Origin of the sequence: uncultured Lactobacillus sp. (assembly GCF_902491705.1) — a bacterium.
Lineage (GTDB): Bacteria > Bacillota > Bacilli > Lactobacillales > Lactobacillaceae > Lactobacillus.
In genome coordinates, this window is record NZ_CABUIW010000009.1 from 1 (window position 1) to 53,726 (window position 53,726).

General features: G+C 37.1%; 47 protein-coding genes, 1 other RNA gene and 1 other annotated feature. Of the genes, 40 read left to right on the top strand and 8 right to left on the bottom strand.

What is annotated here, in order from left to right:
* The first annotated feature begins 343 nt into the window (after positions 1-343).
* Both RDN22_RS03035 and RDN22_RS03040 read left to right on the top strand, forming a co-directional pair.
* Complete coding sequence (locus RDN22_RS03035) at positions 344-3,346, top strand: hypothetical protein (protein ID WP_308555785.1); 3,003 nt, start codon at positions 344-346, stop codon at positions 3,344-3,346.
* Complete coding sequence (locus RDN22_RS03040; RefSeq protein ID WP_308555787.1) at positions 3,262-11,157, top strand: LPXTG cell wall anchor domain-containing protein; 7,896 nt, start codon at positions 3,262-3,264, stop codon at positions 11,155-11,157. The genes RDN22_RS03035 and RDN22_RS03040 overlap by 85 nt, the downstream gene beginning before the upstream one ends.
* A 124-nt stretch (positions 11,158-11,281) precedes the next feature.
* On the opposite strand, the gene RDN22_RS03045 is transcribed toward RDN22_RS03040, so the two are convergent.
* Complete coding sequence (locus RDN22_RS03045) at positions 11,282-12,295, bottom strand: sugar transferase (protein WP_308555789.1); 1,014 nt, start codon at positions 12,293-12,295, stop codon at positions 11,282-11,284.
* A gap of 174 nt (positions 12,296-12,469) precedes the next feature.
* On the opposite strand from RDN22_RS03045, the gene RDN22_RS03050 reads away from it, so the two are divergent.
* Positions 12,470-13,363 carry a glycosyltransferase family 2 protein gene (locus RDN22_RS03050; RefSeq protein WP_308555791.1) on the top strand — a complete coding sequence of 298 codons (894 nt, stop codon included), beginning with the start codon at positions 12,470-12,472 and terminating at the stop codon, positions 13,361-13,363.
* A 2-nt stretch (positions 13,364-13,365) separates the two neighbouring features.
* Here RDN22_RS03050 and RDN22_RS03055 read toward each other — a convergent pair whose 3' ends face one another.
* Positions 13,366-13,746: a hypothetical protein gene (locus RDN22_RS03055; RefSeq protein WP_308555793.1), complete on the bottom strand. Its 381-nt coding sequence runs from the start codon at positions 13,744-13,746 to the stop codon at positions 13,366-13,368.
* A 90-nt stretch (positions 13,747-13,836) separates the two neighbouring features.
* Positions 13,837-13,958 (top strand) — a sequence feature (ribosomal protein L10 leader region).
* A gap of 42 nt (positions 13,959-14,000) precedes the next feature.
* Here RDN22_RS03055 and rplJ point away from each other — a divergent pair.
* From rplJ to tsaD, 21 genes are all read left to right on the top strand, one after another.
* Entirely contained in the window at positions 14,001-14,513 is a 513-nt protein-coding gene (rplJ, locus tag RDN22_RS03060) for a 50S ribosomal protein L10 (RefSeq protein WP_308555795.1), read from the top strand.
* A 49-nt stretch (positions 14,514-14,562) separates the two neighbouring features.
* The gene (gene rplL, locus RDN22_RS03065; RefSeq protein WP_308555797.1) at positions 14,563-14,925 is read left to right on the top strand and encodes a 50S ribosomal protein L7/L12; all 363 of its coding nucleotides are present in this window, start codon (positions 14,563-14,565) and stop codon (positions 14,923-14,925) included.
* 72 nt (positions 14,926-14,997) lie between these two features.
* Positions 14,998-15,843, top strand: a complete 846-nt coding sequence (locus RDN22_RS03070) for an ion transporter (RefSeq protein WP_308555799.1) — start codon at positions 14,998-15,000, stop codon at positions 15,841-15,843.
* Positions 15,844-16,464, top strand: coding sequence for a methyltransferase (locus RDN22_RS03075; RefSeq protein WP_308555801.1), 621 nt, complete (start codon positions 15,844-15,846; stop codon positions 16,462-16,464).
* A 128-nt stretch (positions 16,465-16,592) separates the two neighbouring features.
* Positions 16,593-16,775 (top strand): hypothetical protein, encoded by a 183-nt coding sequence (locus RDN22_RS03080; protein ID WP_308555803.1) that lies wholly within the window; start codon positions 16,593-16,595, stop codon positions 16,773-16,775.
* Positions 16,776-16,871: 96 nt separating this feature from the next.
* The gene (gene tadA, locus RDN22_RS03085; protein ID WP_308555805.1) at positions 16,872-17,378 is read left to right on the top strand and encodes a tRNA adenosine(34) deaminase TadA; all 507 of its coding nucleotides are present in this window, start codon (positions 16,872-16,874) and stop codon (positions 17,376-17,378) included.
* A 45-nt stretch (positions 17,379-17,423) separates the two neighbouring features.
* Positions 17,424-17,518, top strand: an RNA gene (ffs, locus tag RDN22_RS03090) — signal recognition particle sRNA small type.
* Between the two features lie 54 nt (positions 17,519-17,572).
* A complete protein-coding gene (dnaX, locus tag RDN22_RS03095) occupies positions 17,573-19,378 on the top strand; it encodes a DNA polymerase III subunit gamma/tau (protein WP_308555807.1) in 1,806 nt (601 codons plus the stop codon).
* A 14-nt stretch (positions 19,379-19,392) separates the two neighbouring features.
* Entirely contained in the window at positions 19,393-19,728 is a 336-nt protein-coding gene (locus tag RDN22_RS03100) for a YbaB/EbfC family nucleoid-associated protein (protein ID WP_308555809.1), read from the top strand.
* Positions 19,729-20,328: a recombination mediator RecR gene (gene recR / locus RDN22_RS03105; protein WP_025015397.1), complete on the top strand. Its 600-nt coding sequence runs from the start codon at positions 19,729-19,731 to the stop codon at positions 20,326-20,328.
* Complete coding sequence (locus RDN22_RS03110; protein WP_308555811.1) at positions 20,328-20,570, top strand: YaaL family protein; 243 nt, start codon at positions 20,328-20,330, stop codon at positions 20,568-20,570. Before recR ends, RDN22_RS03110 begins: the two co-directional genes overlap by 1 nt.
* A gap of 101 nt (positions 20,571-20,671) precedes the next feature.
* Positions 20,672-21,310: a dTMP kinase gene (gene tmk / locus RDN22_RS03115; RefSeq protein ID WP_308555813.1), complete on the top strand. Its 639-nt coding sequence runs from the start codon at positions 20,672-20,674 to the stop codon at positions 21,308-21,310.
* 15 nt (positions 21,311-21,325) lie between these two features.
* Entirely contained in the window at positions 21,326-21,646 is a 321-nt protein-coding gene (locus RDN22_RS03120) for a cyclic-di-AMP receptor (RefSeq protein ID WP_308555815.1), read from the top strand.
* Positions 21,646-22,503, top strand: a complete 858-nt coding sequence (locus RDN22_RS03125) for a DNA polymerase III subunit delta (protein WP_308555817.1) — start codon at positions 21,646-21,648, stop codon at positions 22,501-22,503. The genes RDN22_RS03120 and RDN22_RS03125 overlap by 1 nt, the downstream gene beginning before the upstream one ends.
* 10 nt (positions 22,504-22,513) lie before the next feature.
* Complete coding sequence (yabA, locus tag RDN22_RS03130; protein WP_308555819.1) at positions 22,514-22,864, top strand: DNA replication initiation control protein YabA; 351 nt, start codon at positions 22,514-22,516, stop codon at positions 22,862-22,864.
* A complete protein-coding gene (gene rsmI / locus RDN22_RS03135; RefSeq protein WP_308555821.1) occupies positions 22,865-23,719 on the top strand; it encodes a 16S rRNA (cytidine(1402)-2'-O)-methyltransferase in 855 nt (284 codons plus the stop codon).
* Positions 23,720-23,725: 6 nt separating this feature from the next.
* Complete coding sequence (locus RDN22_RS03140; protein ID WP_308555823.1) at positions 23,726-24,463, top strand: acyl-ACP thioesterase domain-containing protein; 738 nt, start codon at positions 23,726-23,728, stop codon at positions 24,461-24,463.
* A gap of 47 nt (positions 24,464-24,510) precedes the next feature.
* Complete coding sequence (locus RDN22_RS03145; RefSeq protein ID WP_308555825.1) at positions 24,511-25,029, top strand: folate family ECF transporter S component; 519 nt, start codon at positions 24,511-24,513, stop codon at positions 25,027-25,029.
* 26 nt (positions 25,030-25,055) lie between these two features.
* Positions 25,056-25,790 (top strand): tRNA (adenosine(37)-N6)-threonylcarbamoyltransferase complex dimerization subunit type 1 TsaB, encoded by a 735-nt coding sequence (gene tsaB, locus RDN22_RS03150; protein WP_308555827.1) that lies wholly within the window; start codon positions 25,056-25,058, stop codon positions 25,788-25,790.
* A complete protein-coding gene (rimI, locus tag RDN22_RS03155; RefSeq protein WP_308555828.1) occupies positions 25,774-26,346 on the top strand; it encodes a ribosomal protein S18-alanine N-acetyltransferase in 573 nt (190 codons plus the stop codon). Before tsaB ends, rimI begins: the two co-directional genes overlap by 17 nt.
* Complete coding sequence (gene tsaD / locus RDN22_RS03160; protein WP_308555830.1) at positions 26,343-27,392, top strand: tRNA (adenosine(37)-N6)-threonylcarbamoyltransferase complex transferase subunit TsaD; 1,050 nt, start codon at positions 26,343-26,345, stop codon at positions 27,390-27,392. Before rimI ends, tsaD begins: the two co-directional genes overlap by 4 nt.
* A 50-nt stretch (positions 27,393-27,442) precedes the next feature.
* On the opposite strand, the gene RDN22_RS03165 is transcribed toward tsaD, so the two are convergent.
* Positions 27,443-28,630, bottom strand: a complete 1,188-nt coding sequence (locus tag RDN22_RS03165; protein ID WP_308555832.1) for a CoA transferase — start codon at positions 28,628-28,630, stop codon at positions 27,443-27,445.
* A 51-nt stretch (positions 28,631-28,681) separates the two neighbouring features.
* Positions 28,682-30,598 carry an ABC-F family ATP-binding cassette domain-containing protein gene (locus RDN22_RS03170; RefSeq protein ID WP_308555833.1) on the bottom strand — a complete coding sequence of 639 codons (1,917 nt, stop codon included), beginning with the start codon at positions 30,596-30,598 and terminating at the stop codon, positions 28,682-28,684.
* Between the two features lie 185 nt (positions 30,599-30,783).
* Here RDN22_RS03170 and RDN22_RS03175 point away from each other — a divergent pair, with 185 nt between their 5' ends.
* Positions 30,784-31,419: a redox-sensing transcriptional repressor Rex gene (locus tag RDN22_RS03175; RefSeq protein WP_308555835.1), complete on the top strand. Its 636-nt coding sequence runs from the start codon at positions 30,784-30,786 to the stop codon at positions 31,417-31,419.
* A 38-nt stretch (positions 31,420-31,457) separates the two neighbouring features.
* On the opposite strand, the gene RDN22_RS03180 is transcribed toward RDN22_RS03175, so the two are convergent.
* Together RDN22_RS03180 and RDN22_RS03185 are read right to left on the bottom strand one after the other, a co-directional pair.
* Positions 31,458-32,444, bottom strand: coding sequence for a LacI family DNA-binding transcriptional regulator (locus RDN22_RS03180; protein WP_308555836.1), 987 nt, complete (start codon positions 32,442-32,444; stop codon positions 31,458-31,460).
* A 14-nt stretch (positions 32,445-32,458) separates the two neighbouring features.
* The gene (locus tag RDN22_RS03185; RefSeq protein WP_308555838.1) at positions 32,459-33,907 is read right to left on the bottom strand and encodes a sucrose-6-phosphate hydrolase; all 1,449 of its coding nucleotides are present in this window, start codon (positions 33,905-33,907) and stop codon (positions 32,459-32,461) included.
* A 222-nt stretch (positions 33,908-34,129) separates the two neighbouring features.
* Between RDN22_RS03185 and RDN22_RS03190 the strand changes: the two genes are divergently transcribed.
* Complete coding sequence (locus RDN22_RS03190) at positions 34,130-36,079, top strand: sucrose-specific PTS transporter subunit IIBC (protein ID WP_308555840.1); 1,950 nt, start codon at positions 34,130-34,132, stop codon at positions 36,077-36,079.
* Between the two features lie 90 nt (positions 36,080-36,169).
* Here RDN22_RS03190 and RDN22_RS03195 read toward each other — a convergent pair whose 3' ends face one another.
* On the bottom strand, positions 36,170-37,129 hold the full coding sequence (locus RDN22_RS03195) for an SLAP domain-containing protein (RefSeq protein ID WP_308555842.1): 960 nt from the start codon (positions 37,127-37,129) through the stop codon (positions 36,170-36,172).
* Between the two features lie 220 nt (positions 37,130-37,349).
* Between RDN22_RS03195 and RDN22_RS03200 the strand changes: the two genes are divergently transcribed.
* The 14 genes from RDN22_RS03200 (at position 37,350) to dinB (ending at position 53,604) form a co-directional block, all read left to right on the top strand.
* Positions 37,350-37,772, top strand: coding sequence for a hypothetical protein (locus RDN22_RS03200; protein ID WP_308555844.1), 423 nt, complete (start codon positions 37,350-37,352; stop codon positions 37,770-37,772).
* A 138-nt stretch (positions 37,773-37,910) separates the two neighbouring features.
* Positions 37,911-38,735, top strand: coding sequence for a helix-turn-helix domain-containing protein (locus tag RDN22_RS03205; protein ID WP_308555846.1), 825 nt, complete (start codon positions 37,911-37,913; stop codon positions 38,733-38,735).
* Between the two features lie 235 nt (positions 38,736-38,970).
* The gene (locus RDN22_RS03210) at positions 38,971-39,426 is read left to right on the top strand and encodes a LytTR family DNA-binding domain-containing protein (protein ID WP_308555867.1); all 456 of its coding nucleotides are present in this window, start codon (positions 38,971-38,973) and stop codon (positions 39,424-39,426) included.
* The gene (locus RDN22_RS03215) at positions 39,426-40,196 is read left to right on the top strand and encodes a LiaF domain-containing protein (RefSeq protein ID WP_308555848.1); all 771 of its coding nucleotides are present in this window, start codon (positions 39,426-39,428) and stop codon (positions 40,194-40,196) included. Before RDN22_RS03210 ends, RDN22_RS03215 begins: the two co-directional genes overlap by 1 nt.
* Positions 40,197-40,355: 159 nt before the next feature.
* Positions 40,356-40,640, top strand: a complete 285-nt coding sequence (gene groES / locus RDN22_RS03220) for a co-chaperone GroES (protein WP_308555849.1) — start codon at positions 40,356-40,358, stop codon at positions 40,638-40,640.
* Between the two features lie 55 nt (positions 40,641-40,695).
* Complete coding sequence (gene groL / locus RDN22_RS03225; RefSeq protein ID WP_308555851.1) at positions 40,696-42,324, top strand: chaperonin GroEL; 1,629 nt, start codon at positions 40,696-40,698, stop codon at positions 42,322-42,324.
* 196 nt (positions 42,325-42,520) lie between these two features.
* Positions 42,521-44,005, top strand: coding sequence for an ATP-binding protein (locus RDN22_RS03230; RefSeq protein WP_308555853.1), 1,485 nt, complete (start codon positions 42,521-42,523; stop codon positions 44,003-44,005).
* 281 nt (positions 44,006-44,286) lie between these two features.
* Positions 44,287-46,863: a DNA mismatch repair protein MutS gene (gene mutS / locus RDN22_RS03235; protein ID WP_308555869.1), complete on the top strand. Its 2,577-nt coding sequence runs from the start codon at positions 44,287-44,289 to the stop codon at positions 46,861-46,863.
* 2 nt (positions 46,864-46,865) lie between these two features.
* Positions 46,866-48,752, top strand: coding sequence for a DNA mismatch repair endonuclease MutL (mutL, locus tag RDN22_RS03240; protein ID WP_308555855.1), 1,887 nt, complete (start codon positions 46,866-46,868; stop codon positions 48,750-48,752).
* Between the two features lie 3 nt (positions 48,753-48,755).
* Positions 48,756-49,343 (top strand): Holliday junction branch migration protein RuvA, encoded by a 588-nt coding sequence (gene ruvA / locus RDN22_RS03245; RefSeq protein ID WP_308555857.1) that lies wholly within the window; start codon positions 48,756-48,758, stop codon positions 49,341-49,343.
* A 61-nt stretch (positions 49,344-49,404) separates the two neighbouring features.
* Positions 49,405-50,421: a Holliday junction branch migration DNA helicase RuvB gene (ruvB, locus tag RDN22_RS03250; protein ID WP_308555859.1), complete on the top strand. Its 1,017-nt coding sequence runs from the start codon at positions 49,405-49,407 to the stop codon at positions 50,419-50,421.
* A gap of 66 nt (positions 50,422-50,487) precedes the next feature.
* The gene (gene yajC / locus RDN22_RS03255; protein WP_308555861.1) at positions 50,488-50,922 is read left to right on the top strand and encodes a preprotein translocase subunit YajC; all 435 of its coding nucleotides are present in this window, start codon (positions 50,488-50,490) and stop codon (positions 50,920-50,922) included.
* 104 nt (positions 50,923-51,026) lie between these two features.
* Entirely contained in the window at positions 51,027-52,478 is a 1,452-nt protein-coding gene (gene zwf / locus RDN22_RS03260; protein WP_308555863.1) for a glucose-6-phosphate dehydrogenase, read from the top strand.
* Positions 52,471-53,604, top strand: coding sequence for a DNA polymerase IV (gene dinB, locus RDN22_RS03265; RefSeq protein ID WP_308555865.1), 1,134 nt, complete (start codon positions 52,471-52,473; stop codon positions 53,602-53,604). Before zwf ends, dinB begins: the two co-directional genes overlap by 8 nt.
* A 5-nt stretch (positions 53,605-53,609) precedes the next feature.
* Here dinB and RDN22_RS03270 read toward each other — a convergent pair.
* Positions 53,610-53,726 (bottom strand): IS3 family transposase (locus RDN22_RS03270; RefSeq protein ID WP_308554877.1); only part of this gene is annotated, 117 nt, incomplete at its 5' end.

The window sequence follows — 53,726 nt, forward strand, 5'->3', positions numbered from 1 at the left end:
TTGTTCTTTATTAAATTTAGTCATAATAAAAGACCCAAAAGTGTCTAACTTTTGGGTCTCACTTCATCTAGCTTTTTTGATAATTATTTTTTTATTTAAAAATAACGTAAGTTTTTAAAATTTGGCTTGAAGAATAAGACAAACTATTACAGATGTCTGTGTATAGGCATGGTGTAGATAAATTAAAAATAACATATTTTACCTATAAAAATAACGATTGAATTTTTATGAAATACTGGTAATAAAGGAACTATTGAATATTTAATAACACGGTTTTATAATAAATGTTGAAACATGTGTTAATAAATAGGATTAGTAATGATACTTTAGGAAAGCGACAAATATGAGAAAACAAAGTAGAGATCAAAAGAAAAAACAATTTAAGTATGAGACTGATAAAAGTAAGGGGAAAAAGTTTGTTGACCCTGATGCCTTAAAGGACAATGGGGATAACAAGACTCTTCGTGAATTAGCTGGACTTGGTGCCGTCTTAGGTGCAGCTGGAATGGCATTTATGCCAAATAATACCGTTCACGCTGCTGAGCAAACTGCAGATCAAAAGTCAGCAGTTGTTGGTTCTACAGTAAAGTCAGAAACTAATACTGCAACCAGTGAAGTTAAAGAAGAAGATCAAAATAGTGAAAATACATCTGCTACAACTAGTAAATCAGATCAACCAACACAATCTGAAACTAAGTCAGATGCCACTTCTAATTCTGAAAACGCAACTAGTGAAAGTACTAATTCTGAAACCAAGAGTCAAACTTCTGCCGCTAATAGTGACTCAACTACACCATCAGAAACTAATTCAACATCAAATTCAAACTCTGAAGCTGAATCTACTGCTTCTAAGACAAGTGTTACTCAAGCTAATAGTCTTGAAAAATCAACTACTACTTCAGCAACTGAGTCAAATGTAAATTCTGTCAGTGGTTCAAACGGATCAGCTTCTGCACGAGCAAGTTTGACTCAAATTAGTAATCTTGGCAACTCAACTGTTGTTAGTGCTTCAAATGGAAGTGTTTCTTTAAGTACAGGTAGTACTGGTTCACAAGCAAGTGCATCAGAGAGTACTAGTGCTAATAGTTTACTTAATAGTTTAAGTCTTGCAAGAACTGCTTTAGACACTAAGAATTTGTCTGATGCTGCTATAGCAAAGCTTCTTGGTGCTTCATTCATTGCTAAGAGTACTAATGATACAATTCCTGCTGATGCGGTACACGTATCTAATTATAGTGATTTGCAAAAAGCAATCACCAAAGGTGATACTTACATTATTCTTGATGGAGATATTACTTTAACTAGTTACCAAACTATTAGCAAATCAATTACTATTGATGGTAATGGGCATAATATTTATACGAATGATCAATATTTCTGGGTTAAGCCATCTTTCAGTAAAATTAAGGGAACTGAACCAACTAGCTTAACGTTAAAGAATGCAACAACTTATAGTTCTTCTGTTAATGGTGCTGTATGGCAAGATGATAATGGTGGCTATAATGATTCTAACGTTACTTTAGATGACGTAACAATGAATGGTGGTACAGCGATCTTTTCAAAAACTGATGGTACTGGTACTTCATCTGTTAACATTAAGGGGAATGTTACTGTCAATGCAGTTAGTTCATATGTTGATGATAAAGGTAATAAACATACGACTAGTTTCTGGTCAGCCGATGGTACAGGAACAACTCAACTTTATTTAGACGACAACATTACTGTTGAAAACGGTGCTCACTTTACTGTAAATGGTAATGGTTTGGTCCAAAAGAACATTACTTTAAAGGGTAATGGTAGAGATCATTACACGGATTCACACAACTTCACTATTGGTGACAATGCAGTTGTAAATATCAATGGAGCAACTAAGACTAATGTTGTCATTGGTCAACCTGCATCTGCATATCAGGATCTTCAAAAGACCAATAATTTTACAGTTGGTGATAATTCAACGGTTACTATGACTGCTCCTGATTCCAACCTTATTTTGGAATGTGGTAATTCATCTGATGGTAGCAATGTAAACAATGTAACTATTGGTAAATCAACTGTAAACTTTACTACAGATGGTAGTGTTACAAATAATAGCGTTACAAAAAAGAAGAATGATCAAGCAAATATTGGTTCATTTGGTGGAGCTTCATACTATTTTGCAAACAATAATGCCGATCACGGTACTGTTGCAACATCAAATGCAAAGACATATATCAATTTTAATAAAGGTGCTAATGTTACTTTAACTGCTAATGGTGCTGCAGGAAACATTTACACTGATACTCAAATGACTGTAAATGTTAACGATCCACAAATTGTAACAATGAAGAACCCTGGTGGTTCAACTTATAAGACCGTTAACACCAATCAAGGTATTATCGTTAATACAAATAACACCAATATTCAAATTACCCATAATGGTGAAAAGAGTACTACTAATTATCTTTCAACTGGTTCAAGTACCATTAATACAGATGGTACTGTAACTAAAGTCTCAGGTACACCTATCGAAGGGATGAAACAAGATTCTCAAGACGTTAAAGATACTTCTTTAGTTGCAGGAGCTGTGAATGACCGTGGAACAACGGAAGTTGTTTATAACGGCAAATCAATTCCAAGTCAAAGTGCAAGTACTAGTGCACGGCAAAGTGAGAGTCAAGCAAGTCAACAACAGAGCGCAAGCCATGATTCTCAAGTAGTTTCTCAAAATTCAGCAAATAGTCAAAGTGCAAGTTGGGTAAGTCACTTATCCCAGGATTCAAAAAATAGTAAAAGTGCTGCTTCTCAAAGTCAAGAGATTAGTCAACAACAGAGCGCAAGCATTAGTCATTCAATTCATGATTCTCAAGTTGAATCTCAAAATTCAAAGAATAGTCAGAGTCAGGCAAGAAGCCAAGCTTCAGCCAGTGAAAGTTATGCAAGTCACTTAGCAAGTGAAGCTTCAGCAAGTTTGAGTCATGCATCACAAGATTCAGCTAATAGTGAGAGCAACAAGCAAAGTGAAGCATCCGCAAGTGAAAGTCAAGCAAGAAGCCAAGCTTCAGCAGATCAATCATTATCTCAAGCTAGTCAAAATCATGCATCCCAAGATAGTGAGAGTTGGCGTAGTCACTTATCCCAAGATTCCGCGAATAGCGAAAGCAATAAGATTAGTCAAGAATCTCAAGCTTCAGAAAATAGCGCAAGTTATGCAAGCCATGAATCCCAAGTAGCTTCTCAAACTTCAACTGACAGCGCAAGTCAAAGCTTAAGCTATGCAGCCACTTGTCTCAAGATTCCGCAAATAGCGAAAGCAATAAGGTTAGTCAAGAGTCTCAAGCTTCAGCTAATAGTAAGAGTCAGGCTATAGCAAGCGAAAGTTACGCAAGTCATGAATCACAGGTTGCATCCCAAACTTCAGCTGACAGCGCAAGTCAAAGCTTAAGCTATGCAAGCCATTTGTCCCAAGATTCAGCTAACAGTGAAAGTAATAAGGTTAGTCAAGAATCCCAAGCTTCCGCAAATAGTAAGAGTCAAGCCTCAGCCAGTGAAAGCTTTGCAAAAAGTCAAGCTTCACAAAGTGCATCTCAATCAGCTAAAGACAGTGAAACTTCTCAAAGTTATGGAAGCCACTTGTCCCAAGATTCAGCTAATAGTGAGAGTAACAAGCAAAGTCAAGCATCAGCAAGCAAAAGTTATGCTTCAGCAAGTGCTAGTCATGAATCCCAAATTAATTCACAACAAAGCGCATCAGATCAATCCTTGTCACAAGCAAGTCAATCATTGAGTGAAAGCTACAGAAGTCACTTGTCCCAAGACTCCGCAAATAGTAAGAGTCAAGGTTCAGCACAAAGTGCATCAGATGCTTCACTTTCACAAGCAAGTCGTTCTAACAGCATGAGTAATGCAAGAAGTCAAGCATCAGCAAGCGAAAGCTACGCAAGTAACGAATCACAGGTTGCATCTCAAGCTTCAGCCAATAGTGCAAGTTTGAGTGAAAGCTATGCAAGTCATGTATCTCAAGACTCAGCTAACAGTGCAAGCAGAGCTTCACTTGACAGTCAAAGTAACGACAGTTATGCAAGCCACTTAGCTAGTGATGCTTCACAAAGTGCAAGCTTGAGTGAAAGCAATGAAAAGAGTCAAGCTTCAGCAAGCGAAAGCTACGCAAGTAACGAATCACAAGTTGCATCTCAAGCTTCAGCCAACGGTGCAAGTTTGAGTGAAAGCTACAGAAGTCATGTATCTCAAGACTCAGCTAATAGTGAAAGTGCTGCATCACAACAAAGCGCATCCGACAACTCATTATCACAAGCCAGTGAGAAGCATGCTTCAGAAGACTCAGCAAACAGCAAGAGTCAAGCCTCAGCCAGTGAAAGTTATGCAAGTCATGAATCACAGATCGCTTCAGCAGAAAGTGAATCTGCAAGATCCTTGTCACAAGATAGTGCTAGCCAAAGTAACAGTTGGCAAAGCCACCTTTCACAAGACTCAGCACACAGCATGAGTGATGCACGTAGTCAAGCTTCAGGCAGTGAAAGCTACGCAAGCGACAGCTATCAAAGTCATGAATCACAAATTGAATCAGCTGCAAGCGAAAGTTACGCTAGCCACTTATCACAAGATAGTGCTAATAGCGCAAGTTTGAGTGAAAGCTACAGAAGTCATGTATCTCAAGACTCAGCTAATAGTGCAAGTGCAGCTTCACAACAAAGTGCCTCAGACCACTCACTTTCACAAGCCAGTGAAAATCATGCTTCAGAAGATTCAGCTAACAGTGCAAGTCAAGCTTCCGCAAGCGACAGCTATCAAAGTCATGAATCACAAATTGAATCAGCTGCAAGCGAAAGTTACGCTAGCCACTTATCACAAGATAGTGCTAATAGCGCAAGTTTGAGTGAAAGCTACAGAAGTCATGTATCCCAAGACTCAGCTAATAGTGCAAGTGCAGTCTCACAACGCTCAGCTGATAGTAGAAATATAGCTTCACAACAGAGTGAGTCAGCTAAATCATTGTCACAAGATAGTCAAAGCAATGACATCAGTCAGGCTTCAGTAAGTGAGAGCTATGCAAGCCATGAATCACAAGTTGCATCTCAAGCTTCAAGAGACAGCATGAGCCATGCATCACAAGATTCTGCACATAGCATGAGTGATGAAAGAAGCCAAGCTTCACAAAGTGAAAGCTACGCAAGCCATGAATCACAAGCATCAGCAAACAGTGCAAGCAGAGCTTCACTTGACAGTGAAAGCAATGGCAGCTACGCAAGTCACTTGTCACAAGACAGTATGAGTAACTACTCAATGTCACAAGCTAGTCAAAGTAATGACAAGAGCCAAGCTTCAGCTAGCGAAAGCTACGCAAGTAATGAATCACAAGTTGCATCTCAAGCTTCAAGAGATAGCATGAGCCACGCATCACAAGATTCTGCACATAGCATGAGTGATGAAAGAAGCCAAGCTTCATTGTCAGATGCTAGTCAATCTGCTAGTGCAAGTTACTTGAGTCATTTGTCTCAAGATTCAGCTCATAGCATGAGTGATGAGAGAAGTCAGGCTTCCTTATCAGATGCAAGTCAAAGCAATGTAAGAAGTGAAGCTTCAGCCAGTGAGAGTTATGCCTCACAACAAAGTGCAGCTGATAAGTCAATGTCACAAGCCAGCGAAGAACATGCCTCACAAGATAGTGCCTCAGCTCATTCATTGTCAGAAGCAAGTGAAAGCCAAGCAAGAAGCCAAGCTTCAGCCAGTGAAAGTTATGCCTCAGCTCAAAGTAAAGCTAATGAGTCATTATCCGAAGCAAGTCAATCACTTAGTGACAGTTACAGAAGTCACTTGTCTCAAGATTCAGCACACAGCATGAGTGATGAAAGAAGTCAAGCTTCCTTATCAGATGCAAGTCAAAGTCAAGCAAGAAGCGAAGCATCCGCCAGTGCAAGCATCGCTTCAGCTCAAAGTACAGCTGACAAGTCAATGTCACAAGCCAGTGAAGAACACGCCTCACAAGATAGTGCTTCAGCACAATCATTATCAGATGCAAGCAAGAGTGCAGCTTCAGAACAAAGCGCATCAGATACTTCACTTTCACAAGCTAGTCAACACCATGCATCAGAAGATAGTGAGAGTTGGGCAAGTCACTTATCCCAAGATTCTGCTCATAGCTTGAGCGACTTGAGAAGTGAAGTTTCAACTAGTGAAAGTTATGCTTCACGTGACAGCGAATCAGCACATTCATTATCACAAGCTAGTGAAGAACATGCTTCACAAGACAGTGCAAGTGCTCATTCATTATCCGAAGCAAGTCAAAGCAATGAGAGAAGCCAAGCATCAGCCAGTGAAAGCTATGCCTCACAACAAAGTGCTGCTGATAAATCAATGTCACAAGCCAGTGAAGAACATGCTTCACAAGATAGTGCTTCAGCACACTCATTATCTGAAGCAAGTCAAAGTAATGTAAGAAGTCAAGCATCAGCCAGTGAAAGTTATGCCTCACAACAAAGTGCTGCTGATAAGTCAATGTCTGCAGCCAGCGAAGAACATGCCTCACAAGATAGTGCCTCAGCACAATCATTGTCGGATGCAAGCCAATCACTCAGTGAAAGCTACTTCAGCCACTTATCCCAAGATTCTGCTAATAGTGAAAGCTACTTGAGCCACTTATCAGAAGATAGTCAAAACAGCTTAAGTCACTTCTCAGAAGACAGTATGAGCGGTTACTCATTGTCAGATGCAAGCAATAGTGCAGCTTCAGAGCAAAAAGCCTCAGATGCTTCATTATCACAAGCCAGTGAAAACCACGCATCACAAGATTCAGCTGCTAGTCAAAGTTACGCAAGTCACTTATCTGAAGATAGCCAAACAAGCTTGAGTCACTTCTCAGAAGACAGTATGAGCGGTTACTCATTGTCAGATGCAAGCAATAGTGCAGCATCAGAACAAAGCGCATCAGATCAATCACTTTCACAAGCCAGTGAAAAGCATGCATCAGCTGAAAGCGAAAGCTGGGCAAGTCAATTGTCACAAGACTCAGCTAATAGTAACAGTTATGCTAGTCACTTATCAGAAGACAGCATGAGCGGTTACTCATTGTCAGATGCAAGCAATAGCGCTACATCAGAACAAAATGCTTCAAACGCATCATTATCACAAGCCAGTGAGAACCATGCATCAGCTGAAAGCGAAAGCTGGGCAAGTCAGTTATCACAAGAATCAGACGCAAGCCAAAGTGCAGCAAGTCAACACTCAGCAGATAGTAATAGCTACGCAAGTCATTTATCAGAAGACAGCGTAAGTGCTCATTCATTATCAGAAGCTAGCGAAAACCACGCATCACAAGATTCAGCTGCAAGTCAAAGCTACGCAAGTGCTAACTCCGTAGCTAGTGAAAGTGCAGCAAGCCAACGCTCAACTGATAGTAATAGTTACGCAAGTCACTTATCAGAAGACAGCGTAAGTGCTCATTCATTGTCACAAGAAAGCGACAAGATTGCTTCACAAAACAGTGTATCAGCAGAATCCTTATCACAAGCCAGTGAAAAGCATGCATCACAAGATTCAGCAGCAAGCCAAAGCTATGCAAGTCAGCACTCAGCAGATAGTGAAAGCTACGCAAGTCATTTGTCAGAAGATAGCGTAAGTGTAGCAAGTCAAGCTTCAGCAAACAGTGAAAGTGCTCGTTCATTATCACAAGATAGTCAAGCTAACAGTGAAAGTTGGTTAAGTCACTTATCACAAGATTCCGCAAACAGCGAAAGCAATTTGAAGAGTGAAGCTTCAACTAATGAAAGCTATGCTTCACAAATCAAGGAATCAAATGCTTCTTTATCACAAGCTAGTGAAAAGCATGCATCACAAGACTCAGCTGCAAGTCAAAGCTACGCAAGCCAACACTCAGCAGATAGCGCAAGCTATGCAAGTCACTTGTCTGAAGATAGTGAAAGTGTTGTAAGTCAAAATTCAGTAAATAGCTACAGCAACGCCTCATTATCTGATGCAAGCTTAAGCCACGCATCAGAAGATAGCATGAGCGGCTACTCATTATCAGACGCAAGTACCAGCGCAGCATCACAACGCTCAGCTGAAAGCGAAAGTGCTGCAAGCCAACACTCAGCAGATAGTGAGAGCTACGCAAGTCACTTATCAGAAGATAGTTTGAGTGCAGCAAGCAGAGCTTCACTTGATAGTACAAGTGCAGGCAGTCAACTTTCAGCAGCAAGCGAAAGTTATGCAAGTCACTTATCACAAGACAGTTTGAACAGTGGATCTGTTTCAGTCAGCGTTTCAGTTTCAGTATCAGTTTCTGTATCTGAAAATAGTGATAGCTTAGTTTCAATGAACTCAGCAAACAGCGAAAGTGCTGCATCATTATCAACTGTAAGTGAGAACATTACTTCACAACGTTCAGCTGATAGTAGAAATGCTGCAAGTACAGCAAGTGCTTACTCTGGAGCTAGTGAAAGCTGGGCAAGTCACTTATCAGAAGATAGCTTGAGTGCAGGAAGCCAAGCTTCAACTGACAGCGAAAGTGCAGCTTCATTATCAACAGTAAGTGATAGCATTGCTTCACAACGTTCAGAAGAAAGCAGAAGCGCTGCAAGTCAACACTCAGCAGATAGCGAAAGCTACGCAAGTCACTTGTCACAAGACAGTATCAATGACAGCAGAAGTGCTGCATCATTGGCAAGTGTAAGTGCAAGCCTTGCATCACAACGCTCAGAAGAAAGCAGAAGCGCCGCAAGCCAATACTCAATGAATAGTGAAAGCTACGCAAGTCACTTATCACAAGACAGTATTGATGACAGCAGAAGTGCTGCATCATTGGCAAGTGTAAGTGCAAGCCTTGCATCACAACGTTCAGAAGACAGTAGAAGCGCCGCAAGTCAATACTCAGAAAACAGTGATAGTTACGCAAGTCATTTGTCACAAGACAGTATTGACGACAGCAGAAGCGCCGCATCATTGGCAAGCGTAAGCGAAAGCTTAGCATCACAACGTTCAGTAGAGAGCAGAAGTGCTGCAAGTCAACACTCAGCAGATAGCGAAAGCTACGCAAGTCACTTGTCACAAGACAGCATTGATGACAGCAGAAGCGCAGCATCATTAGCAAGCGTAAGTGAAAGCTTAGCATCACAACGTTCAGTAGAGAGCAGAAGTGCTGCAAGTCAACACTCAATGGACAGCGAAAGTTACGCAAGCCATTTGTCACAAGACAGTATCAATGACAGCAGAAGCGCCGCATCATTGGCAAGCGTAAGCGAAAGCTTAGCATCACAACGCTCAGCAGAGAGCAGAAGTGCTGAAAGTGCAAACTCAGCAGCTAGTGAAAGCTATGCAAGTCATTTGTCAGAAGACAGTATAAATGCAAGAAGCCAAGCTTCAATCAATTCAAACTTGAGCGAAAGCATTGCAAGTCTTGAATCAAGAGCAAACAGTGTATCTGTTTCAGTCAGCGTTTCAGTATCAACTAGCGTATCTGTTTCAGTATCTGAAAATACTACTAGCTTAGCTTCAATGAATTCAGCAAATAGCGAAAGTGCTGCATCATTATCAACAGTAAGTGACAGTATTGCATCCCAACGCTCAACTGATAGTAGAAGTGCCGAGAGTGCAAACTCATTAGTAAGCGAGAGTTACGCAAGTCGTCTATCACAAGATAGTGTAAGTGCTGCTTCATTGTCACAAGACAGCTTGAGCCATGCATCAATTGATTCTGCTAACAGCGAAAGCTATGCAAGTCACTTGTCACAAGATAGTATTGAAAACAGTAGAAGCGCTGCATCATTATCAACTGTAAGTGAAGAAATCGTCTCACAACATTCAGCAGAGAGTGAAAGAGTTGCTTCCCAACGTTCAGAAGATAGCAGAAGTGCTGCAAGTCAATACTCAGAAAACAGTGAAAGCTACGCAAGCCACTTATCAGAAGATAGCTTGAACAGTAGAAGTGAAGGCTCACTTAACTCACAAATGAGCGAAAGTGTTGCATCCCAACGTTCAACTGACAGTAGAAGTGCCGAAAGTGCAAACTCATTAGCAAGCGAAAGCTACGCAAGTCGTCTATCACAAGAAAGCATGAGCGCTGATTCATTGTCACATGCAAGCTTGAGTCATGCATCAATTGATTCTGCTAATAGTGAAAGCTACGCAAGCCACTTGTCAGAAGACAGCTTGAACAGTAGAAGTGAAGGTTCACTTAACTCACAAGTAAGCGAAAGCAATGCATCCCAACGTTCAACTGATAGTAGAAGTGCCGAGAGTGCAAACTCATTAGTAAGCGCAAGTTATGCAAGTCGCTTATCAGAAGAAAGTGCAAGCATTGCAAGCCTTGAATCAAATAGCGGTTCAGTTTCAGTGAGTGTATCTACAAGCGTATCAGTTTCAACGAGTGTATCTGTTTCAGTATCTGAAGTTTCTACTTCAATGAATTCAAACAGCATGAGAAGTGTAGATTCAGTATCAATCAGTATGGTATCTGAAAACTCTGGTAGTGCTACTTCAATGAATTCAGACAGCATGAGAAGCACCGATTCAGTATCAACTAGTGCAATATCTGAAAACTCTGAGAGCACAACTTCAATGAATTCAGATAGCATGAGAAGTGCAGATTCAGTATCACAAGTAAGTGAAAGCGTTGCTTCACAAAACAGTAATACTTCAACTTCTACAAGCGATAGTACTTCAACTGATAACAATAATAGTCAAACTCCAACTGACAACTCACAAGGTTCATTGAACATCAGACCATTGCCAACTGATAACAACAATAACAATGGCAATGTAAATCCTGGTCAACGTACTCCATCAGATTCAGTTGATAATAATGGTCAAACAACTACAAGACCATTAGCAGAGAATTTGGCTGAAACTAACGGTCAAACAACTACAAGACCGTTGGCAGAGAATTTACCTGAGACTAAGGGTCAATTAACTAATAAGCCATTAGCAGAGAATTTACCTGAAACTAAGGGTCAATCAACTAATAATCCATCACCAGAAGAATTAGCTAATAATAAAGCTACTAAGTCTGAAAAGACTTCTGCTGGTAAAGAAAAGGGTAAGTTACCACAAACCGGTGAAAATGCTAAGAAGTCATTTGGTACTACTATTATCGGTGGCCTTGCAGCTATGCTTGGATTACTTGGATTCAAGAAGCGTAACCGTAAAGATGATGATAATAAAGACTAAACAAAATTTGCTTAGTTAATAAGAAAGCTCCGAAATTCGTAAGAACTTCGGAGTTTTTCTTTTGGAAATATTTTTGGTAAAGAAAAAGTCGACCTGCATTGCAGATCGACTTTTTAATTAGAACTTATTCATAATGTGCCTTGAACACAGCTTCAGTTAAAGCACGTTTAGTGAAGTAACCACCGCGAATAAGATGAGCAAATTGTTCAATACTATCCTTCATTTGGTTGTATTGCATGTCAGACATCTTATCGACTTTTTCGACTGCCTCATCAATTGAATCAGCGATAATACCAAGGTGTTTGTTTACAATAGTATCTTTTTCAGGAGTATCACTATTAACGATTAATGGAATGCCAGCAGCTAAGTATGTACTTAACTTATAAGATGCATTCATCTTCATGTATTTTGACCAATATGGATCTTCAGACCATACTAAGCCGAATCCGCCAGCTTTACGTAATGAATTAATTAATACTGGATCGTCTTGCCATCCTGTAAAGGTGATGTTTGGATTGTTTACATCTTCAAGTGGTTCAGAGTAGACGTTTAATTTAACTGTATCTGATTTCCAGTCTTTAACAAAATCAAACTTCTTTGGATCACCGGCAAAGTTAATCACTTTTTTGTTTTCTGGAATAATGTATGGGTTAACTTGGCTGATATGGTCCCACATGTGCTGAATAACGTATTTCTTTGGCTTTAGACCGTGAACTCGTAAATAATCATAAAGCTTGCGTGAAGCTAAAATTAAGACATCAGCCTTGTTATAGTAGTCGATGTATTGTGGAAGCATATATTCATTAGATTCAAACATTAATGGAGGAATATCTTCTACAAAAATTATCTTTTTAACGTTTCTATAAATGGAAATACGATCAAAGAATTTTTGGTCCCATTCAATTGTATTCCAGCTAGGAGATTGAACGATTACCGTATCGCCATCTTGCAAAGCGGCGATAATTCCGTCAAAACGGGCACTAATCACGTCAGCTGGTTCATCTTTCCAAGAATAAAAGTAAATAGTAAATGGATTGAAATTTAAGTCGTTAGTTGCAATTTTAGTGACCATATTTTGTGCGATTTGAGCCACACTAAAATAAGCCATTCCTTGCAAATCTGTGATGTGAACTGTCATGTTTTTCTCCTTATTATTAAAAGTTTCCTACCTTAATAATACGCCATATTTGTAGTGTTTGCAGGAATATATTTCTTAAAAAACATTGATATATATAAGCAAATAGGTTTAGAATTAAATAAAATAATAGATGTAATTTAATTAATAATAAGGTAAAAGTAGAGGTTATTTATTTTGGTTAAAAAAATGAATGAAAAAGTTTCAGTGATTATTCCTGTCTATAATGGTGAGAAGTATTTAGACAATTGTATTAAAAGCGTAGCTAACCAAACCTATAAAAATCTAGAAATCATAGTAATTGATGATGGTTCAACTGATCGCACAGTTGATATTTGTGAAGAGTGGAAAGAAAAAGATCACAGGGTCAGAGTTTTACATAAGCCAAATGGCGGCCGTGGCTCAGCTCGTAATGCCGGTCTTGCAATGGCTACAGGAGAATATATCCATTTTGTCGATGCAGATGATTGGATTGAAGAAGATGCAATTGAAAGCTTATATAAGGCTTTAATAAAGAATAATTCTGATATTGTTGTGGGAAATATGACCTCGTATATTGAAGATACAAGAATGTATGATTTCTTCATTGATAACCATGATTATTATGAAAAGGATTATACTCCTCAAGAGTGGTTTAAAGAGGAATACGAACCAGATAAGATGTTTAGACAACTATTTGTAGTAGCCTGGGCAAAACTTTATAGACGTAAGTTATTTAAAGATATTTGGTATACAGAAAAGGATCATCTAACAGAAGATGATCCTACAACTTGGAAAATATATTTACTTGCTAATAAGATTACTTATATCAATCATCGAATTACGATTCATCGTTTGAGTGACAATCACGCAACTACTAATGATCCATCTACCAAGTTATTTGCGACTGAACCAGTTGCGGAACGAATTGCTTTTTTGAAAATTCTTGGATTTGATACTTCTAATGAAGAAGAAGCATACTTGAAGCGTTTGCGTATTAGTATGGATAATGCTTTGCAAGAGCATGATTTACAAAAGTATTATGATGCTAAGCAATACTGGAAGATTCTTAAGAAGTACCATAAGGCATAAAATTATTTTTCAAAATCTTCCTTGATTGGAATACTTGAAGTAACCAAAATTATAATTGCAATTATTAGCCAACTGTTTTTGCCCATTAAGTAGGCGATGTTGCCGAAGATAATTCCAAATAAAATAAAAATCCAATCGACAGCTTGTGTGATTTTGCCTTTCGAACTTAAAACTTCAAAGCTCTTGGTTACGCTAACTACACCTTCACCAATAATAAATAGTCCTAGGAGGATCCACATAATATTGCTTAGTATGGCAGAAGTGCTCCAATGGGCAGCAATGATACTACTTATGCCTAAAAAGAGTACGGTAATTCCTAAAGCAAAATAGACTATATTTTTTAGTTTATTTAAAATTCTGAGTTTTCGTTCTTGATCTGTCATAGTGTTCTCCAATCCTTTTGGAACTATTTTACAGATTATTAGGTAATTTGTAAATTTATCCTTGCTATCTTGGATAATGACTGCTATACTAAATAACTGTAAATTCTACCTAAGACTCGGGTGGCATGACGCCTCAAAATCCCGCCGAGGCCAGAAGATAATGAAGATTTTTATGCTCCATGTCTTTCGGCATGGAGTTTTTGCTTTAAAAGGCCTTATAGAATTTATTAATGCGATCATGGAGGTGAAATTAATTGAGTAAAGCTGCTATTGCTGAAAAGGAAAAGCTTGTTGATGCTTTTGCTGAAGAACTTAAGAGCGCTAAGGCTATCTTGGTAATTAACTATCTTGGTTTAACTGTTGAAGAAGTTACTAACATGCGTAAGGATCTTCGTGATAACGACGTTAAGATGAAGGTTATCAAGAACACTTACTTGAAGCGCGCTGCTGCTAAGGCTGGTATTGAAGGTCTTGACGATACTTTTGTTGGCCCAACTGCTGTTATCTACACTGATAACGCTGACGACATTACCGAACCTGCACGTATTGTTTCTAAATACGAAGATGATTTCGACGTTATCGAAATCAAGGGTGGTATGCTTGAAGGCAAGTTGACTTCAAAGGACGAAATCAAGGAACTTGCTTCAATCCCAGGCCGCGAAGGTTTGCTTTCAATGCTTGTTTCTGTATTACAAGCTCCAATCCGCGACTTCGCTTATGCTGTTAAGGCTGTTGCTGAATCTAAGGATGAAGACTCAGCTGAATAATAAAAAATATATTTAATATCTAAATTCTAATTTTTCGGAGGATACTTAAATGGCTTTAGATACTGATAAGATTATTGAAGAATTAAAGGGTGCTTCAATTCTTGAATTGAACGACCTTGTAAAGGCTATTGAAGACGAATTTGACGTTACTGCTGCTGCTCCAGTTGCTGCTGCAGGTGCTGGTGACGCTGCTGCTGCTAAGTCAGAATTCGACGTTGAATTGACTGACGCAGGTCAAGAAAAGGTTAAGGTTATCAAGGAAATCCGTGACATCACTGGCAAGGGCTTACTTGACGCTAAGAAATTGGTTGACGGTGCTCCAGTTGTTGTTAAGGAAGGCGCTTCAGAAGACGACGCAAACAAGATCAAGGAACAACTTGAAGGCGTTGGCGCAACTGTAACCCTTAAATAATTTCTGCCTTAAGGCAATAAATAAGTTCTTCGCTATGTGCGGAGAGCTTATTTTTTTATATAATTTATTTTTATGATGAAAGATATAACTAAAAAATTAACGTCATATCAATGGATAATGGCGATTTTGGCCGTTATTTCGATCTTCTTAATCATACTGGATTTTGCGGCAGTAATTAATATCAATCAGCCTACTAGTAAATGGTTTTGGATTAATGCTGCGATTGTAATTTATTTTGCGATTGATTATTTTTATCATTTAAAAAAGGCTGAGGATAAAAAGCATTTCTTTTACACGCATATTTATGACTTGTTAACTATCTTGCCAATAGGACTTCTGTTTGTTGGATTAAATATATTTAATCTATCTAGATTAGTTTCAGACTTGCGATTGTTGCGTTTACTTCGGCTTGCTGGTTTAATGGGAAAATTAAGACAAATCTTCCATACTAATGGTTTACTTTATGTGATTTTCTTTACTATTACTTTTCTTTTGGTCGGAGCTGAAGCTTTTGCGATTGCAGAACACGTCACGCTAGATACAGCCTTTTGGTGGGTGATTTCAACTGCTTCAACGGTAGGGTATGATGCGATTTTTGGCAAAACAATCCCACCTCACAGCATTGTCGGGAAGTTTGTAACGTTAATAATGATGCTGCTCGGTATTGGTATTGTCGGAATGCTAACATCATCTATTACGTCATATTTAATGCGTAGAACTAATGGTGCTCATGCACTTGAGACGCATGATAATATTGAATTGATTCTGAAAAAGCTTGATAATATCGAAAAGCAAAATAAGGCTTTAACAGATCAAAATAAAAAGATGCAAGCTGAAATTGAACATTTAAAAGCAAAGCAAGATTCTAGTGAACTAGACAAAATCAAAAACTGGTTTGAAGAGAGAAAGGATGATTAGATGAGCGAAGAAAAAAATCAGATGTACTTTGCATCTGATCCAACGGCTAAACACGATGAGCATATTGTCGATTACCATGTTGATGGTATTGATTTAAAATTCACCACTGATGCCGGCGTTTTTTCAAAAATGAGAATTGATTATGGTAGTGGCGTTTTAATTAAGACCATGAAGGACGTAACTTTTCCTAAAGACGGTATTTTAGATGTAGGTACTGGCTATGGCCCAATTGGTTTATTTGCCGCCAAGTTTTGGCCTGATCAAACAGTTGATATGGTCGATGTTAATGAGCGCGGATTAAATTTAGCTAGACAAAACGCCAAGGTAAATCGAATTACTAATGTGGATATCTACACTTCTGATTGTTATGCACAAGTGAATAATGATAAAAAGTTTGGCTTAATATTAACAAATCCGCCGATTAGAGCCGGCAAAAAAGTCGTAAATGAGATTTTAATGGGTGCAAATGAGCATTTAGTGAGTGGCGGCGTGCTTTTAGTAGTAATTCAGAAAAAGCAAGGCGAGCCTAGTGCCCGTAAGAATATGATGAACACTTATGGCAATTGTGAAATTTTAACAAGAGATAAAGGCTATTATATCTTAAAATCTACTAAGAATTAAATAAATAAGAATTGCTTAAAAGCCTTATTAGATCAACATTAGAGTTTATAAAAATGCTTTCTTTCAGTGGTTACCCTCTTTATAATAAAAGTATAAAGATAGAGATTATGTGAAGAGGTTAATTAATCATGAAAAAAGCTTGGAAATATATTATTGCTGTATTAATCGTATTAGTTGGCGTATTTATGCTTGGTTGGATCTCAGGTGATAACGAAACTGCAACTCCAGCAAGCATCACTGCATTGTATCTTATTTTGTCAGGTATCTTCTTCTACCACAACTTCAGAAATCGCAATATTGGTACCTTATAATCAACATTCACTAAAACATTAAAGGACTAGTCAAACTGGCTAGTCCTTTTTTGGTAGAATAAATAGGGTAAATTAAATTGAATGTGAGTGAAAATAATGCTTTCTAGCGATGATAAAAAGAAATATATGGAATTAGCCATACATGAAGCAAAAGAGGCTGAGAAGCAAGGAGAAGTCCCTATAGGGGCAGTGGTGGTTGATCCTGACGGAAAAGTAATTGGTACTGGTTATAATCGACGTGAACTGGATGAAGATTCTACTCAGCATGCTGAAATGATCGCAATTAAAGAAGCCTGCAAAAATTTAGGCATGTGGCGATTAATTGACTGCAGTTTATTTGTAACACTGGAACCATGTCCAATGTGTGCTGGCGCTATTATTAATTCACGAATTAAGGATGTTTATTTTGGCGCGCTAGATCCTAAAGCCGGTGCTTGTGGATCAGTTGTGGATTTATTTGCTGTGGAAAAGTTTAACCACCATCCCCACGTAATTCGCGGCCTTTATAAAGATCAATGTGCTCAAATGTTAAAAGACTTTTTTAGAGCAATTCGTCAAAAACAAAAAGAAGCAAAATTGGCGCAGAAGAAAGAAAATAATTGATTTTTTAAGGCAATAAACTAGCAAAAAGATAGAAAATACGTTATCATACTTGTTGGGCAATGTTTGACCTCTGAAGCGTGTCAGGACCGGAAGGTAGCAGCACTAAGGTTGTTCAGGCATGTGCCCTTTATTAGACATTAACAAGCTCTTAGCTCTTTTAGAGTTAGGAGCTTTTTTACTAGGGAAGAGAATTTATGGCTTATCAAGCACTATATCGAAAATGGCGGCCACGGACTTTTGATAGTGTGATTGGTCAAGAAGCAATTACCGATACGCTTAAAAATGCGATTATCAGAGGCAAAGTTTCGCATGCATTTTTGTTTGCAGGACCTCGTGGTACTGGTAAAACTTCTTGTGCCAAGATATTTGCGAAAGCATTAAACTGTACTAATCTTCAAGATGGCGAACCATGCAATAAATGCGCTAATTGTATTGCGGCTGATCAAGGATCAATGCCTGATATCATGGAAATCGATGCGGCTTCTAACAACGGTGTTGATGAAATCCGTGAGATTCGCGATAAGGTAAAATATGCTCCAACAGAAGGTAAATATAAAGTTTACATTATCGACGAAGTTCATATGCTATCAATGGGTGCCTTTAACGCATTACTTAAGACGCTAGAAGAGCCGCCAGAGCATGTCGTTTTCATTCTGGCAACGACTGAATTGCAAAAAGTACCAGCTACGATCATTTCTAGAACGCAGCGCTACAATTTTAAACGAATTTCAAAAGAAGACCTTGAAAAGAGAATGAAGTATATTCTCGATCAAGAAAATATTAAATACGAAGACAAGGCAATCTCAGTAATTGCTCAAGTAGCTGATGGTGGGATGCGTGATGCGCTCAGTATTTTGGACCAGCTTTTGAGCTATGAAAAAGAGAGCGTCAATTACGAAGACGCCTTACAAATTACTGGCTTTGCGGATCGCAAAAATGTTGAACAAATTCTGCTTAAGTTATTAAGTAAGGATGCACCAGCTGCTTTAAAATTAGCTCAAGAAGAACTAGATAAAGGCGCAAGTTCCAAGAACATCTTGGACGAATTAGTCGATATGACGACTAAGTGCTTGATGATAATTAAAGCAGGTGACGATGATAAAAATATGTTTTTATCAGAAGGCTTTATCGATAAAATAAAAGATGTACCTACTTCAACGTATTATCGTTTAATCACTTTAGCTAATAAGGCTTTGAATGATTTGCGCTACACCAATCAGCAGCAAATTCCGCTAGAGGTATTTTTAGTAGAAGCTACTGGAAATGAAAATGAAGTAAAGCAGGTATCAGCACCTGTAAATGTGGCTCCTGTAAAAGCAGCTCCTGCACCACAAGAAAATAATAATATGTCTGCAGAACTTGCCGCTTTGAAGAATCAAGTCGTTGAATTAACGCAAAAAGTTGAACAATTGTCTAAGAGACCTTCTTTTGCTAAAGATCAGGTCTTTCAATTGGATACGGCTATTCCAAAAACAGCACCTAAGGCTAAAGCCAAGGTGGATGAGCCAGTTAAGAAAAAGCCAGTTAAAAATATTAAAAAAACTACAGCAGAAAATCGCAAACAGGTTTATCATGTTCTTGAAAATGCCACTAGAGATGATTTAAATACCATCAAAAATGTGTGGCCTGATTTGCAATCTGTATTAGCAGTTTCTGAAAGAGCATTGCTTGATGTGCTTGAGCCAGTGGCAGCGAGTCCAGATCAAGTAGTCATGAAGTGTAAATATACTTTATGGTTTGAAAATGCTAGTTCAGATAGCGATTTGCTGGATAAATTAACGAGTTATATCGAAAAGTTTGCTAAACATTATTATGGAATTGTTTTAGTTCCAGATGATGATTGGCTTGCAGTACGAAAAGAATTCGTTGAAAGTCATAAGGAAGAATTGCTAGCTAAGAAAAAGCAGCAAATTGAAGATAAAGAGGAACCCAAAGAAGATACTGAAGTGATAGATAAAGCTAAGGATTTATTTGGGGATGCAGTAACAATTAAAGATTAAGGAGAAATTTTATAATGAGTAGAAGACCTAATTTCGGCGGTATGGGCATGGGCGGCATGAACATGCAACAAATGATGAAGCAAGCTAAGAAGTTGCAAGCTCAAATGCAAGAAGAACAAGAAAACATCACCGCTCAAGAATTTACTGGTAAGTCAGCAGATGACTTGGTAGTTGCTACATTTACTGGTGATCGTAAGCTTAAGGATATTAAGATTGATAAAGAAGCAATCGATCCAGATGATCCAGATATGTTGCAAGATTTAGTAATTGATGCTGTTAACAAAGGCTTGGCTCAAATTGATGAAGCAACTCAAGCAAGTTTGGGCAAGTACACGAAAGGCTTGATGTAATTGCAATATCCATTACCAATAGCTCATCTGATTGATGCTTATATGAAGCTTCCAGGCATTGGTGAAAAAACGGCTACTAGATTAGCCTTTTACACAATGGATATGCCTCAAGAAGATGTAGAAGATTTTTCTAAAGCATTAATTCAAGTGAAGAAAGATATCCATCAATGTCCTATCTGTGGCAATATTACTGAAAAAGATATCTGTGATATTTGCTCAAATCCTAACCGTGATCAAACAACGATCATGGTGGTTGAACAACCTAAAGACGTAATGGCTTTTGAAGATATGGGTGAATATAGTGGTCTATATCATGTGCTTCATGGTGTACTATCACCAATGGATGGAATTGGACCAGAAGAAATTAATATCAAGTCTTTAATTACTCGTTTGCAAAAACATGATGAAGTTAAAGAAGTAATTTTGGCCCTTAATTCAACTCCTGAAGGTGAATCAACCGCGATGTATATCAGCAAATTGATTAAGCCAGCAGGTATTAAGGTTACACGCCTTGCTGCAGGATTATCTGTCGGTAGTGATATTGAATATGCCAATTCAATTACTTTGAAGAGGGCAGTGCAAGGAAGAACGACTCTATAATGGCTAAAAACAGAAGAGATAAAAAAATCAAAGAACTCGGCGACCAAAAGTTGGTACACGAGATTGAAAAGCTGCAAAATCAAATTGCATTAGAGCAAGATTTAGATCAAACTACTTTAGATTTGTCAGATGATAATTATATCCAAGGCAAGATTTTGAGAGCCAAATATACTTTTTTGTATAATGAGGCTCGTCATCGAGGCACAAGATTTAGTGGTATCACTAATGCAATCACTCAGTAAAAGAAGCTCCAATTTGGGGCTTTTTTATTTTACTCAATAAAAAACTGCTAGGACTGTTAATCTCTGTGAAACTTCTGTAAAATAGACCTATGGAGGATTTTATGACAGGTTATTTTGTTAGTTTCGAAGGCCCAGATGGTGCAGGAAAAAGCACGGTTTTAAAAGAAGTATTGGCTAAAATTGGTACGCAACTCAAACCACAATATATTGTGACGCGTGAACCAGGTGGATCAAAGATTGCTGAAAAGATTCGCGATATTATTTTGGATCCAGCCAATGATAAAATGGATGCTAAAACTGAAGCACTTTTATATGCTGCAGCAAGAAGTCAACACGTAGAAGAGATAATTAAGCCAGCACTTGAAGCAGGCAAGATTGTTTTTTCTGATCGCTTTGTTGATAGTTCTTTAGCTTATCAAGGCGAAGGTCGTGATTTAGGAATTAAGGAAGTTAAGCAGATCAATGATTTTGCTACAAACAAACTTGATCCTGATTTGACTTTCTTTTTGGATGTTGCTCCTGAAATTGGTCTTAGCCGAATTGAGAAGTTGCGTCCAGGTCAAGAAGACCGCTTAGAACAAGAAAACATTGCTTTTCATAAAAAGGTCTACCAAGGCTTTTTGAAAGTAAAAGCAATGTATCCAGAACGCTTTGTGACCATTGATGGAACTCAACCAATTGACCAAGTTGTAGATCAAGTAATTAGTGCATTAAAAAAGCGTATGCCAGAAATATTTTAAGGACTGATTAAATCAATGAAATTAGTAATTGCTATTGTTCAAAAAGAAGATTCGAATAATCTGCAAAGGGCATTTGTTCAAAATGATTTTCGTGCAACTAAATTAGCAACTTCAGGTGGCTTTTTAAGTCAAGGAAATACAACCTTCCTAATTGGGTGCGAAGATGAAAAAGTAGATGATGTTCTAAAAATAATTAAGCAAGAATCTCGGGCAAGAGAAGAGATTGCAACACCACATATGGTTTCAACTGGATTTGAAATTGCTCAGCCGATGAAGATTACAGTTGGTGGTGCAACTTGTTTTGTTGTCCCAGTTGATGAGTTTAAACAATTCTAATGATTGATATTACAAATGTGGGTATTAAGCAAACCCAATTTTTACGTCGAGCATATGAGCAGAAGAGATTAGCTCATAGTTATCTTTTTGTTGATAGTGATGAAAGTCGTGCACTTAACACAGCATATTGGCTAGCATGCTTGTTTAACTGTACTGGCGAAAATAAACCAGATGGAACTTGCCAGAATTGTAAACAAATTTTGTCTGGTAACCACCCGGATGTGCTCCTTGTAGGGCCTGAAGGTAAGCAAACTTTAGGAATAGATCAGGTAAGACCGCTTAAAGAAGAATTAGCTAAAAGTCCAGTTGAAAGTAATCGGCGCTTTTTCTTTATTAACGAAGCACAAAAATTAACTTTATCTGCCGCGAATGGCTTGCTTAATTTGCTTGAAGAACCTGTTGCGCCAGTAGTTACGATTTTAATTACTAATAACAGTGATCAAATTCTACCTACAGTTCGCTCAAGAACACAAATTATCAATTTTGATAATGGAGAAAAGCCTAATGATAAAACTGCAGTATTGCTAGAAAATGGCTTTTCTAAAGATGAAATTGATGAACTAGGCAATTTAGAAAAAAGAGATCAAGAAATTAAGTATTTTTATCAAGAAATGCTTGAACATAACAGTTTAGCTTTAGTTAGTGCGCACAAGTTGTCTGAAAATGCTAAGCTTGTATCAGAACAGCGTTATATTCTGGTTAGGTTAAAAATATTAGCAGAGCATGATTTAAACGATCCACGTAAAATGGTGGCTGCTGCTCAGATGTTAAAGAATTTAATTGAGGTAGACAAGATGCGTTTGAGCAATGTTAGTTTGCGTAATGCGTTAGATTATCTTGCTCTAGAATGGAAGTAGGTGTTTTAAGTTGGATCCATATTCAAAGTTAAAAAAGGTAAAAGAAACTACAGAAAATATGGCTAAGACTATTGCTAGTCTTGAAAATGATATTTTAGATACTTTAAAAGAAAATACTGAATTAAAAGTTGAAAATCAACTATTGCATGAAAAGTTGGATAAGCTGACTGCAAATCAACCAGCACCTGAAACTAAAACGCAAAGTGGATTGGAATCACTGAAGAAGATCTATGACTCAGGCTATCATATTTGTAATATGTACTATGGTTCTCACCGTGATCCTAGTGCAGACTGTATGTTTTGTCTTGATATCTTAGATAATTTTGGTGAAAAAAAGGGTATGAAAAAGGACGGTAGATAAATGAAGCGTCAAAGCAGTTATGCTAAAGATGAAGGAAAACTTTACTTAGTACCTACACCAATTGGTAATTTGGAAGATATTACTATTAGAGCCAAAAAAGTATTAACCGCTGCTGATTATATTGCTGCAGAAGATACTAGAACGAGTGGCATTTTATTGGAAAAAATTGGCGTTCACAATAAGATGATCTCGTTTCATAAGTATAATTCTAAAGAACGTGCTCCAGAATTAATTAAATTGATGAAAGATGGGGCTGTGATTGCAGAAATTAGTGATGCGGGGATGCCAGTAATTTCAGATCCAGGCTATATCTTGGTGCAAGAATGTATCAAAAATGATATTCCGGTAGTACCTCTTCCTGGTCCATCTGCCTTTGCGACAGCTTTAATTGCTTCAGGTTTTGATGCTCAACCATTTACTTACTATGGCTTTTTGCCAAGAAAAGCGTCAGAACAAAAGCCATATTTTGAACAAATGAAGGAAGCTAAAGCTACCTCAATCTTTTATGAAGCACCACACCGTTTAGCTAAGACTTTAAAGAATTTAAGTACTGTTTTGCCAGAAGACAGACAAATCGTAGCAGCACGTGAATTAACTAAGATTCATGAAGAATTCATTCGTGGAACGGTTAAAGAAGTAACTGATTATTTCAGTGAAAATGCTCCAAGAGGAGAATTCGTAATCTTGATTTCACCAAATACAGAAGCTCCTAAACAATTATCTTGGTCAGAGTTGATTGATTTGGTAAATGACTTGGTAGACAAGGGTGAATCTAAAAAAGATGCTATTAAGCAAGTAGCTAAGCAGCACAATGTTTCTAAGAATGAATTGTATGATCAATATCATCAAAGGTAATTATTAATGAAATATACTGAAGATTATCAAGTTGAATTTAAAGATTGTGATGAAAATCGTCGCTTAAAGATTCCTGCTTTAGTAGATTTGTTAATGCAGACTTCAGAGCATCAATTAGATCAAGGTGGAGCCGGTACAGATGATTTAGTAAAGCGTGGCTTGGGCTGGGTAGTTACTCAATATCATTTTGATATTAATAAGTTGCCTAAGCCTAATGACAAAGTGCAGCTTAGTACAGAAGCGAGTGGTTATAACCGCTTTTTTGAGTATCGTGATTTTGGTGTAGCAGATGAAGCTGGCAATACTTTAGTTGATGTGAAAAGCCAATGGGTGATGCTGGATTTGAAAAAGCGTCACATGGTTCCAGCCGATATCCAAATGATGGAAGACTGGGGCGCACCACTACTTAAGAAGATGCCGCGTTTTCCTCGACTCAGACCACAAGAAGAATACGATAATAAGCGAGTATATCGCGCACGTTATGACGACTTAGATACTAATCATCATGTGACTAACAGTCACTATTTCAGCTGGTTTATTGATATGATGGATCGTGATTTTTTGCGCGATCATGAAGTGAGTGCTATCGATATCAAGTTTGATAAAGAAGTGCATTATGGTGAAAATGTAAATTCTTGCATGACTTTAATTCAAGATGATAAAATCACTTCATATCATGCTATTAAAGCTGATGATGGAACTGTGCAAGCAGTTTGTGAATTAAATTGGCGTAAGATAAAATAAAAACATGACAATTTAGTCATGCTTTTTTTATGGGAGGGAGATAGCGGATGAGTGTTAAAAAGATTTTGCAAACAGATTTACAACAACTGATTTTTTTGGGAATCGTTGTTGCAATGAAGATTATTCTTGAACAGTTTTCATTTGGACCAACTACTGTTAAAGTAGGCTTGGGCTTTATTGGGAGCGTATTGTTAGGTTACTTCTTCGGCCCAGTATGGGGGACAATTGGCGGCGGAATTAGCGACTTAGTCAGCTCAGCAATTTTTGGTAATCAAGGCGGCTTCTTTATTGGCTTTACTTTAACTGCAATGGCTGGACCTTTGATTTATGCTTTGTTTTTATACAATAAACCAGTAAAAATTTGGCGGATAATCGCTTCGACCATTTTAGTTACTCTTATCGTAAACATTGGTATGAACACGTTATGGTTGCATATTATGTATAATCTGAACTTCCAAGCGGCTTTGATTCAACGTTTGCCTAAAGAAATGATTGTGCCATGGATTCAAATGGTAGTGACCTACTTTGTATTGCAAGCTGTTTCTCGTGTTAAAATAAAAAAGTGATTTAAAGCGGAAAGAGAATAATACTAATGAAAATCTTAAGTGTTTCTACAGCTACTAATCATTTGAGCGTAGCTTTAAACGAGGATCAACAAGTAATTGTTGAAAAAAATGAACGAGACGAACGTAATCATAGCGAACATCTCGATCCATTAATTGATGAAATTTTAAAAGAAAACAAATTAACTTTAAAAGATATTGATCGCTTTGCGGTTGCAATCGGACCTGGTTCTTATACTGGATTAAGAATTGGAATTACGACAGTTAAGATGTTTGCCAGCATTTTAAATAAAGAAGTTGTTGGTATTTCTACTTTACAAGCTTTAGCTAAAGGCGTTGATGAAAAGGCTCTTGTAATTGCTGGGCTTGATGCTAGAAATGATAATTACTTTGCTGGCGGCTACATAAGTGGCGATATTCCAGAGAATGTTATTCCAGATGGCCACTACAATATCGATGCTTTAATTAAGGCAATCAAAGAATATGTTGCTGAAAACGACGTAAAGAAGATAGTATTTGTAGGTTCTGGCCTTGATAAGCAAGATGAAAAGATAAAGTCATTGAATATTCCTTATGAATACGGCAATGACGACCAAAATGTAATTCATGCCGGCTTAATTGGACAATTAGCTGTTTCAGCAACTCCAATTGATCCAGATAAATTGTTACCACGCTACTTACGCAGAACACAAGCAGAAGTAGACTGGCATAAGAAAACAGGTAAACCATTCGAACCTGATAGTCATTATGTTGAAGAAGTTTAATCAATTTTTCCATCCACAAGTTAATCGAATTGATATGAGTTTTACGCCATTTATGGCGAATGTGAATGGTAATGTTTTGCAAATAATGCAAGCAACAGATGATAATATTCCTGATTTATTGGTCTTGGAAGAACAAGTATATTCAGGTCGAACACCATGGAATAAGTTCTCTTTTGAAACAGAATTAAGAAAAAGACGCAATTCCTTATATTTGGTTGTTTATCATGCATCCACTTTAGTTGCTTTTATTGGGGCACGTTTTAGTCCTGAAGAAACTCATATTACCAATATTGCAGTTGCACCAAGTTACCAGCATCAACACATTGGACGCTATTTAATGCAGATGATGATTGATCGTGCTCGAGAAAATGATAGTGATCGTGTAACTTTAGAAGTTAAAACTGATAATGAGATTGCTCAAAGATTGTATCAATCATTGGGTTTTGAAGGAAACTTTATTCGGAAAGATTATTATCAAGATACACATACTGATGCAATGAATATGGTGTTATGGCTGAAGCCACACCAGATTAAAAGAAAGAAGTTTACGTTTTGAGTGAAAAGAAAGATATTCGGATTTTAGCTTACGAAAGTTCATGTGATGAAACTTCCACTGCTGTTATCAAAAATGGACGTGATATTGAAAGTTTAATTGTCGCAACTCAAATTAAAAGTCACCAACGTTTTGGTGGGGTAGTACCAGAAGTTGCCAGTCGTCATCATATTGAAGTAGTTAGTCAAATTACTAAGGAAGCTTTAAATGAAGCAAATTGTACTTGGAAAGATATTGATGCAATTGCTGTAACTTATGGTCCTGGACTTGTTGGTGCACTTTTAATTGGTGTTAGTGCAGCTAAGGCAGCTTCAATGGCTACTGGTATTCCTTTGATCGGTGTTGACCACATTATGGGTCACATTATGGCCGCACAATTGAAGGATGAGATTGAATATCCAGCTCTTGCTTTGCAAGTATCTGGTGGTCACACTGAAATTGTTTTATTAAAAGATCCAGTTCACTTTGAAATTATCGGTGATACTCGTGACGATGCTGCAGGTGAAGCCTACGACAAGATCGGTCGTGTACTTGGCGTAAATTACCCAGCTGGTAAGACTATTGACTCATGGGCTCATCAAGGTAAAGATACCTTTAACTTCCCACGTGCAATGATGGAAGACGATGATTATGACTTCTCATTCTCAGGTCTTAAGTCTGCCTTTATTAATACTTGCCACCATGCAGACCAAATTCATGAAAAGTTGAACAAGTACGACTTAGCTGCTAGTTTCCAAGCTGCAGTTATTGATGTGCTTGCTCATAAGACTATTCGTGCAATTAAGCAATACAAGCCTAAGACCTTTATCATGGGTGGTGGGGTTGCCGCAAACCACGGCTTGCGTGACCGCATGAGTGCAGAAATTGCTAAGTTACCTAAGGACAAACAACCAAAGGTAATTTTACCTGACATTAAGCTTTGTGGTGATAATGCCGCAATGATTGGTGCTGCCGCATATAACCTTTACAATGATGGTCAATTTGCGGACTTAACTTTGAATGCTGATCCATCATTGGAATTACCATATGCTAACAGTATGTTGAACTAAAAAATAAGCATAAGAAAACAGTCTTGATTAGTTTCAAGACTGTTTTTTGTTTATTCAAATTCTTTGCGAATGGTGTCGCCATTTTCATCAAGCTTAGGAGCATCTTTTTGCAATCCATATGAATTCCAATTGCCGTATTTCATTGGTGAGCCTAAAACTTCATTACCATCTGGTAAGGTCTTGACCATTCCGCGATCAATAATTTGATCAAGGCGGCGAGTCTTATCGACGTTAAGTACAAGTCCTGCAGGAACACCTGCTTCGTGTAAAATTTTATCCCATTCTGCTGCAGTCTTAGTTTCAAGGACAGATTGCATAGCATCTTTAACTTTTTGCCAATTCTTTTCTCTTAAGTCGTTAGTCTTAAACTCTGCTTGTTCAATCCATTCTGGATGACCCAATGCATTAGATAATAGACTCCATAAGTGATCGTTGCCACAGCAAATTGCAATTGGAGCGTCTTTACAATCAAAGGTATCGAATGGATACATATCTGGGTGACGATTACCGATACGGTGTGGCACTTCATGTGGCCCTAAGGCAAGCATTAAGTCCTGCACCATCAGTGAGAATGTAGAATCTAGCATAGAAACATCAACTGTAGTCCCTTTGCCAGTGCGTTCACGTGCAACTAAAGCAGTCATAATTGCGCTGTAGCCCATGATTCCGGCAACAACATCGGAAACGGAAGTGCCGACTCTAGTTGGTTTACCTTTAGGAGTACCAGTAGCATCCATTAATCCTGAAACGGCTTGGATAATGGTGTCGTAAGCAGCTTGTTTTGACCAAGGACCATATTGACCAAAGCCTGAGATAGAAGCAAAGATTAACTTTGGATATTTCTTAACCATTTCTTCTGGATCAAAGCCTAATCTGCTCATTACGCCAGGACGGAAGTTTTCGACAACAACATCTGCTTTAGCAATCATTTTTTCAGCTAAAGCATGATCTTTAGGATCCTTTAAATCTAAAGCAATTGACTCCTTGCCAGCATTGCAAATTCTGAAATATTCGCTAGAACCATCCGCAATGTATGGACCCATGTGACGAGTGTCATCACCAGTTTTTCTTTCAATATGAATTACTCGTGCTCCTGCATCGGCCAGCATTCTAGTGCAGGTAGGACCAGACAATACATGAGTAAAATCAACTACTAAAAGATCACTTAAAGGGTAAGGTTTATTTTTATCAAGGTGAGGGTTGTTTTCTTCTAATTCACTGTAATTTGGTTCAGTCATAAAAGTTACACTTTCTATGAAAATAAAAGCTGCCTTTCAGCAGCTTTTTGTTTATTCAAATTTTTCAAGTTCAGTCATGGCTTTTTCCCAATCTTCATTGGCTTGATCAGTCTTATTTTGAACTTCGGTTAATTGTTCTTGAAGAGGTCCTAGCTTATCAAAGTTAGTGGCAATTTCAGGATTAGCCATTTCATTTTGAATTTCAGTTGCTTGTTTTTCTAATTCTTCAATTTGTTTTTCAGTTTGATCAACTGCTCGTTGCAATTTTCTCTTTTGTGAATCACGCTGCTTTTGTTCTTGGTAAGAAAGCTTTTGCTCGCTAACTTGCTTAACAACTGGTGCATCACTTTCTGCGTTTGCGGCAGCTGCAGCTTGCTTAGCTTTTTCATCAAGATAGTATGAGTAGTTACCGTTATAAACTTTAGCGTGACCATCGCGGAAGACCACAATCTTGTTAGCTAATTTGTTAATGAAGTAACGGTCGTGAGATACGAAGAGCAAAGTACCATCGTAGTCTTGCAAAGCTTGTTCCAAAACTTCCTTAGCATCGATGTCCAAGTGGTTGGTAGGTTCGTCCATTAATAAGAAGTTATCGTGTTCAAGTGATAGAACTGTTAAAGTTAAACGAGCTTTTTGACCACCGGATAGTTGACCAACTGTCTTATCGATGTCTTTAGCAGTGAATAAGAAACTAGCTAAAATTGAACGAACATCTCGCTCAGGCATTGTCTTGTGACGATCCCAAACGGTATCAAGTACGGTCTTTGATGGGTCAAGACCTTGAAGCTCTTGGTCATAGTAGCCGATATCAAGGGATGCACCATACTTAATTGAGCCTTTCTTAGGAGTCAATTGCTTCATAATTGTCTTAAGAAGAGTTGATTTACCAATTCCGTTTGGTCCAATTACGGCAACACGATCGCCTTTATTAATTTGGAAAGAAATGTCCGAAATCATTGTCTTATCAGGATAACCAACAGATAAATCATTAAAAATCAAGACTTCCTTACCGGAAGGTCGTTCACTACTAAAGTGAATCTTTACTTTGCTCTTAGACTTTGGTGGTTTAATCCGTTCAATCTTGTCTAATTTCTTTTGACGACTTTGTGCTCGTTTAGTTGTAGAAGCACGAACCATGTTCTTTTGGATAAATTCTTCGTCTTTTTTGATTTCTTCTTGTTGCTTTTCATAAGCAGCTTGTTGAGTTTCATCACGAAGTTTGCGCTCAGCTACATATTGAGAGTAGTTGCCAGTAAAGGCAGTCAATGTTCCAAATTGTAATTCGAAAATTTGAGTTGCCAAGTGATCCAAGAAGTACTGGTCGTGGGATACAACTAAGATTGCGCCGCTGTAGTTTTTAAGAAAACTTTCCAGCCAATCAAGCGTATCTAAGTCCAAGTAGTTAGTAGGTTCGTCAAGTAAAAGCAATGCAGGCTTTCTTAAAAGTAATTTAACGAAAGCTAATCTAGTTTTTTCACCACCGGATAAACTGCCAATGCGCTTTTGCCAAGTGTCTTCAGGAAACTTAAATCCATTCAGAATACTCTTAATATCTGATTGGTAAGTGTAGCCACCTTTTTGCTCAAAATTAAATTGCTTTTGATCATATTGCTTTAACAATTCTTGATCTTCGGGATGTTCAGCAATTTTTTCTTGCAGCTTTACCAAATTTTTGCTTTCTTGAATTAATGGAGCAAAAACTGATTCCATTTCATCCCAGATTGTCTTGTCTTCATTTAAAGCATTTTCCTGAGCGATGTAGCCTACATCAATACCTTTATTAACGGTAAAGTCTCCATGAGTAGGTTCTTGTTCACCTGTCATAATTTTTAATAGGGTAGTTTTACCAACCCCATTAGGGCCAACTAAGCCGATTCTTGCATTTGAATCGATTGAAAAAGTAACGTTTTTGAATAACGTGTTGGCACCAAATTGTTGTTCTAAATCGTGTCCTTGTGCAATAATCATAATTTTTCACCTAACAATTATTTTACCATATGCCGCAACCGCAATAGTACTCGTTTTCTTATATTAAATATGTGAAAAAGTGTATCTTTGTGAAAAAGATACTTGCGTAAATGGTGTATTAACAGTTATGATAGTAGTGCTTGATTGTACATTCACAAACATAAAGTAGGTTTGGAGGGCTTCAAATGGAAAAAATAAAGATTCCAAAGGCAACAGCCAAAAGATTGCCATTATATTATCGTTATTTGCTTATTTTAAATGAAGAAGGCAAAGACAAGGTTTCATCAACTGAATTGTCAGAAGCTGTTCAAGTTGATAGTGCATCAATTAGAAGAGACTTTTCTTATTTTGGTGCATTAGGTAAGCGTGGATATGGTTATGACGTTAAGAACTTGCTTACATTCTTTAAAAAGATTTTGAATCAAGATACTTTAACTAACGTTGCTTTAATTGGTGTAGGTAATTTAGGACGTGCCTTATTAAATTACAACTTTAAACGTAGTAACAATATCAGAATTTCATGTGCTTTTGATATTAATAAAGAAATTACTGGTCGTATTTTAAGCGGCGTTCCCGTTTATGATATGGATGATTTAAAACAACAATTGAGTGACCAACAAATCACCATTGCAATTTTAACTGTGCCTTCAACTGCAGCTCAAAAAACAACTGATGAAATGGTAGATGCAGGAGTAAAGGGAATCATGAACTTTACGCCAATTAGATTGTCCGCTCCAGCTGATGTTCGTGTACAAAACGTAGATTTAGCAACTGAATTGCAAACTTTGATTTACTTCTTAGATAGTGATAAAGAAAATTAATTAGTAACTAAAAAAGCCGAGATATCTCGGCTTTTTTATTATGCAGTTGTTTCACTTTTAATAAGTTTTACGGGCAACTTGTAGTTCTTTTGTTTTAACTTTTCATCAGGATGCGCAATTCTTCTTAACAATAAATCGACTAACAGTGTCGCAATATCATGAATTGGCTGAGCGATAGTAGTTAATTCTGAATGATAAGTTTGAATTTGGCGAGTGCCATCGAATCCGATTACCTTTAATTCTTCAGGAACTTTGATGTTTAACTTCTTAGCTTCTTGTAAAACTAAGATAGCAGTTAAATCATCAGTGCAAACTACACCATCAGGTTGATCATCTACCAACATATTGTGAATCTGCATATTTTTAATATTAGAAGAATCAGAAAAGGCAACAGAACGAATATGTGGTGTTAAGTTATGTTCTTTTGCTTCATCAAGATAAGCATCCAATCGTTCATCAGTTGGGTTGCCTTTTTTGTGTTCATTACCCAAAAAGTAAATCTTTTTACAGCCAGCTTGAATTAGATCACGCATAGCTAACTTAATGCCTTGATAGTTATCGCAACTAACAATAGGGACATTGTCAGATAACTTACGGTCAAAAGAAACAATGGGCAAACCTAATTGTTTGTATTCTTGAATTCCTAAATTATGTGCGCCGGCGATGATCCCATCAACTTGATTGGCTTGGAGCATGCGTAAATATTCATGCTCTTTTTCTTTGTCACGGCCAGCATTGCACATAATGACCTTGTAGCCTTTTTTGAATAATTCTTCTTCAATATCTTGCACTAATTCCGCAAAAAATGGATTAGTAATACCTGGGAAAATTAAGCCGACTAGATTCATTCTTTTGCCTTGAAGAGAACGGGCAAGAGAATTAGGTTGATAATTCAATTTTCGCATTGCTGCAAAAACTTTGTCTTTTGTTTTTTGGCTTAAGTACCCATGATTATTAATTACGCGTGAAACCGTAGTAACGGAACAACCGGCTTCTTTGGCAACATCGCTTAATTTAGCTGCCATCTATATCACCTTATTTAAAGAATAGTTTTCATTTGCCATAATTTACCATTATAGTTGGTATCTTGTGCAAAAGCGAATTTAGTATTGGCTTGATCTGCAAAGTAACGACCAGTTATAACTTCTTCACCATCGTTAACGAAGATTTCAATTAATGAATGATCAATAAAGATGTTTAACTTTAAGTCGCTGTTAGCATCAAAGCTAGCTTGTCTAGTTTCGCCGTAATTAACTGAAACTTTTTGTCCAGCGTTAGAACGATCAAGAATTACTGTGCCGTTTTCAGTATCAAAATCAAGCTTAAGACCTTGAGTTAAATCGCTGTTGGCAGCAAGGTAAAGACTGCCTTTTTGACCAGCTTTAATAGTGAGTTCTGCTTCATATTGTTGTCCTGCATCTACTTGATCTGAAATTTCTTGTTCATTGAAGCGCAACTCTTGCATAGCAGGTACTGGCTTTTGTACTAATTTACCATTTTTAATAGATAATTCCTTAACTTGGCTGAGGCAGTTTGCCCAGTTTTCATTATCTGTTGGGTAAGTAGTGTCAGGAAGACCAACCCAGCTGATTTCATAAGCATGACCGTTAGGAGCGTTGAAAGCTTGAGTAGCGTAAACGTCGAAGCCTTTATCCAAGTTTTGCAAAGGACTAGGATTGATTAACTTATGATTTTCAAAATCAATGTCGTCAGCAATGATGTACATGTTAGAGTAGATATCGTCGTAATTGGCAATCTTTTTGTCTAAGCCTTGAGGACAGAAAATTAAAGCAACTTTGCCATCTACTCTAACAATGTTAGGACATTCAATCATGTAGCCTAAATCGCCTGTGCCCATATCTAAGAAGCCAAGTTCTTCCCAGTTCTTAAGGTCTTGTGATTTCCATACATCGATGTGTCCGTGCTTATTTTCCTTATCTTGTGCTCCCAAAATTGCGTAGTAAGTACCATTTTCCTTTAAAATTTGGGGGTCACGGAAGTGTTCAGTAATGTTGTCTGGGTTCTTAAATAGGATGGTTTTATCAGTAACCTTGCCATTTTTATCCATCCAAGCACCGATTTGGTAAGGAGTACGAACCCAATTTTCATCGCGGTGGTTACCTGTGTACATTAAGAATAGTTTGCCATCAATTTCACGAGCTGAGCCTGAGTATGCTCCGTGAGAATCAGCCATTGAGTCAGGTTCAACTGCTAAGCCTAAATTTTCCCAATTAACTAAATCTTTTGACTTGAAGTGAACCCAAGATTTAAGGCCGTGAACGGCACCAAATGGATATGATTGATAAAACAGGTGATAAGCACCATTAAAGTAAGAAAAACCATTTGGATCATTGATTAACCCAGAAATTGGGTGTAAATGATAGTGCAATTGGTAAGGGGAGTTAGCAGCTTGTGCTTGTAAATGAAGCAAAGTGTCAGCATCCCATTTACTATAAGGTAAGTAACGTTTTTCTCTTGTCCATTCCATAATAAAAAGCCTCCATGTAAGCGTTATCTTTACACAATATTTTAATTGATTATGGAAAATGTGTCAAACGTTTATCATATTATATTTTGTTAATTTTACTTATTAATCTATAAGCTAGAAAAATAAATGCAAAAATTTGTGTCAAACGATTGACATATTTTTTGAATACGGTATCATAGTTAGTGAAATGAGAATAAAGCGTTTACATAGGAGGAAACAAATATGGACCACAGAAAGGTGGCTGAACGAGTAATTAAAGATGTGGGCCGCGACAACATTATTGCCGGTGCTCACTGTGCTACTCGTTTGCGTTTAGTTTTAAAGGATGATTCAAAGGTTGACCAAAAGGCATTGGATAATGATCCAGATGTTAAAGGTACATTTAAGACCAATGGCCAATATCAAGTTATTATTGGACCAGGGGATGTTAATGACGTTTACGACGAATTCATTAAAATCACTGGTTTAAAGGAATTATCAACTGATGACTTAAAGAAGGTAGCAGCTGAAGGCCAAAAGAAGAATCCAGTAATGGACTTCATTAAGCTTTTGTCTGACATCTTTGTTCCAATCATTCCAGCTTTGGTTGCTGGTGGTTTGTTAATGGCTTTGAACAACTTCTTGACTTCACCAGGACTATTTGGTCCTAAGTCAGTTGTTCAAATGGCACCAAACATTGCTGGCTTATCAAGCATGATTCAAGTTATGTCAGCTGCGCCATTTATCTTTATGCCAATTCTAGTTGGTATGTCGGCGGCCAAACGATTCGGAGCTAACCAATTCCTGGGTGCAACAATTGGTATGATTATGACCACGCCAGGACTTCAAGGTGCAGGACACTTCTGGAACATCTTTGGCTTGCATGTTGCACAAACTAACTACCAATACCAAGTTATTCCAGTTTTAGTAGCTGTTTGGGTATTGTCAATTTTGGAAAAGTTCTTCCACAAGCACTTACCATCTGCAGTTGACTTCACATTTACACCACTTCTTTCAATTATGATTACTGGTTTCTTAACTTTCACTATTATCGGACCAGTCTTCAAGGGTGTATCTGATGCTATTACTAATGCCATCGTATGGCTTTACGACACAACTGGTGCCTTCGGTATGGGTGTCTTTGGTCTTACTTACTCAGCTATTGTTACTACTGGTCTTCACCAAAGCTTCCCAGCTGTTGAAACTCAACTTTTAGCAGCATTTGCTAAAAAACCAGCAAGTTCCGGTGACTTTATCTTCGTTACTGCATGTATGGCTAACGTAGCTCAAGGTGCCGCAACTTTCGCAATTTACTTCTTAACTAAGAACAAGAAGATGAAGGGTTTGGCAAGTTCATCAGGTGTTTCAGCACTTCTTGGTATTACTGAACCAGCACTTTTCGGTGTTAACTTAAAATACAAATTCCCATTCTTCTGTGCTTTAATCGGTTCCGGTGTTGCAGCTGCCTTTGCAGGTCTTATGCACGTAACTGCTGCCGCACTTGGTTCAGCTGGTTTCTTAGGATTCCTTTCAATTTATCCAAAGACTATTCCAATGTGGGTAGTATCTGTAGCAATCAGTTTTGCAGTTGCATTCATCCTTACTTATGTTTACGGTAAGGGTCACTTAAAGGAAGAAGTTGCTGATCAAGATGTACCAGTAAACGATGCAACTAGCCAAGCTGAAGAAAATCAAAAAGCAGAAAAAGTTTCGAAAGAACAATTAGCATTAAAGGATGAAGTTATTGCTTCACCAGTTGACGGTACTCCAGAAAGCTTAACTAAGGTTAACGATCAAGTATTCTCAGCTAAGTTGATGGGTGATGGTGCCGCAGTTATCCCAAGTGATGGTACAATTTATGCTCCAGTAACTGGTACTGTTACTATTGCTTACGAAACTAAGCACGCATATGGTATTAAGTCAGATGATGGTGCAGAAGTATTGATCCACATTGGTCTTGATACTGTAAACCTTAAGGGTGAACACTTCGAAAGCTTTGTAAAGCAAGGCCAACGTGTTCAAAAAGGTGACAAACTTGGCAGCGTTGACTTAGATGCTGTTAAGAAGGCAGGCTATGACACTACTGTAATGGTTGTCATTACTAACACTGCTAACTATGCAAATGTTTCAAGAATTACTGATGCAGGCGACAAGCACGGCGATAAGTTGATTGCTGTTACTGCACACGAATAATAAATGAATCCCTCTATGATCAAAATCAAAACAATTGAGCAATAAAGAAAGCTGCTTAAGAAATAATCTTAAGCAGCTTTTTGTTTTGGATTAATTGGTTAAATTGTCTAAGTCTACAAAATATGGAAGATAATTTGAGACTTTAGTTTTGGTATTTTTAACGTTAGAAGCGTCAATGAATGTGTGAGTACCTTTGATTTGGTATTTGTATTGTGGGCCCCAAGTTCTAGCATTAACAGTCACAGTTGTACCGCTAGGGATGCTTTGTCCCACAATCATATCTCCTAATTTAACGTTGAGCGTCTTTCCATCTACGATGACGCGGTTCGTAACAGCACCGTTGATTACAGTAGTACCAGGTAGCCATTTTCCTGCTTTTTCATCATCAGTAGTATTTACGACATAAACTGGTACTTTTTGTTTACTAGGAGCAGTTACTGTGACTTTTTCACCGTTAGAACAATTTTGCAAACCGTTAATTGCCGCAACGTTTCTAACATTGATGTATTTGCCTTTGCCTAAAGAATAATAGTAGCTATTCTTGATCTTTTTGTAAGGCAGATAATATTTTGTAACGTCTTTATAATTTTGGCCTTGTTGTAAAACAAAATACTTTTTATCTTGGCTAGTCTTCTTTAAGTTACCTGAAAAATGTACAGGGTACTTGTAAGACAATTTGCTTATCTTTTTTCCGCTGGCGTTGTAAACATAGCTGTTGTTCAATAAGCGAAAAGTGTTTTTGCCATCTACTTTGCCAATCGAGTTTAATGGAATGTATCTTCCTTTGCCAATGTAGTAGCAAGCATATTTTTGACCTTTAATGAGTTTAGGAGAACCGTAATACTTTAAAACGGTATTGGTTTTGATTAAATTCTTTTTTCCGCCTAGATATTTACCATTCTTGTTATAAGCGAGGTATTCACTAGTTGAGTTGTTGTATCTAACTGTTTGAATTGTTTTGGAAGCAGCTTGCACAGGATGACAGATGGCTAGAGAACCGATTGTTATTATTGCAGCAGAGAAAAGTACTGCTAATCTATTTTTCTTCATGATAATCACCTTTCAATAATTTTTGTATCATCATTATTACCCCCCCGAAAGATAAGTCAACGATATTAATAGGGCTACTAACATAGTAAAATAATAGTAAGTTGATTTCTGTAATAGCTAACAAGAAAAGGGACCAAGTATGAATGTAAAAAGAAACAGAACATGGCTGTTATTGGTGATAAGTCTTATTCTAAGTATAATTTTCATCTTTTGGGGCGGCGTGAAGAACGTTGCTAAAATATATGGCATTGTTTTACTTGTTTCTGCCATTTTACCGATTGTACCAGCGATTTTGTTGACTGCTAAAGTGAGATTGCCACGTATTTTTACTAGTGGTTGGACGTTCATACTTTATCTATTTTGGATCATTGGATTATGCATTAGTTATTTGATTCGAAGCTGGTTCGGGATTGTCTTTACGCTTTGCTTGTTTATTATTTTCCTTATTTTGGGAATGGTATATGCCTTGATTAAAACTTTGCGCAGTCGAAAAGGTGGTAAATATTATTATACTGACGAAGAAGATAACAAAACCTATGAATATGATAGTTTTGGTCAAGCGTATAGAAAGTATTTAGTAGATGCAATTGAATATGGATTGATAGATGTGATTTTGGAAGCTGCGACTTCCTGGTGGTATTAAAATGGCTCTGCCTAATTGGTAGAGCTATTTTTTGTTAAAAATATTTTACCAAGATTTCGTTATCGAGAATTAGTGGCTTTCTTGGAATGATGTTAGCATACTAAGTTTGGTAATAACTGAGTGATTAGGTAATGAAAAATGACAATTGGTGAAGCTTTAAGAGAAGAACGTATAGTGTTAGGGCTAACACAAAAACAAATGGCCGGGGATGTAATCTCAGTAGCTGAATATTCTAAGATTGAGAATTCCGTTCACAAGATCGATGCTGATACCTTATTAAAAATACTTAATTTGCATCAAATAGATATTTCAAAATTTTATAGATTAATTGCATCAAATTATGCCCAAAAAGAGAGATTACATGATGTAAAATTTTTGACCCTAGACTTAGAGAAGGCGTTCTATAATTCTGATATTGATCGAGTTAAGCAAATAATTGATATTTTTAATACACTGCCAGATATTTCTGTAGAATTAAAATTGCGTGCGCAGTTAATTTTGGCAGTGCTAAAAAAAGACTACAGTACAATAACCGATGACATGAGGAAGCAGATTTTTAAAAGAATGTTTAACCAAGAAAATTGGACAGAAAATCAGAATTCTCTTAGGTTGTTTGGTAACTCGATGTTTTTATGGGATTATAGCAATGTTTCTGTGATGATGAAATATGTGCTAGATAAGTATGAAAATATTCGTAATTATCCTAGTGATATTGAAGAAAGGATAGCCCAGATTTGTACTAATTATTTGTATAACGGAATTAAGCATCATAAGACTGATTGCACGGATCGAGCAATTAATGTTCTAAAGAATTTAGATGATATTCCTCATTTAATGCTGTATAAGGTATTAGGACTATATTTTAAAAACTATTATGAAGGAAATACTAAGGAATTAAAGAATATAAGAAATATGCTTAAAAATAGTGGCTGTGCTGGATTTATTAATAGATTTCCAAAATAAATATCGAATACGAAAATTGTTGGTAAAGATATATGTCTTCCGTCACAATAAAGTAGAGGGAAAATCTCTCACTTCTCTGATCACATGAAAAGTCATCGCTATAGCGGTGGCTTTTCTTTTTGTAGCAATAATTGACCACATACTACATTTTTTTGACCACTTAGTTCAAAAGCCTAGCTTTTCTTTTTAAATGAAGTTTTAATTAAATTATCAACTAAGAAATGAGGTGAAAATGTTGAAGGTCAAACTAGAAATCGATCCCGAAAATCAAGATTCAGAAGTCATCATCAAGGCAAGCAAGATCACTCCCGAAATCGAGAGAATCTATCGCAGGTTGCAAGATGATTCGACTCATCCCGATCAGATTACAGGGATGCGAGACAATAAAGCATATTACCTTGATTTAAATGAAATCTTATTTTTTGAAACTGCAGATAAGCAAGTCATGGCACATACAAAGAATCACAGCTATGTTGTGAAATATAAGTTGTATGAACTAGAGAACTTGCTTGGCGGGCAATTCATGCGAGTGTCCAAGTCGACTATTCTTAATCTAGATCAGATCTATGCTTTGACGAAGTCGATTTCTAATTGCCAGATACAGTTTCACCATTCTTATAAGACCGTCTATGTTTCTAGGCGTTATTATCGCGAGTTAAAAGAAAAATTGAATGAAAGAAGGGTTTACTAATGAAGAAAGCTAAGTGGAGTCGAATTTTCTGGGGTGTTGGTTTAATTGTCGCCGCCGTATTTTTAGTCGTTGACCAATTGAATTTATTGCCATTTACGGTGGGATTTTGGTCAATCTTTTGGACAATAGTATTTGGAGCAAGTTTGATCGATTCTCTTTTTAATAAAAATCTTTATGGATCAATTTTTTCAATTGCCTTTTTGTTAATAATCTATGCCGAACCTTTACATATTGAAGCTTTAGCACCATGGACTATTTTGCTTGTGGCTCTTTTAGTTTCTGGTGGACTCAGCTTGATTTTTAAAAATAATGTAAAGCCAACGGTTGTAGTTAATGGTAAAAAGGTTGACGTTAATTGGTCAGATTTGAAAAATCCGCATCATTTTAAAGCAGACCATGTTCTATCAGACACTAGCTTTGGCGTTGATAGCGACAATGTTGTGATTAGCGAAAAGATGGCAGATGCTTCCCGCTATGTTCATTCACAAAATTTAAAGACGATCACCATTAATTCCAGCATGGGGGATGTCGATGTTTATCTTGATGATGCTAAAGCCGCTGGTGATGAAGTAATCGTTAATATCGATACTTCAATGGGCGACGTCGATATCTATGTCCCGCAAGATTGGCAAATTGAAAATAACCTCCAAAGTGGTTTTGGTGATGTTGATATCGATTATACTGATGGCACAGGTACCAAGCTGATTTTGCAAGGTAAAAACAGTATGGGTGATCTGGAAATTCATCACGTACATAAAAAAGAAAATTAGCACTCTTGATAAAAAAGTGCTAATTTTTTATTGCTTTTTGTTTCAAACATGGTAAACTAATAAATGTAAGTTAGCACTTGGTAAAAGTGAGTGCTAATTATTTAAATTGAAAATAAAAATTAATAATAATGAAGAAGATAATTCCAGGAGGTATTGAACGTGTTAGAACCAATCGGAGATCGTGTCGTTGTAAAAGTTAAGGATGAAGAAGAAAAGACAGTCGGTGGCATTGTTTTAGCATCAAATGCTAAGCAAAAGCCAACTCAAGGTGAAGTTGTTGCTGTAGGTGCTGGTGCATACTCAGACAACGGTGAAAAGATCCCAATGAGTGTTAAAAAGGGCGATGTAGTTCTTTACGATAAGTATTCAGGCACTAACGTTGAATACGAAGGTGAAAAGTACTTAGTTCTTCGTGAAAAAGACATTTTAGCAATCGTTAAGTAATTAACTACTGGAATATAAATAAGAAAATAAATCTAAACTAAGGAGTAATTAGTTTATGGCAAAAGATATTAAATTCTCAGAAAATGCAAGACGTTCTCTTTTAAAGGGTGTTGATAAGTTAGCTGATACTGTTAAGACTACTATTGGTCCTAAGGGTAGAAACGTAGTTTTGGAACAAAGTTATGGTAACCCAGACATCACTAACGATGGTGTTACTATTGCTAAGTCAATTGAATTAAAAGACCACTACGAAAACATGGGTGCTAAGCTTGTTGCTGAAGCTGCACAAAAGACTAACGATATTGCTGGTGACGGTACTACTACTGCAACTGTTTTGACTCAAGCAATTGCTCGTGAAGGTATGAAGAACGTTACTGCTGGTGCTAACCCTGTAGGTATTCGTCGCGGTATTGAAAAGGCTACTGAAGCTGCTGTTGATGAATTACACAAGATCAGCCACAAGGTTGAATCAAAGGATCAAATCGCAAACGTAGCTGCTGTTTCATCAGCTTCTAAAGAAGTCGGTGACTTGATTGCTGACGCTATGGAAAAGGTTGGTCACGATGGTGTTATCACTATTGAAGACTCACGTGGTATTAACACTGAACTTTCAGTAGTTGAAGGTATGCAATTCGATCGTGGTTACTTATCACAATATATGGTAACTGACAACGACAAGATGGAAGCAGACCTTGATAACCCATACATCTTGATCACTGACAAGAAGATTTCTAACATCCAAGACATTTTGCCATTATTACAAGAAATCGTTCAACAAGGTAAAGCTTTGTTAATCATCGCTGACGATGTTACTGGTGAAGCTCTTCCAACTCTTGTTTTGAACAAGATTCGTGGTACTTTCAACGTTGTTGCTGTTAAGGCTCCTGGCTTTGGTGACCGTCGTAAGGCACAATTGCAAGATATCGCAGCACTTACCGGTGGTACAGTAATTACTGATGACTTAGGTCTTGAATTAAAGGACACTAAGATTGATCAATTAGGTCAAGCTCGTCGTGTAACTGTAACTAAGGACTCAACTACTATTGTTGACGGTGCTGGTTCAAAGGACGCTATTGAAGAGCGTGAAGACTCAATCAGAAAGCAAATCGAAGAATCAACTTCAGACTTTGATAAGAAGAAGTTACAAGAAAGACTTGCTAAGTTAACTGGTGGTGTAGCTGTTATCCACGTTGGTGCTGCTACTGAAACTGAACTTAAGGAACGTCGTTACAGAATTGAAGACGCTTTGAACTCAACCCGTGCTGCTGTTGATGAAGGTTACGTAGCTGGTGGTGGTACTGCTTTGGTAGATGTAGAAAAAGCTATCAAAGATCTTAAGGGTGACACTCCAGATGAACAAACTGGTATCAACATTGTTTTAAGAGCTCTTTCTGCACCAGTTCGTCAAATTGCTGAAAACGCAGGTAAAGATGGCGCTGTTGTATTGAACAAGCTTGAAAATCAAGAAAACGAAGTTGGTTACAACGCTGCTACTGACAAGTGGGAAAACATGGTTGACGCAGGTATCATTGACCCAACTAAGGTAACTCGTACCGCTTTACAAAACGCTGCTTCAATTGCTGCATTGCTTTTGACTACTGAAGCTGTTGTTGCAGAAATTCCTGAAGAAAAACCAGCTGCTCCACAAGGTAACCCAGCAGGTGCACCAGGAATGGGTATGTAGTTAAAGGTAGATACTGATTTCTTACAGAATGAATAGAACTCTCACTCTAGTTCAAATCCAATAAATTATTTAATAGACTTCGAAGTTGAACAAAAAGTTCAGCTTCGAAGTTTTTTTGTATAAAATCTACTAAAAAATTTTGTATCCAATTATAATATTATTTAAAGTTGTCGATTGAGAACATATTGAGGAGTTTATGAGTTACAAAGAAGATACGTATACAGAATTTAAAAAGGCGAAAAAAAGTGTTCCGGCTGACATGTGGCCCACTGTTTCTGCATTTGCAAATACAGATGGCGGAACTATTAAATTAGGCTACACTGAAATAAAAGAAAATAATCAAGTAAAATATCAACCTACTGGAGTGTTAAATCCAGATGCAATGGTAAAAGATATTTTGGATACCGCTAATAATCCTAGAAAATTGTATCCTAATGTTATTAAAGAAGAAAACGTTGTTGTGAAAACTTTTGATAATGATATACGCGTTATTGAAGTATATATTCCTAAAGCTGATTTTAGAGATAGACCTGTATATATAAAAGGTGATCAAAAAAATACATATAAGCGAGTAGGTACAAGCGATCAAATAGCCAATTATGAAGATGTGAAAGCAATGTTGAGAGACGCTCGTGGAGACGATAGTGCAGAAACATTAGATGGATATGATTTTTCAGATTTAAATTTAATAGATATTCAAAACTATAAAACATATTATGCAGAGAAAAATGATGAGCCTGAAATTGCTGAAGAAGATAATAAGCAATTTTTAAAAGAAATTGGACTTTATAGAAAAGATAGAAAAGATCAAAAATTTAAAATAACTAGAGCACTGTTGCTTTTATTTGGAAAATATAATTCTATTCAAGATGAATATCCAGATTTTATGTTAGATTTAGTAGTTAAGCATACACCATCTGAAGAAGATTATGTGGATAGACTATATACTTCTTTTAGAGATGGAACTCCTGACAATATCTATAGCTTTTTTGTACACGCTTATGCTAAATTACAAGCTTTAGTAAATAATAGTTTTGAATTAAAAGGTGTGGCACGTAAGGATAATGGTACGATATTTCTTCGTGCAATAAGAGAAGCTTTGGTTAATTCACTGGTACATGCTGACTATCATTCTAATCAATCTATTCAAATTATTTGGTATGATAATTCTGTAGTTTTTAAAAATCCTGGACAGTTATTAGTATCTATAGATAAATTTTTTGATAAAACTGATTCTGTTCCGAGAAACAGTTTAATCTTTCAAACGTTTGTTGAAGCAAAATTAGGAGAACATACTGGCAGCGGTGGTTATAGAATTTTAAGGACGAGTCAAAATTTAAAATTAAGAATTCCGGATATGACCACTTCACCACAACAAACTGAATTAATTATTTGGAGAGATACAGCAGCTGAATTAATCAATTCTCTTCCTGAAGATTGGCAATCAACATATAAAATTTTAAATACCAAAATGGTTGCAACCTTTGAAGATTTGCAACATTTATATTCTAGTTCCTGGAAGGGACATAAAATTTTAAGAGCTATGATAGACAAAGGTTTAATCGTAAAAACCGGAAAGGGAAGAGCAACTAAATATCTTTTATCGCCAGATTCTCCTCAAGCTAGGAGTGTAATGAATCAATTTTATGATGAAATGAGACGAAGTATTTTTAAAAATTAAAATCGTTTGGAAATCGTTTGGTTTTAATTGGTTATTTTTGAAAGTTTCAGCAAAAAGCCTATTAAATCAATATTTATAACGTGAAAAATCGTTTGGAAATCATTTGGTTAAGGGCAATCGATTTTTATGGTTATAAAAGATACTTTTTTCTAAATACAACTAAAGGATTAAGCATGTGAATTGCTTGATCCTTTTTTGTCTTAATTTTTAGCGTATAATTGTAACAGTGAAAAAGCACTTTAAGAAAGGAAAATGTAATGGCTGGATCTAGCACAACTCCAATGATGGAGCAATATTACGAAATTAAAAAGCAATATCCTGATGCCTTTCTTTTTTATCGCGTCGGGGATTTCTACGAACTTTTTGAAGATGATGCGGTTAAAGGCGCCCAAATTCTTGAATTAACTTTAACTCACCGCTCAAATAAAACTAAAAATCCAATTCCGATGGCCGGTGTCCCTCACATGGCTGTAGACACCTATGTAAATACTTTAGTTGAAAAAGGTTATAAAGTTGCGCTTTGTGAGCAACTTGAAGATCCTAAAAAGGCTAAAGGCATGGTTAAGCGCGGCATCATTCAATTGGTAACTCCAGGTACCATGATGAGTGAAGGACCAAACGATGCCAAAGATTCTAACTACTTAACTTCAGTAGTAACTACCAAGAGTGGTTTTGGCTTAGCTTACAGTGACTTATCAACCGGTGAAATTTATGCAACTCATCTAAAGAGTTTCGACGCTGTTTCTAACGAACTTTTATCATTAAGAACGCGTGAAGTTGTATATAATGGCCCATTAACTGAGCAGAATAAAGACTTTATGCATAAGGCCAACATTACTGTCTCAAATCCTACGCCAATTGAAGGCGAGCATGCCGAGATTTCTTATGTTGAACAGAATTTAACTAATAACGCAGAAAAAGAAGCTACCAGACAGTTAGTAGGCTATTTGTTATCCACACAAAAGAGAAGTCTAGCTCACTTACAAATTGCCAAAAGTTATGAAGTAAACCAATATTTGCAGATGTCACATACCGTCCAAAATAATTTGGAATTAATTTCATCTGCTAAGACTGGCAAGAAGATGGGTTCGCTTTTCTGGGTTCTTGATAAAACTCATACGGCAATGGGCGGACGACTTCTTAAGCAATGGTTAGCTCGTCCACTACTTAACGTTGACGAAATCAATCATCGTGAAGAAATGGTTCAAGCATTACTTGATGGATATTTCACGCGTGAAAATGCAATTGACGCTTTAAAGGGTGTTTATGACTTGGAACGTTTGACCGGTCGAATCGCCTTTGGTAATGTTAATGCACGTGAATTATTGCAATTATCGCGCTCTCTTCAAGCTGTACCTGTAATCTTAGATGCTTTGAATCAATCAGATAGCGAAGTTCTTGAAGATTTTGCCAAAAAGATTGATCCATTAAAGGGCGTCGCAGAAATGATTTCTACAACGCTGGTAAAAGATCCACCACTTTTAACTACGGAAGGTGGATTGATCAGAGAAGGCGTAGATAACCAACTTGATCGCTATAGGGATGCCATGAATAACGGTAAAAAGTGGTTAGCTCAAATGGAAGCTGACGAGCGCCAAAAGACTGGCATCGAAAACTTAAAAGTCGGTTACAACAAGGTCTTTGGTTACTATATTCAAGTTTCTAATGGTAATAAGAGCAAGGTGCCACTAGACCGCTATACACGTAAGCAAACCCTAACTAATGCTGAACGTTATATCACTCCAGAATTGAAGGAACACGAAAATCTAATTTTGGAAGCACAAACTCGTTCAACCGATTTGGAATATGACTTGTTTGTTAAGTTACGTGAAGAAGTTAAGAAGTACATTCCAGCTTTGCAAAAATTGGGTAGTCAATTAGCTGCGCTAGATGTTTATTGCGGTTTTGCGACAGTAGCTGAACAAAATAATTATTGTCGACCACATTTCCACACAGATAACCAAGATATAGATGTAGTCAATGGTCGTCATCCAGTAGTAGAGAAGGTAATGACAGCAGGTTCTTACATCCCTAATGATGTCAAAATGGATTCAGCTACCAACATTTTCTTAATTACTGGTCCTAACATGTCCGGTAAAAGTACTTACATGCGTCAGATGGCTTTGATTGCAATTATGGCTCAAATAGGTTCCTTTGTTCCAGCTGATAGCGCTGATTTGCCAGTTTTTGATCAAATCTTTACCAGAATTGGTGCAGCCGATGACTTAATTTCAGGCCAAAGTACGTTTATGGTTGAAATGAGTGAAGCTAACGATGCTTTGCAATATGCAACTAAACGTAGTCTTGTTTTGTTTGATGAAATTGGTCGTGGTACTGCCACTTATGATGGTATGGCTTTAGCCGGCGCAATTGTTAAGTACTTGCACGACAAAGTAGGCGCCAAAGCATTATTTGCGACCCACTATCACGAATTGACTGCTCTTGATGAGACACTAGATCATTTGAAGAACATTCACGTTGGTGCGACTGAAGAAAATGGCAAGCTGATCTTTTTACACAAGATTTTGCCGGGACCAGCTGATCAAAGTTACGGTATCCACGTTGCTCAACTTGCCGGGTTGCCACGTGCTGTTTTGCGTGAAGCAACCAAATTGTTGAAGCGACTTGAAGCACAGGGTAGTGAACTTGCTCCAGTTAGTCAACAATTGGATTTATTCGCAGAGCCTGTGGATAATTCAGATGAAGAAGAACAAGTGCAAAATGACAAGCCAGCAATGACTGATGCCGAGCAAGACGTACTTGATGATATTTCTAATCTTTACTTAGCTGATAAGACGCCTTTGCAAATTATGCAAATGGTTGCTGATTGGCAAAAAGATCTGAAGGATGATAATTAGTTATGCCCAAAATTCATGAATTATCTGAAACTTTAACTAATCAAATCGCAGCTGGTGAAGTTATTGAACGTCCAGCTAGCGTAGTTAAAGAATTGGTTGAAAACTCTCTTGATGCTGGAGCTACGAGAATCAGAGTAGATTTTGTGGATGCAGGATTAAAACAAATTGTAGTGCAAGATAACGGGATGGGAATTGATCGTGACCAAGTTGATCTTGCTTTTACAAGACATGCAACCAGTAAGATTAGCAATGAACATGATTTGTTTAAAGTTTCTACCTTAGGCTTTAGAGGTGAAGCCTTAGCTTCAATTTCTGCAGTTAGTCATGTAGAAATTTTGACGGCTACAGAAGGTGCAATTGGCATTAAAGCTACTTTTAGTGGCGGAAATAAAAAAGGCCAAGAAGATGCGGCAGCGAGAAAAGGTACGCAAATTACCGTAAAAGATCTATTTTTTAATACACCAGCAAGATTAAAATATTTGCGCAGTCCGCGAACAGAAATCATGAAGATTGTGGATATTATTAACCGCTTAGCTTTGGGATATCCACAGGTTTCTTTTACTCTGTCTAATACTGGTAAAGTTTTGCTTAGAACTACCGGCAACGGCAATCTGAAACAAACTGTTGCTAATGTTTATGGCCGTCATATCGCAGAAAAAATGGAACCAATTGAAGCAAAGGACAATGATTTTAAAGTTGCTGGCTTAATCTCTAAGCCAGAACTCACGCGATCAACGCGTAATTTTATCTCAATTTTGCTTAATGGCCGCTATATTAAAAACTTTCAGTTAAATACGGCGATTATGGATGGTTACGGCTCTAAGCTTGCAGCGCGTCACTACCCAATTGCGATTGTAACGATTCAAGTAGATCCTTTGTTAGTGGATGTCAATGTGCATCCTACTAAGCAAGAAGTACGTTTATCTAAGGAAAAAGAACTTAGCCGTTTGATCACAACTGCAATAAGTAATGCACTTGTGGAAAAAGTTGATCAAACTAGTGCGTTTGCTAACTTAGAAAATAAGCGTGAAACATTAGTAGATCAGCTCCAATTCAATTTGAATCAAGATGTTGTAAATACAGAACGTAAAGAAGTACCAGAAATTCATGATCAGGCGGAAAAACCAGAATTTACAACTGCTCAAAAAGAAGAGCAACCTAATCAATACGTTGATTTAAATGTTCCACGTGAAGATGATAAATATATCGTTACCAAAACTTGGGATCAAAATGTCACCTTGCAGCAAAAGCTAACTCCATTTGGTAAATCGACTGCGAATGAAGAAGTAATTTCTAGCGGTGATGAAGTTTTAGCAAACAATTTGCCACGTTTAGCATATGTCGGTCAGACTGATACTTATATCATTGCAGAAAATGATGGAGACCTATTTTTAATTGATCAAGTAGCTGCTAGAAGAAGATTGCAGTTTGAAAAAATTTATCAGATACTTTCCTCTAAAAAAATTGTGCAACAAGGCTTGCTTACGCCAATTGTTTTAGAATTTGGCAACCTTGATTTTATTCAAATTAAAGATAAGCTTGAACAAATAAAGCAGATCGGTATTTATTTGGAAGATTTTGGTCAAAATAGTTTTATCGTTCGTTCATATCCAACTTGGATTCATGAAAATATTGAAGAGACGATTCGCCAAATTTTGGATAGCTATTTGAACTTAGATAAAGGTCAAACTGAAAATCTATTTAAACGTGTAGCTGAGATGGAATCTCATTCGATTAAAGGCAAAATTAAATTGTCTGATGCAGAAGCAAGAGAAATTATTAGTGACTTGCGTAAAACTTCTGATCCATATCACGATGCATCAGGAAGAATCGTCTTGGTTCGCATGAGTCAAAATGAATTAAAAAAGATGTTCAAAAGGGATGATTAATAAATGTACGAATACTTTGAAGGAATAATTTCTGTTATTACGCCAAGTTACATAGTTGTAGATGTAAATGGAGTAGGTTACAAGGTATATAGTCCAACGCCATTTGCTTATACTCAAGGACAAAAAGCCAAGGTTTATATTGAACAAGTTGTGCGCGATACTGGCATTACTTTATATGGTTTTCAAAGTGAAGACGATAAGGGATTGTTTCTTAAATTGCTTAGTGTAAGCGGCATTGGTCCTAAGAGTGCTATGGCAATTATGGCAGCAGAAGACAGTAATTCTTTAGCTGAAGCCATTGAACAAGGTGAAGTAAAATACTTAACTCGTTTTCCTGGCGTAGGTAAAAAGACTGCTTCACAGATTGTGCTTGATTTGAAAGGCAAGCTTGGAGATTATGTTGCTCGACTTGACCGTCCAGATAATAGTGAAGAAATTTCTCCAGCCTTAAATGATGCATTGCTTGCTTTAATTGCTTTAGGCTACACTCAAAAAGAAGTAGATCGCATTACTCCAAAATTAATTGAAGTTGATGCAGATACAGCAGATCAATATATTAAAAAAGGTTTAGCATTGCTGCTTAAGAAGTAGTTCTTGTTATAATAGTAAAGATGTAAAAAGCAATAGATTTTTTAATAAGGAAGTGAAACTGGTGGCAGAAAACGATGATGCAGTAACTTCAGGACATATTGAAAACCCTGAAGAAGAAGCAATGGAATTATCTTTAAGACCGCAAACTTTAGACCAGTATTTGGGTCAAAAGCGGGTAAAAAAGGAAATGTCCATTTATATTAAAGCCGCAAAACAACGTGATGAAGCACTAGATCATGTTTTGCTATATGGACCACCGGGTTTAGGTAAGACGACATTAGCTTTTGTTATTGCAAATGAATTAGGGGTTCATTTAAAGAGTACTAGTGGTCCAGCAATTGAAAAAGCTGGTGATTTGGTAGCACTTTTGTCTGATCTTGATCCAGGCGATGTTCTGTTTATTGATGAAATTCACCGTCTTGCTAAACCGGTTGAAGAAGTTCTTTATTCTGCAATGGAGGACTACTATATTGATATCGTAATTGGTGAAGGACAAACTACACACGCAGTGCACGTGCCACTTCCACCATTTACTTTAATTGGTGCAACTACGCTCGCCGGGCAATTGTCAGCACCTTTACGTGATCGTTTTGGAATCGTAGAACATATGCAGTATTATACTGTCGATGAACTGGAACAAATTGTTCAACGTTCAAGCGACGTTTTCCATACTTCGATTGCGCCAGAAGCTGCGCATGAATTAGCACGTAGATCTCGTGGAACGCCGCGTGTAGCTAACCGTTTATTGAAGCGTGTGCGTGATTTTGCCGAAGTAAAAGGCGAAAAGACAATCTCACTTGCAACTACAGAAAGTGCATTAAAGCAATTGCAGGTTGACGATGAAGGGTTAGACCAAACTGACCGTAAATTGTTAAGAACCATGATCGAAGGCTATAAGGGCGGTCCTGTCGGTATTAGAACTTTGGCCGCAAATATTGGTGAAGATATAGAAACTATTGAGTCATTATATGAGCCGTATTTGCTTCAACATGGTTTTATTTTATTAACGCCACGTGGTCGAATGGTCACAGATAAAGCATATTTACAGCTTGGTTTACCTATTCCAGGTGATAAATAGCAAGTTTTTCTGTATAATAGATAGTATTATATTGCAAAATTTAATAGTTTTTATGAGGTGAAAGATTTGAATACTTTATTTTTAGCAAATGCCGGCGGTGCTGCAGGCAACAACTGGATGATGATTATCTTATTCATTATCTTGATTGGTTTTACTTACTTTGGTATGATTCGTCCACAAAAGAAGCAACAACAACAAAGATTGCAAATGATGGACAAGTTGAAGAAGGGTGACAACGTCATTTTAGTTGACGGTTTGCACGCTAAGATTGACAAGATCAACGATGACAAGACTGTTGTAGTTGATGCCGATGGTATTTACTTAACTTTTGAAAGAATGGCTATTCGTCGTGTTCTTCCAGCTACTAAGGTAGAAGAAGCTCCAGCAGATACTACTGAAACTACAGAAACTAAACCAGCTGATGAAACTAAGTCTACTGAAGACACTAAGGCTGAAGATGTTAAGGATTCTTCAACTGAAGAAACTAAAGAAGACAAATAATTAATAAACTAAAGCGCAAATTATGCGCTTTTTGTTTTGCCTTAAATTTGGTTGTTGTAAAATAGATGTGAATGAAATAACAAGTTAAAGAAAAGGATTTAGTTATGAAAAATATTCCAGTTATAATGATTATTTTTGGTGGTAGTGGTGACTTAGCTCACCGTAAGCTATATCCATCTCTATTTAATTTATATGAACAAGGCTTAATCCATGACAATTTTGCAGTCATCGGTACAGCACGTCGTCCATGGTCACATGAATATTTACGCGAACAAGTTTCAGATGCAATTCATGAAACTCATGATCAAGTTGATGAAAACGAAGTAAAAGACTTTGCGGGTCACTTTTACTACCAATCTCATGATGTTACTAATGTTGAACACTATGTAACTTTGAAGAAATTGGCTCAAGAACTTGATGATCGTTACTCAGCTCGTGGCAATCGTCTATTTTACATGGCAATGGCACCAAGATTCTTCGGTACAATTGCTACTCACATCAATGACCAACATTTAACTGGCAGTGGCTTTAACCGTATCGTAGTTGAAAAGCCATTTGGTCATGATTTAGCTTCAGCTGAAAAATTGAATAAAGAAATTACGGCATCATTTGATGAAAAAGATATTTTCAGAATCGACCACTATTTGGGCAAGGAAATGATTCAAAATATCATGCCAATGCGCTTTACTAATCCTTTAATTAAGAATATTTGGTCAGGCGACTATATTAAAAATATTCAAATTACTTTGGCAGAGCGTTTGGGTGTAGAAGCACGTGGTGGTTACTACGATACTTCTGGTGCTTTGCGTGACATGGTTCAAAACCATATTTTCCAAATCATTACTTTGCTTGCTATGCCAGAGCCTGAAAACTTATCATCAGATAGCGTCCACAAGGCAAAGCAAGACTTGCTTAAGAGTTTAGTAATTCCGACACCTGAAGAAGTTAAGAAGAATTTTGTAAGAGGACAATATTTGGGTAGCGACACTACTTTTGCTTACAAGAAAGAACCTAATGTTGATCCTAACTCAAATACTGAAACTTTCGTTGCAGGTAAAGTTAAGTTTACTGATGGTCCAATTGCTGGTGTGCCAATTTACTTTAGAACTGGTAAGGAATTTAAAGAAAAGAAGACTAGAATTGATATTGTCTTAAAGCATATCAATAACCCATATGGTCAAGCTCACTCAAACAACATTACCATTGAAGTTGACCCTGAAAGCAAGATCTACATTACTATTAATGGTAAAAAGATTGATGAACCAGGAATTCGCCGTGAAGACTTAACTTATGCCTTTTCAAAAGAAGAAATGGCTAAGGTACCAGACGGTTATGAACGTTTATTGCACGATGTCTTTGTTAACGATTCAACCAACTTTACTCACTGGAGCGAATTGAAGCGTTACTGGGAATTTATCGATGCAATTGAAAATGCATGGCAAACAGAAAATGACAATGGCAATCCTGAAATTGCTCAATACTTGCCATACAGAATGGGACCAAAGGAATCTAACGATATCTTTGAATCCCCAACTGAACATTGGATTTATGAATAAAGAAAATTTATTGCCGCAAAATGACATCCATCGCCGGATTATTCATCTGGATATGGATGCTTTTTACGCTTCAGTAGAAATTAGAAGACATCCCGAATATAAAGATAAGGCACTAATTGTAGGAATGGATCCGCGTCAAAATAATGGACACGGGGTAGTGGCGACTTGTAATTATGTAGCACGTAAATATGGAGTTCATTCAGCTATGGCAAGTATTCAAGCAGTCCGTTTGATTCCTAAAGAAAAGCTGGTTTTTGTACCGCCTGATTTTAAAGTTTATAGAAGTACATCTGCGCAGATTCACTCTTTTATGCATGAGATTACAGATCGAGTAGAATCGGTCGCCTTAGATGAAGCGTATCTTGATGTAACGAATAATAAAGTTGGTCTAGATTCAGCTGTACAGATAGCTTTGAATTTGCAAAAAAGAATTCGTAAAGAGTTGGGATTGAACTCTTCTTTTGGCGTTTCATATAACAAATTTTTAGCTAAAATGGGTTCAGAATATGCTAAGCCTTTTGGTAGAACTGTAATTTTGCCAAGTGAGGCTAAACGATTTTTAGGGATGCAAAAAATTGAAAAGTTCCCGGGAATTGGGCCAAAAACGCAAGAGCAGCTGCACGAAATGGGTGTTTATACAGGTGCAGATTTACAACAAGTTGATGTGTTAGAGTTAATCAAAAAGTTTAAAAAGATGGGCTATATTTTAGCCCAGCATGCTCGAGGCATCGATTTAAATCCAGTTGTGACTGATTCAGAAGTTAACCGCAAATCAATTGGAATAGAGCGTACCTATGAACCGGCAATTTTTACCGAAGATGAAGCTCTTAGCAAGATTCGCTCTTACTGTGCTTATTTGGAAAAAGAATTAAAAAAGCGGAATTTTCGTGCATCCACGATAGTGCTAAAAATTCGCAATAATGATTTCAATACAGTCACTAAAAGAAGAAAATTAACTAAACCATCTGATGACAAGTTTGATTTTTATGAAATAGCTAGAGAATTATTTGAAAGCACTCATGGCTTTTTAGAAGATGGGATTCGTCTTTTAGGAGTAACTGCAACAGACTTTAAAAAAGAAAATTATCAAGCAATTAACTTGTTTGAAGTGGGACCTAAAAAGTAGACATTTTAAAACATAGGATTAATAGAGGCTTGATTCCGATATTCTTTCGGAGTTAAGCCTTTTAATCTGCTCTTTATCCTTTCTTCGTTATAGTATTTGATATATTCCTCTATAGCTTGAGC

Coding starts and splice junctions, on each gene's coding strand:
- RDN22_RS03230 (WP_308555853.1), top strand. CDS start 42,521: ATGAGTTACAAAGAAGATACGTATACAGAATTTAAAAAGGCGAAAAAA.
- rimI (WP_308555828.1), top strand. CDS start 25,774: ATGTTGAAGAAGTTTAATCAATTTTTCCATCCACAAGTTAATCGAATT.
- RDN22_RS03140 (WP_308555823.1), top strand. CDS start 23,726: ATGAAATATACTGAAGATTATCAAGTTGAATTTAAAGATTGTGATGAA.
- RDN22_RS03045 (WP_308555789.1), bottom strand. CDS start 12,295: ATGACAGTTCACATCACAGATTTGCAAGGAATGGCTTATTTTAGTGTG.
- RDN22_RS03170 (WP_308555833.1), bottom strand. CDS start 30,598: ATGATTATTGCACAAGGACACGATTTAGAACAACAATTTGGTGCCAAC.
- RDN22_RS03100 (WP_308555809.1), top strand. CDS start 19,393: ATGAGTAGAAGACCTAATTTCGGCGGTATGGGCATGGGCGGCATGAAC.
- tadA (WP_308555805.1), top strand. CDS start 16,872: ATGCTTTCTAGCGATGATAAAAAGAAATATATGGAATTAGCCATACAT.
- RDN22_RS03075 (WP_308555801.1), top strand. CDS start 15,844: ATGAGCGAAGAAAAAAATCAGATGTACTTTGCATCTGATCCAACGGCT.
- RDN22_RS03055 (WP_308555793.1), bottom strand. CDS start 13,746: ATGACAGATCAAGAACGAAAACTCAGAATTTTAAATAAACTAAAAAAT.
- RDN22_RS03215 (WP_308555848.1), top strand. CDS start 39,426: ATGAAGAAAGCTAAGTGGAGTCGAATTTTCTGGGGTGTTGGTTTAATT.
- tsaB (WP_308555827.1), top strand. CDS start 25,056: ATGAAAATCTTAAGTGTTTCTACAGCTACTAATCATTTGAGCGTAGCT.
- mutL (WP_308555855.1), top strand. CDS start 46,866: ATGCCCAAAATTCATGAATTATCTGAAACTTTAACTAATCAAATCGCA.
- mutS (WP_308555869.1), top strand. CDS start 44,287: ATGATGGAGCAATATTACGAAATTAAAAAGCAATATCCTGATGCCTTT.
- RDN22_RS03185 (WP_308555838.1), bottom strand. CDS start 33,907: ATGGAATGGACAAGAGAAAAACGTTACTTACCTTATAGTAAATGGGAT.
- RDN22_RS03035 (WP_308555785.1), top strand. CDS start 344: ATGAGAAAACAAAGTAGAGATCAAAAGAAAAAACAATTTAAGTATGAG.
- tmk (WP_308555813.1), top strand. CDS start 20,672: ATGACAGGTTATTTTGTTAGTTTCGAAGGCCCAGATGGTGCAGGAAAA.
- ruvA (WP_308555857.1), top strand. CDS start 48,756: ATGTACGAATACTTTGAAGGAATAATTTCTGTTATTACGCCAAGTTAC.
- RDN22_RS03125 (WP_308555817.1), top strand. CDS start 21,646: ATGATTGATATTACAAATGTGGGTATTAAGCAAACCCAATTTTTACGT.
- rsmI (WP_308555821.1), top strand. CDS start 22,865: ATGAAGCGTCAAAGCAGTTATGCTAAAGATGAAGGAAAACTTTACTTA.
- RDN22_RS03175 (WP_308555835.1), top strand. CDS start 30,784: ATGGAAAAAATAAAGATTCCAAAGGCAACAGCCAAAAGATTGCCATTA.
- RDN22_RS03110 (WP_308555811.1), top strand. CDS start 20,328: ATGGCTAAAAACAGAAGAGATAAAAAAATCAAAGAACTCGGCGACCAA.
- RDN22_RS03190 (WP_308555840.1), top strand. CDS start 34,130: ATGGACCACAGAAAGGTGGCTGAACGAGTAATTAAAGATGTGGGCCGC.
- groL (WP_308555851.1), top strand. CDS start 40,696: ATGGCAAAAGATATTAAATTCTCAGAAAATGCAAGACGTTCTCTTTTA.
- dinB (WP_308555865.1), top strand. CDS start 52,471: ATGAATAAAGAAAATTTATTGCCGCAAAATGACATCCATCGCCGGATT.
- dnaX (WP_308555807.1), top strand. CDS start 17,573: ATGGCTTATCAAGCACTATATCGAAAATGGCGGCCACGGACTTTTGAT.
- RDN22_RS03205 (WP_308555846.1), top strand. CDS start 37,911: ATGACAATTGGTGAAGCTTTAAGAGAAGAACGTATAGTGTTAGGGCTA.
- RDN22_RS03180 (WP_308555836.1), bottom strand. CDS start 32,444: ATGGCAGCTAAATTAAGCGATGTTGCCAAAGAAGCCGGTTGTTCCGTT.
- RDN22_RS03070 (WP_308555799.1), top strand. CDS start 14,998: ATGATGAAAGATATAACTAAAAAATTAACGTCATATCAATGGATAATG.
- RDN22_RS03165 (WP_308555832.1), bottom strand. CDS start 28,630: ATGACTGAACCAAATTACAGTGAATTAGAAGAAAACAACCCTCACCTT.
- RDN22_RS03145 (WP_308555825.1), top strand. CDS start 24,511: ATGAGTGTTAAAAAGATTTTGCAAACAGATTTACAACAACTGATTTTT.
- rplL (WP_308555797.1), top strand. CDS start 14,563: ATGGCTTTAGATACTGATAAGATTATTGAAGAATTAAAGGGTGCTTCA.
- RDN22_RS03195 (WP_308555842.1), bottom strand. CDS start 37,129: ATGAAGAAAAATAGATTAGCAGTACTTTTCTCTGCTGCAATAATAACA.
- zwf (WP_308555863.1), top strand. CDS start 51,027: ATGAAAAATATTCCAGTTATAATGATTATTTTTGGTGGTAGTGGTGAC.
- RDN22_RS03120 (WP_308555815.1), top strand. CDS start 21,326: ATGAAATTAGTAATTGCTATTGTTCAAAAAGAAGATTCGAATAATCTG.
- RDN22_RS03080 (WP_308555803.1), top strand. CDS start 16,593: ATGAAAAAAGCTTGGAAATATATTATTGCTGTATTAATCGTATTAGTT.